We start from the raw sequence: 52,972 nt of genomic DNA, 5'->3' as shown, positions 1-52,972 counted from the left end.
GCCCATGCCATCTTTCGCGCCGGTCATCCGTCCGTGCCGGAGGAGGTAATCCATGAAAAGGTCACGGCTCGCATAAAGCGCAGGGAGATCCTGGACCAGGATCGGCCACCAGCGCTCTGGGCCGTGTTGCATGAGGCTTGCATGCGCGCGCACGTGGGTGGATCTGCGGTCATGGCAGAACAGTTGGCGTACATCCTGCGCGCCGCCGAGCGCCCCGGCATCGACGTGCAAGTGGTTCCCAACTCCGCAGGCGAGGCGGGCGTGCACTCCGCACCGTTTACTCTGCTGACCTTTGACGGCGAGCCATCTATCCTCTACACGGAAGATCCGCAAGGCGGCCGAGTTTGCCGGGTGGCACCAGTCGTGGAAGCGTGGATGCGGCAGTACGAACGACTGATGGCCCACGCGCGTCCCCCCGGTGAGTCGCTGGCGATCATCGACACAATTCGCAAGGAGTACTTGTCATGAACCCGGTTCGAGGTCAGTCAGCACTCGCGTGGGTCAGGTCCTCCTACAGCACATCAGCGGGGGGAGAGTGCATCGAGTGCTCCCCGTCCGTGATCCACCACGGTCTCATCCCAGTACGCGACTCAAAAAACCTCCACGGCCCCACGCTGACCGTGCCTACCGGCGCGTGGCGTTCCTTCGTCGGCGCCGTCCGGACCGGCGAACTGGCCGACTGACGACTCACGGCCGGTGGTCCACACGTCCCACAGTGGAACCACCGGCCATCGGCAGCGAAACGCCAGGAGCCCCCATGAACGAGACCCCATCCCACGCAATCCGCAACTGGACAAGCTCCTCGTACAGTTCCTCATCCGGCGGAACGTGCATCGAGTGGTCGCCCTCCGCCGCCGCCCTGGGCACCGTCCCCGTCCGTGACTCCAAGACCCCCCACGGCCCCACCCTCACCGTGACGGACCACGCATGGCGTTCCTTCGTCGGCGCCGTCCGGACCGGCGAACTGGCCGACTGACGCCCCACGGCCGGTGGTCCACACGTCCCACCGTGGGACCACCGACCGTCCTTTCAGCGAAGCGCCTGAGGGTCCGTCCTGAGCCGCGCCCGCCCCTCCCGCCGGTGGATCGCCGACTCAGCTAGCGGTCATCGACCGCCACTTGTCTCCGCCGGACCGCGCTGACGCCGGTTTCCAGTAACGGAAACGAAAGCTCCTTGCACCTCTGGGTGACGGCCGCGAAGATCGGACACGACACAACGGGTGGGAGGGGCTGACCATGAAGCTGACACGGCTGGTGGGCGAGTGCGAAAGTGGCGAGTGCCCGGCCATCTACGCCACGGACCGTGGCACCCTGGCCATCCAGGGCACTGAGTTGGCCGAGCACGGGCTGACGGTTCCGGCCCACGAGACTCTGGTCGAGGTCCCTGCCGACCTCATCCGAAAGGCAGTGCGTGACAACCTCATCCAAGACACTGGGAGATTGGCTCCACGACTTCGAGCGGGAGGCGTTCCGGCTGGAGACGCTGGACGACTATGGCAAGTCGGGCGGGGTGGCGGCGTACCAGGCTTTCCTCGCCGGCGAACCGCAGCCCGAGAATTACCGGACCGACAGCTGGGTGACGACGGTCGGGGACGCCGTACGGGCGGGCAAGCGCATGTACCGCGTCCACATCCTCGCCCGCCCCCTCACCGACTACCTGCGGTACGAACTCTCCTGGGGCTACCGGCGCAACATGACGGCGGGTGAGGAATTCTTCATCCTCGACACGACGGAAGAGGAACTGAACGAGCCGGCTCACTACCTGTACACGACCGTCACCGATCCCGCCTACCGCGATGTGAAGCCGGGAACCGTGATGGCGCTCTGGGCTGTGAACCGGGCAGCGGGGCAGGGGCGCACCTGGGTTCGCCGTGGCTGCCACTTCCCCGGGCTGGTGAGGTACTACCGAACCCAAGGGTTCGAGTTGGTCCACGAAGTGCAGCGCACGCGCACCAAGGTCTATCTCATGGGCCGCCGTGCCGAGCACGTCACGGATTTGGAAGGACGGTTCGGAGCGCTGTCGGGGCCTCGGTCTGACACAAGCGCCTGATCTCTCAGCGTTCCCGAAGGGGATGCCCGCTGTCGCATCCCCGCCAGCCGGCCCAACGCGGTACACGACGGTGCCCCGGTGACAGCGCCCTGCTTGGGCGTGGCTGCGAACTGACCTCCCACACCGCCCCGTCCGTCCGTCGTTCCCCTGCGGTGGACGGGCGGCGGGGCTTCCTGCTCTTCGCTCTCACCTTCGTTGCCAGCCGGCCGCGCTTCCGCCGACAAGCGGAAACCACCCTCGAACTCCGCGCCGTCCGCGAACGCCGACGTGCCGCAGTCCTCACGACGGTGGGAGCGGATTACCCGTCTCCGACTGGGCACTGAGCTGGATCCTCTGACAACGCTTCGTCCAGCGGCGGCTGCATCGAGTGGTCCCCCTCGGCCGCCGCCCTGGGCACCGTCCCCGTCCGTGACTCCAAGACCCCCGAGGGCCCCACCCTCACCGTGACGGACCACGCATGGCGTTCCTTCGTCGGCGCCGTCCGGACCGGCGAACTGGCCGACTGACGCCCCACGGCCGGTGGTCCACACGTCCCGCCGTGCGACCACCGGCCGTCGCCAACACGACGGCATCCCTCTCGGCAGCACCCGGCCGCGTCCTGGAACAGCTCACGGAAGCAGGGCCCCGTCGAGGTACTCCTGCACCGGTTCGAACAGCCCGTAGGGCACGTACTCCGGGATGTCGCCGTGGGCGACCCAGGCGAGTTCTGCCAGCTCGTCGGTATCGGCGACGTGAGCTGTGCCGCCCAGAATCCGGCAGGCTGTGTAGGACATGAGGCGGCCCGTCTTGGGATGGACGCGCTCGCCGAGCAGCTTGACCGCCTCCACGGTCAGCCCCGTCTCCTCCTGGGTCTCCCGCACGGCGGCGACCTCGCGCTCCTCGCCCGGCTCGATCTTGCCGGCCGGGAACTGCCAGGAAAGCTCCCCTTCGCTGACCCGGCGCCGCACCATCAGCACACGCCCTTCATGAACGACGATCGCGGCAGCAACCCCCGGCCGCTCTTCCGCGTTCTGCTGCGTCATGTCTGCTCCTCCAGAACAGCCAGGATGGGTGGGAAGATCGTATCGACGGGGATGAAGCGGGGCACCTCGTTCGCGGGGACCCACATCACATCGACGTTCTCGGCCGGGTCCCTGTTGTCCGCTTCGCCGGCCAGGTACTCACAGAAGAAGTACTCGGCTGCTCGTGCGCCGTGTCAAAAAGTTGCTGCATCCCCCGGCGGGGAGTGACGGCGGCGGATACGGCCGCCTTATGCGAACCGTTCCCTGACCGTGACTGTCGTTTGTCGGCACGACATATGCGAGCCAGGTCTCCTGTGCCACTCGCCTGGGTAGTTCTTGTGCTGCGAGGAAGGAGTTCCGCGATGGATCAACCCCTGGATTCCCTGTTCACGGCCCCGGCTGTCGAGGAGGTTCCGACGTACGACCAGCTCTACAGCAAGAAGGACGGCGACTCGGACACACAGACGGAGGAAGACGACATCTGAACCGTTTCCCATGGGTGGACACCGTTCCGGTGTCCACCCATGGGCGACTCCGGGAAGGAGAACACTTGCTCAAAGCGTCTCTCACCAGGGGTAAGACGACGGGGACTTGGGAAGGGGATGGTCTGCGGTGGTGGCGTGAGGGCTCGTGGATCGAGGGGTTCCCCCATCTGGCAGTAGAACAGATCTGGGTCCGGGGAAACGACGGTGCCCATCTGGTGGTTCGTGAGCGGCAACACAGCGGCGAACCGCGCGTACGAACCGTGGAGGGGGAGACGGGAATCAGAGTGCTGGAGGAGACCGGCGCCTGGCCGCTTCCCGCAGTCATAGTGCGGTTACCGGATGACGGTCCGGTCTCATTGACGTCCGGAGCACACGGTGTAGCTCCGCTGTACCTCGGCGTCGGCGAGGAAAGCCTGCACGTGTCTTGGGATCTCACTGACCTGCTGTCGGTGCAGGGGCCGCCCGTGCTTGATCCGGTCATGGCTACTTCGTACCTGACGTACCGGCCCCACTACTCCAGCCGCAGCCTGTTGTGCGGCGTGCGGCGGCTCACGGAACGTGCGGTGGCCACGTGGTCGCCAGGAGGCAGCTTGGGCATCCGCTACCCCTCGCCGGCCCGGCATGTCCTTCCGCGCACGCTCCGTCCGGGTGCGGACCCGGTGGCCTACTTCGACGGCCAGGTGAAAGACATCATTTCCAGGCGCGCGTTCGACGCGTCTCGTGGCGCGGTGGAGTGCTCGGGAGGGTTCGACAGTTCCACCGTCGCCCAGGCACTGTCCACCGCCACGACAACTCCTGTGCAAATCGGGGCGTTACTCCTGAGCGGTCCTCCCGGTGAGCAACAGCGTCGCCGCCGGGCTGAGATGGCGGCAGCGGCGGGCTGGGGCACGGACATACTGGTGCCACTGAGCGAGCACCTGCCGTTCGCTCCGGGCGGTGCCCGTGCCGACGGCGCGGTCGTCGGTGTCGAAGGCGCCTACACCGAGGCCCTGGAGGTGCTGTACACAGCCTGGCGCGAGGCGGGCGTCCGGTGGGTCTGGACCGGAGTGGGCGGTGACGAACTGCTCGCACTGCGTCCTGAGGAGCGCGAGCTGACCGGGGAGGCGTGGCGCACGCCCGATCCTGGTGCGGAACTGGGCCGTACGGCTCTGGAGAGCCTGCCGCTGATCGGTCGCGGTCTGGCGCCTGCCTCAGTGCTGTCGGTGTCAGCCCTGAGCGGGTTGGCGGCGCATTCCCCCGTCGCGATGCGCCACGGACTGTGGCCGGTCAGCCCGCTGGCAGACCCTGGCCTGTTGCGGTTCGGCGAGTCCCTGCCGTTGGAGTGGCGGCTGAGGAAGCGGCTGCTGCGCGTGAGGATGGAACGCCTCGGACTGTCGGCGGAGGTCACCGAACCGCCACTGCGGGAGAACTTCGCGGCAGATCTTGAGCAGGCGATGGCCGTACACGGGCTGCCGCTTCTGGAGAACCTGATGGACGGCTCACGGCTCGGACGGGCCGGTCTGCTGGACGAGGTGGCCGTACGGCGCTCCATCCGCCAGGCACGGGGTGACGCCGGCCGTGCACGGCGCCTGTACCGGCCCTTGATGCTGGAGGTCGCGGCCCGGTCCTGGTCGCTGACCTGACGCGCTCCGGGGAGCGCGACGTGGTCCGTCCGGAGGCGCCGCACCCCACGCGGTTCACAGTTCGCCCGCGTGCCACTGCTCCTCCTCCGAGCGGAGCGCGTCGGGATCAGGCGCCGCCTGCACGCTCCGCAGCCAGTTGTCGAGGAGTTCCGCGAACGCGGGCAGATTCGCCCAGTCCGGGCCGTCCTCCACGGCGATCAGTGCCAGGAGAAGCCGCGCTTCGGGCGAGGCGCTGGTACAGCCGCACAGCGCGACTTCCCTGACACCGCTGACACGCCGACCGGACCGGTTCGTCCACGCGTGGGCGAACCGGGCGGTGAGCAACACTCGCTCTCCGCACGCCGCGCAGTCGCGGGCAAGGCTCGTCCGCAACTCCACGTCCGGCAACCGGTCGGCGTGTTCCGTCACAAGACTCCAGCCCACGCGTCAGCGCCGAACGTGGCTTTCACGTCGGAGGCGATGCCCGTGGGGTCCACCCGTGCCTCCAGCGCGTACAGCGTTGTCTTCCGCACCCCGCGTACCCGGACGTGGACAGGGGAGTCGCCCGGGTGCGCCTGGAGGATGCGCTTCAACTCCCACACGGCCTGCTCGCTCAGCTTGTTCCACGGCAGTTCGAGTTGCACGGGCGGACGTCCGCCGTGCTCCGCCGAGGTCACATCGAGAACGGACAGCTCCCGGCCGAACACGTTCAAGGTGCCGTCGCGGTCCTCGATTCTTCCTTTCACGCTGATCACGTTGTCCTCGACCAAGGTGTGGGACACGAGCTGGTAGGAGGCGGGGAAGAACAAAACCTCGATCGTGCCGTCCCGGTCGGTGAGCTGGACGATGGCCCACGGATTGCCCTGCTTGGTCATCTTCCGCTGGATGCCGCTGATCAGCCCGGCGAGCTGCACCTCCCCGCTCGTCCGGCCAGAGGTGTGCAGTTCGGTGATGGAGCAGTCCCGCGCCGAGGAGAGAATGTGCTCGGCGCCGTCGAGCGGGTGCGCCGAGACGTACAGGCCGAGCATCTCCCGTTCGGTCGCGAGGAGTTGCCTGCGCGGCCACTCGCCTTCGTCCACCGGAAAGTCGAGTCCGAACGCGCGGCCCTGCTCCGCGCTGTCCCCACCCAGGCCCGCGAAGAGGTCGTCCTGGCCGAAGGCCGCCGCCTTCTTCACCGGGATCACCGCGTCAATGGCGTCCTCGTGGATGGCGGCCAGACCCTTGCGTGACTGCCCGAGCGAGTCGAACGCACCCGCCTTGATCAGCGAGTCCACTGCCCGCTTGTTCAGCGCGGGCAAGTCGGCCTTGTCGAGGAAGTCGGCGAAGTCGGCGAACTTGCCCCGCTCCCGCCGGGCTTTCACGATCGCGTCGATCACGTTGTCACCGACGTTGCGGACCGCGCGCATCCCGAACCGTACGTCGTCTCCGACGGCGGTGAACTGGGCGATGGACTCGTTGACATCGGGCTGGAGGACGTTGACCCCGTTGGCGCGGGCATCGGCGAGGTAGATGGCGGCCTTGTCCTTGTCGTCTCCAACTGAGGTGAGCAGGGCAGCCATGTACTCGGCCGGATAGTTCGCCTTCAGATAAGCGGTCCAGTACGCGACGAGGCCGTACCCGGCGGTGTGCGACTTGTTGAACGCATAGCCGGAGAACGGCAGCATGACGTCCCACAGGGCCTGGATCGATTCGTCGCTGTACCCGTTGTCCCGCATGCCGCCGTGGAACTTCTCCCATTCGGCGGCCAGCACTTCCGGCTTCTTTTTGCCCATGGCCCGGCGCAGCATGTCCGCGCCGCCCAGGGTGTAGCCAGCGAGCTGCCTCGCGATGGCCATGATCTGCTCCTGATAGATCAGGAGATGGTGTGTGGAGCCGAGAATCGGGTCGAGCGCTTCCTTCAGCTCCGGGTGGATAGGGGTGTGTTCCTGCTTGCCGTTCTGGCGCAGCGCGTAGTTCGTGTGCGCGTTCGCAGCCATAGGGCCCGGCCTGTACAGGGCGATGGCGGCGGCGATGTCCTCGAACCGGGTCGGCTCCATGAGCTTGAGCAGCGCCCGCATACCGCCGCCGTCGAGCTGGAAGACGCCGAACGTGTTGCCGTCCGCCAGCAGCCGGTACGTCCTGGCATCATCCAACGGGATGATGACGGTCGAGTCGTCGCCGTTCATCGGGTCCACGGTCGCCAGGTTCACGCCCCGGTTCTCACGGATGTTGGTGATGGCGTGATCGATGACGCCGAGGTTCCGCAACCCCAGAAAGTCCATCTTGACGAGACCCATGTTCTCGCAGGACGGATAGTCGAAGCCGGTGATTTTCACCCCATCCGCCGCGCGCATGTGCAACGGGATGCGATCGGTCAGCCGTGTCTTCGACAGGATCACCGCAGCGGCATGCACACCGGTACCACGGGTCAGACCCTCCACTCCGCGCGCGGTGTCCATCACCCGCTTCACGTCCGGCTCGTTCTCGTACAGGGTGCGGATCTCGCCGGCCTCTCCGTAGCGCGGATGGTCCTTGTCCCAGATCCCACTCAACGGAATGGACTTACCCTGCACGTCCGGCGGCAGCGCCTTGGTGATGCGCTCACCGTGAGAGAAAGGAAAACCAAGGATGCGGGACGAGTCCTTGATCGCGTTTTTGGCCTTGATCTTGCCGAACGTGTTCACCATCGCGGTGTACGCGTCGCCGTACTTGTCGGTGACGTACCGCACCATCTGGTCGCGCTGACGGTCGTCGAAGTCGAGATCGACATCCGGCGGGTTGATGCGCTCAGGGTTGAGGAAGCGTTCGAAGAGCAGGCCGTGTTCCAGCGGGCACAGCTCGGTGATCCGGGTGGCGTAGGCCACGATCGAGCCGGTCGCCGAGCCACGCCCCGGGCCGACCGGGATGCCGTTCTCCCGGGCGTGACGACAGATGTCGGCCACCACGAGAAAGTAAGAAGAAAAGCCCATCGGGCCGATGACCGACATCTCGGTCTCGAACCGCTCCATGACCTCCTGCGGGATCGGGTCGCCATAGCGCATGGCCAAGCCCCGCAGCACTTCCTTGCGAAGCCAGGACTCCTGCGTCTCGCCCTCCGGGACGTCCGGGTACTGCGGCATCTCATCGACGTAGTCGAACACCTCGTCGTACGACTCGACACGCTCCGCGATCAGCAGTGTGTTGTCGCAGGCTTCCGGCAGCTCGCTGAACAGCTCGCGCATCTGGGCGGCGGTCTTCAAGTAGTAGCCGGACCCGTTGAACCGAAAACGGTTCGGGTCGTCCTTGTTCTTGCCGACCCCGATACACAGGAGGTTGTCATGGGCGTCGGCCTGGTCCTCGGTGATGTAGTGCGCGTCGTTCGTGGCCAGCAGTGGGATGCTCAGGTCCTTTGCCAGCCGCAGCAGCCCTTCCCTGACTTCCCGCTCGATACCGAGGCCGTGATCCATCAGCTCCAGAAAGTAGTTCTCCCGGCCGAAGATCTCCTGGTACTGGCCGGCGACCTGCCGAGCCTCGTCGTACTGGTTCAGCCGCAGCCGCGTCTGCACCGCCCCTGACGGACAGCCGGTCGTCGCGATGATCCCCTCGGCGTGCTCGCCGATCAGCTCCATGTCCATGCGGGGCTTGCCCGAGGGGAACTGTCCCGTGTATGACGCCTCGGTGGACAGGTGGAACAGATTCCGCAAGCCCTGCACGTTCCGGGCCCACATTGTCATGTGAGTGAACCGGCCACCACCGGAAACGTCCTTCGACCCCTCACCATCGTCACTCATCGCCCGCCGCCCACCGGGTCCCCAGAACTCCTGCTTTCGGTTCCGGCGTGAGGAAGGCGCGACGTACGCCTCGATGCCAATGATGGGCTTCACACCGTCGAAGCCCTTGGCGACCTGCTGGAACTCATAGGCCCCGAACATATTGCCGTGGTCACTCATCGCCACGGCGGGCATGCCCTGTCTGGCCACCTCGGCGAACATCGGCTTCAGCTTCTGAGCGCCGTCCAGCATCGAGTACTCAGTGTGATTGTGCAGGTGAACGAACGAATCCGGCACGAGCCCGGCACCTCCGAGGGGATACGAGATGCCCACCTTAGTCCGGGCCCGAGGGAGTCGCACGGTCAGTCGGCCGGGGAGCGTGGCCCGTACGCTGACTCCTGGTTGCCGCCGCGGCGGCCGGTGTCTGCTTCTCGCCGCCCGGCGGCGTGCGACCCTGGTGCGTATGAGTACGCGCGAATCCTCCCGGCGTCCCGGGGACGGGCTGGTGCGGGTGGGTGGTGTCGTCTTTCTCGTCGGTGCCGTCGCCACCCTGGTCACCCTCGTCCCGCTGTTCGTCGGCGCCGACCCGCTGCCGTCGATCGCCTACGCCGTGTCGATGCTGATGGGCGTCGGCTTCCTGATCGCCGCCGCCGGTCTGTTCCTGTCGATCTCCCGCCAGCGGGCGGTGGCGAAGGCGGCGCAGCGCCAGAGCCAGGGAACGGCCTAGCGGTCCTTCCTCCGCTGAGCGATGTGCACAGCGGTCAGGACGGCCGAGCAGAGGGTGAGCAGGGCGCCTGAAGGATTCAGCCACCTCGGGATGATGACCTGGACCACGTCCCCGTCGTCGGTCACGCAGTCGAAGCGCAGCGGCAGATACGTCGGCTTGTAGGCGCTGGGGTTGTGCCCGACCGCCTCGTGGCACGCCATGGAGCCGGCGTAGTGGGGTCCGCGACGGCTCCTGCCCGCCGGCGCTGGAACGCGGGGTCATGCGCGTGATAGGGCTTTGTCATGCGTGCGCGAGGCATCAACTACGACACCGGAACCTTCCCCGGCCCGCTGTTCACCCGCGAGGTCTTCGACTCCGAGCAGGTCAGGGACGAGATGGCGGTGATCGCCGGTGACCTGTGCTGCGACGCGGTGCGTGTCTCCGGCCGTGACGCCGACCGGCTGGAGACCGCCGCCCGGCACGCGGCCGACGCCGGGCTCGAAGTGTGGTTCTCCCCGTTCCCCGTCGATCTCGCCCCGGAACGCATGCTGCCGTTCCTCGCCGACTGCGCCCAGCGCGCGGAGGCCCTGCGCGCGGGCGGCGCCGAGGTGGTGTTCGTGACCGGCTGCGAACTCAGCGCCTTCGCCCACGGTTTCCTGCCCGGCGACACCCACCGCGACCGCCTCCACGCCATGGCCACCGCCGACCTGGCGTGGTGGACCTCCCTCGGGCCGGTCCCCGAACGCCTCAACGCCTTCCTCGCCGAGGCCGCGACGACCGTGCGCGAGCACTTCGGCGGGAAGGTCACCTACGCCTCCGGCCCCTGGGAGCCCGTGGACTGGAGCCCGTTCGACATCGTGGGCGTCGACGCGTACCGGTCGGCGCAGAACGCGGACGACTTCCGGGGCCACCTGCGCGAGGCCCTGGCCCACGGCAAGCCGGTCGCCGTCACCGAGTACGGCACATGCGCCTACCGGGGCGCGGGAGACCTCGGCGGCATGGCCTGGCAGCCGCCGCCGGGGGCCGTCCCGGACGAGGACGAGCAGGTGCGCTACCTGGACACACTGCTCGACATCTTCGAGGACGAAGGAGTCGACACCGCCCTGTGGTTCTCCTTCGCCAACTACGACAAGCCCGGTGACCGCGACCTCGCCTCCTACGGCGTCGTGCGCATGCTCGACGGGACCCGCTGGGAGCCGAAGAAGGTCTTCCACGCCATGGGCGCCAGGCATCGGCGGGGTTGAGGCGTCAGGCCGCACCGGGCGGGCGGTGGGTGGTGACGAGGTGGCGGTAGGTGGTGATTTCGGTGGCGGTGCGTTCGGGGGGCCAGTCGAGTTCGCGTGCCAGCTCGGCCGCCACCGCGTCCACGGTGTCCAGGCCGCCCGTCGCGTCCCAGAAGAACACCGACGTGCGGCGTACCAGGAGGTCTTCGAGGGTGCGGGCCATCTCGTGGCGTACGAGGTGGCGCAGTTCGGCGCGGGTGAGGTTCCGGGCGCCGATCACCTCCCGTGCCGCCTCGTCCTCCCGCCACAGCGTGAGGACCGCGCGGGCGTCGGAGCCGTAGCGCCGTAGCCACTGCTCGGTCAACGGGCCGGGTACGCCCGCCCGTTCGGCCTCCGCGCGTACGGTGCGGGCCGCGTCCCGGTCGCCGCCCGCCACGGGCACCTTGCCGGCCGCGAAGCGCCCGGGGCGTGTGCCCGACGCCTTCTGCGCCGCGTCCACGAACTGCCTGGCCATGAGCACGTTGCTGGTGAGCTTGCCGCCGCTGATGGTGAGCATGCCGGTGGGCCCGGCGGTGATCTCGTGCTCGCGCGACGTGTTGCTCTCGCTGACCCCGGCGGGCGGGGCGACCAGCGGGCGCAGCCCGGCCCAGGAGCCGACGACGTGGTCCGTGGTCAACCGGGCTTCGGGGATGGTGTGGTTGGCGACGTTGAGGAGGTAGCGGATGTCCTGCTCGTCGGGCCGCACGTCGTCCGGGTCGCCGTCGTAGTCGGTGTCCGTCGTGCCGATGTACACCACGTCGTCCTCCAGCGAAGGCGTCGGCCACACCACGCGGTTGTCGTCGGGCGAGCGCAGGAAGACGGCCGTGTTCAGCGGGAAGTCGGACTTGCGCAGGACGATGTGGACGCCCTTGGTGGGGCGCAACCGGTGGGTGGGCGTGGTGTGTTCGAGGGCGCGGGTGCGGTCGGTCCACGGCCCGGTGGCGTTGAGGACCTGCCGCGCGTGGATGTCGAACGACTCGCCGGTGAGCGTGTCGGTGACGGTGACACCGCGCGCGGTGCCGTTCTCCAGGACAAGCGCTGTGACGGCCGCGTGGTTGACGAGCAGCGCGCCCGCTTCGGCCGCGCCCTTGGCGGTGGCGAGGGTCAGGCGCGCGTCGTCGGTCAGCGCGTCGTGGAAGAGCCCGGCGCCCTTGAGTCCGGCGCGGGCCAGGTGCGGTTCGCGGCGCAGCACCTGCTCGGCGTCCAGCATGCGGTGGCGGCGGCTGCGCCACTGGCCGGAGACGGCGTCGTAGAAGGTCAGGCCGAGGTTCAGCAGCGCCTTGCCCTCGGGGTAGCCGTCGTAGAGGAGGTAGAGGAACGGGCGCAGCTCGGTCAGGTGCGGGGCGATGCGCAGGGCGCGTTCCCGTTCCCGCACCGACTCGGCGACGAGCCGGAACTGGTACGTCTGGAGGTAGCGCAGCCCGCCGTGCACCAGCTTCGACGAGCGGCTGGACGTCCCGGCGGCGAAGTCGTCCTTCTCCACCAGCGCGACGGACAGGCCGCGCAGGGCCGCCTCGCGCGCGGTGGCGACACCGGTGACGCCGCCGCCGACGACGACGAGGTCGAAGAGCGTGCCGGTCAGTTCCTCCCGGGTCGCGCGCCTCACTTGTCGGCCCACCCTCGCGCGCGGTCCACGGCCCGCCGCCAGTCGGCGTACAGGGCCTCCCGTTCGGCGTCGTCCGCCTGCGGGACGAAGGAGCGGTCCACGCCCTGCGTCGCGAGCGCGGCCTCGACGGACGGCCACACGCCGGTCGCCAGGCCCGCCAGCAGGGCGGCGCCCAGGCTGGTCGCCTCGGTGTTGCTCGGCCGCATCACCTCGACGCCGAGCTGGTCGGCCTGGATCTGCATCAGCAGGTCGTTGCGCGAGGCGCCGCCGTCCACCGCGATGCGGTCGATGGAGCTGCCGGAGACCTGGGCCATCGCCGTGATGAAGTCCTTCACGGAGAAGACGATGCCCTCCAGCGTCGCGCGCGCGAGGTGGCCGCGCCGCGTGCCGGGGCTGATGCCGATGATCAGGCCGCGCGCGTACGCGTCCCAGTACGGGGCGGACAGGCCGGTGAGCGAGGGCACGAAGTAGACGCCCCCGTTGTCCGGCACCGAGCGGGCCAGCGCCTCCGACTCGGCGGCCTCGGCGATGATGCCCGCGCCGTCGCGCAGCCACTGCACGGCCGCGCCCGTCGAACCGGCGTAGCCCTCCAGGGAGTAGACGGTCTCGCCGTTCATGCGCCAGGCGATCTGCGAGGTGAGGCCGCTGCTGGTGTCGATGACGGGGGTGGTGCCGATGTTCATGTCGAGGAACGTGCCGGTGCCGTGCGTGCACTTCACCATGCCGGGGCGTACGCAGCCCTGGGCGAAGAGCGCGGCGTGCTGGTCGGCGATGGCGGAGGCGATCGGGACGCGGGCGCCGAAGACGGCCGGGTCGGTGTGGCCGAAGATCCCGGAGTCGTCCCGCACGTCGGGGAAGAGGGACAGGGGCAGGCCGAGGAAGTCCAGCCACTCGCCGTACCAGTCGCCGGCGAGGAGGTCGTACGCGCCGGTGACGGACGCGTTCGAGGCGCTGATGACGTGGGCCGCGCCGCCGGTGAGGCGGTGGATCAGCCAGGAGTCGACGGTGCCGAACGCGAGGTGGCCCGCGTCGGCCAGCTCGCGGGCGCCCGGCACGTTCGCCAGGAGCCATTCGAGGCTGAGGGAGGAGTAGACGGGCGCGAGGGACCAGCCGGTGCGGGAGTAGACCCGTTCGCCCCACTCGCCGGCCAGTGCGGCGGCGCGGTCGGCGGTGCGGGTGTCCTGCCAGACGATGGCGCGGGTGAGGGGGTCGCCGGTGCGGCGGTCCCACAAGACGGTGGTGGCGCGCTGGTTGGTGATGCCGACGGCGGTCACCTGCGCGGGCTCGGTACCGGCGCGGTCGAGTGCCGTGACGATCATGCGGCGCGTGGCGTCCCAGATCTCCTCGGCGTCGTGCTCCACCTCGCCCGGCCGGGGGTGGTACTGCGGGAACTCGGTGTACGACTGGCCCAGGACGGTGGAGGTCTCGTCCAGCACCAGGGCACGCGTGCCGGTGGTGCCTGCGTCGATGACCACGATGCGGGCGGCGGATTCGGTCATGGTGGTTCGCCTTCGAACGGGTGGAACAGTGTTTGTCGGGTCGGGGGCGGGTCAGAGCAGTTCGGCGACGAGCAGGACCGCCGTCGTCATGGGCCAGATGGCGCTCGCGGGCGGGTCGATGTGGGTGTCGCCGCGTATCAGCCACAGGCGGGAGAAGCCCTCGCCGACCAGCGCCGTGAGCAGACCGGCCAGGGCGCCCAGCAGGACCGTCACCGCGTCGCCGCCGACCTGGCCCGTGAACGCCCCGGCCGCCACGCCGCTGACGAGCGTGATGTGGTGCGTCGCCGGGACGTTCAGCCCGGAGGCGAGGAACAGCAGCGAGACCGCCGAGACGCCGAAGCCCAGGTACGTGACGCCGGGCGCGTCCGGGTAGGCGTTCAGCAGGACCACGGACGACCAGGCCGACATGCCGCCGACGAACAGGCCGAGCGTCGCCGCCATGAGTGGCTGCTGCTGGTAGGCCAGCCACACGTGCTTGTCGGTGGGCAGGAAGCGGCGGGCGCCCGTCAGTCCCTCGGAGTGCGGCCCGATGACGCCGCTGCGGCCGAACACCAGCCGCGCCACCAGCGCGGACGCCACGACGGTGAGGGCCACCGTGTCGGTGTGGTCGCCGAAGCCGGGTATCTCCAGCGCCGCCCGCTGCCCGAGCAGGCCGAGGACGCCGAAGACCGCGCCGACCAGCAGCACGTCAGGCCGCGACAGGCTCACCAGCGGCGTCACGATGTCACGCCCGTCGGCGATCCTGCCGCGCCGCTTCGCGTACGCCAGGGCGGCGACGCCGCCGGCGAAGGCTATGTGCGGCCCGAAGAACGGCCCGAAGGCCACGTTGTCGAGGAACGCGGTGCCGCCGCCGCCGATGAGCACGGCGACCCCGACGAGCACCGCGAAACCGGTGAAGACGAAGGCGACGAGCGCTCCGAGCGTCGCGCCGAGGAAGCCGCCCGCGGCGGCGCCGAGCAGGTCGAGCACGTCGATGTGCATGATCCGTAGCCCTTCAGGGATGGGCGGGCGCTTCGGTCAGAGGCCGAGCTTCCCGGGGTTGAGGATGTCCGCCGGGTCGAGCGCGGCCTTGAGCTTGCGCAGCACGAGGTGGCCCGAGCCGAGGGAACGGCGGGTGTAGGGCGAGCGGGCGAGGCCGCCGCCGTGGTGGTGGGACAGTTCGGCGCCGTGCCGGAGGCAGACGTCCATCGCCGTGGCCCAGACGGTCTCCAGGCGGGCGATGGCCTCGGCGTCCGTCGGGGCCTGGCCGAAGAGGATCAGGTACATGGAGGTGCCCTGCGTGTACACGTGCGAGAAGTGCGCGAGCACCTCGTCCGCGTACGGGGCCAGGGCCTCCTTCAGCGCGGTGTGCAGCGCCTCGATGCCGCTCCACAGGTGGGCGACCTCGATGGTCTCCGCGTAGCCGCCCTCGGTCGCGAGCCGCCGCTCGACGGCCGAGAAGTCGAAGCGGCGCCCGAGCCACCCCTCCGCGCCCGCCGGGCCCAGGTCGGTGCCGCCGTGCCGCAGCGCCAGCTCGTGCAGCGTCTCGGCCTCGGCGCGCGCCATGCGGTCCACGCCCCGGCTGCCCGTGAACAGCACCGGGGAGCCGAACGACGGGTCGGCCATCGCGTGCCGGGCCTCGTCGGTGTCGTAGAAGCGCACGAGGAACGGGCGCAGGCCGAGCGCCGCCTGCTCCCGCATGAACGCCAGACCGGCCGCGACGGACGGCATGGCGTACGTGCGCACGAGCTGCGTCCGCGCGACGGGGAACACCTTCAGCGTCACGGACGTGATCACGCCGAGGGTGCCCTCGGAGCCGAGGAAGACCTGCCGCAGGTCGGGGCCCATGGCGGCGCGGGGCGAGGCGCCGAGCGCGACGGTCTCGCCGGTCGCCAGGACCACGGTGAAGCCGGTCACCAGGTCCTCGATGCCGCCGTAGAACGACGAGAACTGGCCGGTCGCGAGGGTGGCGAGCCAGCCGCCGACCGTCGAGCGGTACAGGGACTGCGGCGAGTGGCCCAGGGTGAGGCCGCGCGCGGCGAGGGCGTCCTCCAGCGCGCCGCCGTTGACGGACGCGGAGGCGGTGACGGTCAGGTCCCGTTCGTCCACCTCCCAGGTCGCGGGCAGGCCGGTGACGTCCAGCACGATCCCGCCGCGCACCGGCAGCGGCTGCCCGGTGACGGACGACGCGAGGGCGCGCACGGTGACGGGGACGCCCGCCTCGGTGGCGAGCGCCAGGACCCCGGCGATCTCCTCGGCGGACGTGACGCGCACCAGGACGTCGGCCTGGTGCGGGTGGCGTCCGGCGCGGGCCCACTTGGTCGCCAGCGGCCAGGTGTCGTGGCTGGTCGCCGCCAGGTCCCCGGCGCCGGTGCGCACGGCACCTGCCCCGAGAAGCGACGTGAGGCGGTCAACAACGACGGAAGCTTCGGCGGACACGCGATTCCTCGTTTTCGTGCGGCGGACTGCTCTGGTTCTGGCCTTGCTCTCGAATACTCCATTCGTGGAGTACTCCACTGCCGGACTATTACACCGCGCCCGACCCGTGTCAACGCCCCCGCCGCCCGCGCGGCAGACTGGGGGCCATGGAGAACGAGCGGGACAGCGGCGGCCCGGCCCTCGGCACGGCGCTCCAGCCCGCCGTGCGCCGCATCGTCACCGACGCGCTCGCGCGCGGCGCCGGGGCCACGCTGCCCACCAACGCGGAGTACCTCGCCGCCCACGGCTTCGGCGCGGGCACCATCCAGCGCGCCCTGAACCTGCTGCGGGAGCGCGGCGCGCTGACCATCACCTCCCACGGGCACCGGGGGCGTTCCGTCGGCGCCATCGACGTCGGGCAGGCGTGGCAGGCGGCGGGGCTCGCGCCCGTACGGCTGCTGCTGCCGCCGAGCGGCCCGGCGGAGATCGACGTGCTGGAGCAGGCGATGGCCGAGGGGCTGACGGACCTCGGCATCCCGCACACCGTGCACCACCGGGGCGGCGGCGCGGGGCGGCTGCGGTCGGTGACGGGCGGGGAGCACGACGTGGCGCTGGTGTCGGGGGGCGTGGGGCTGCCCGTACGCGTGGTCGGGCCCGCGCGGGTACTCGGGCCCGGGACGTACTACGCGCCGGGGCGGCTCGTCGTCGTCCGGCGCGCGGCGGCGCTGGACCGTACGCCGGTGCGGATCGCGATCGACAGCGGGTCGCCGGACCATGTGGCGCTGACGCGGGCGGAGTTCCCGCCGGACAGCGGGGTGACGTACCGGGAGACGCCGTTCCCGTCCGTCCCGGCGGCGGTGCTGCGGGACGAGGTGGACGCCGGGATCTGGCACATCCAGCGGTCCGTCATCCCACTGGACCTGGCCGGACTCGCCACCCGACAGCCGCGCAGCGCCGCGAGCCTGACGGCGTGGCAGCACCTGTCGTCGGCCGTCCTGGTCGGCTGGTCGGGCCGCCCCGAACTGACGGCTGTCCTCGGCGCGTTGCCCCTGGACGACGTGGCACCCGCCCAACTCGCGGCGGTGGCGGCCGAGGAGGCGGCGGGGGAACGCGACTCGTAACCGGTACCGGCGGGCCGTACGGCGGAGGGTGAACTGGAGCGCCCACCGGAGAGCAGCTACGCGCGCGAGCTGTCCCGCCCCGGCTCCACCGCGTCGTCGCCGGACACCGCACGCCAGAATCCGCGCACCACGCCGAGCGCGGCGTCGAGCCGGGGAGGGGTGTCGGTGAGGCCCTCGGCCAGTCCCGGGTAGGTATCGGCCCAGCTCGGCGGCGGTTCCGGAAGCACGGCGGGCACCTCGTGCGTCGCCCGCACGGCGAACACATGCCGTACGGCTTCGCCCACGGACGTGTCCGCGGCCAGGCCGCTCTCGATGAGGAGTACCAGGTCCACCAGATCCTTGACCCTGGTGTTGGGCCGGTCACCGTAGTCGCGGGTCAGGGCGTGCAGCTTCTCGGCGAAGTGCTGGCGGCGGTCCACCACCTCGATGTCCCGGGAAGGAGTGCCGGCGAAGCCCAGGGTGTTGGGCAGTGGAAGCCTCTCGGTGAGGGCGGTCTCCTCTCCCCGTGCGACGACATCGACGCGTACGGTCGCGAATACCCTTCCGGCGAGTCGGGACTCGACGGAGAAACGCCAGCCGCCCCGCCCCGCCGTGTCCGCCCTGAGCTCGACCGGAGGCGACACCTGGAACAGGAAGCCGTCCTTGTCCTCGTCCACCGCGAGCGCCTCGACGAGGAGTTCACGCACCGCCGGGCCGTCGAGCCCCGCACCGTCCCGACGGGCGGCGAGGTCCATGTCCTTGGTCGTGCGGGCTCTGCCACGCAGCCGGAACTCCATCACCGCTCCGCCCTTGAGCACCCAGCCCGCCGCCGGGTCGGCGGAGAGGCGGGCCGCGACCCGGTCGAAGACGACGAGACGGCGCCGCCTGGCCAGGTCCGTCCCGGTGTCCGCCGCCTGCTGCTTGAGCCGGGCCTCCAAGGCCCGCCGGAGCGCGGTGGCGTCACGACAACGCTCGGTCACCGCGTCTCCTGGAGCGCCCACCCGACACCGAGTTCCGCTCGCGCGCCCAGCCGCTGAGCCGCGTGCAGGAGACCTCGCGGGGTGGCCAGCCCCCGGTCCAGGGCATCGGCGACGGCCGAGTCCACCACGTCCTGGTCCATCTGCGCGGCCGCGCACTCGACGATCGCCCGTACCGGTGTCGTCACGCGGTAGCCGCCGCGCTCCTCGGTCTCGTCCTGGGGGAGTTCGGCCCGGTGCAGGATCACCGCGTCGCCCTTCTGCCGGAAGCCGGGAGGGACCGTGAGATGGATCTGTGCGGGATTGGCCGTGCCCAGGTCGTGGACGGACAGGGCTGTGATGTGGGAGACGGTGGCGCGCCCCTTGCTCCACAGGAACCAGCGGACCAGATGATCGTCCTCACCGCCGGGCAGGACGTCGAACTCGCGGAAGCGGTAGACACCACGGTCGACGGCCGTCCAGTTGCCGCGCTGGGCGTGGTATCGCTGAGCTTGATAGGAGTACCCGGCTTCAAGGGCCTGAGCCGCCGTGAAGTAACCACGCTGCCCGGCGGCGATCCGCCACAGGGCAGCCCTGGTGTCCGTCCGATCCCCGCGCACCTGCCCACCCTAACAGGGATAACTAAAACTTAATTTTAGTAACGCGCCACTCATCAACATCAAACTGAAGTTTTCTTTTACTTACAGGGAGCGTCCTGGTCGGCTGGACGGTCCGCGCGGCGGTGGCGGGCCGGTGTCGCGTGCCGCAGGTGCGCGAGGACGTCGAAGAGGAGCGCCGAGTTCAGCGCAGGAGTGCGGCCAGCAGGTCCGTGCCGAGTGCCGTCACTGCGGGCAGGTCGAGGGTGTGGTGGAGGTAGCGGCCGTCGCGGCGTGCCGTGATGAGACCGGCGCGGCGCAGGACGGCGAGGTGCCGGGACACCTCGGGCGCCGACAGCTCCCACGAGTGGGCCAGCTCCCCCGTGGTGTGCGGGCCGCGCGCCAGCGTGCGCAGCAGCCGCAGCCGTACGGGGTGCGCCAGCGCCTCAAGGCGCCGCGTCACCGTGTCGAGCGACACCGGCTCGGCCGCCTCGTCCGGCACGGGGTACTGCACCACGGGCCGCCACCCCGGCGCGTGGACCACGACCAGGTGCGGGCTGCCGAAGACGCTCGGGAGGAACGTGACGCCGGTGCCGTCCGCGGAGGCCGTCTTGTCCTGGACCTTGTCGATGACGAGGTGGTCGCCGCCGGGCGCGAGGGTGATCGCGCGGGAGACGGAGGCGAGGGCCGCGGCCGGGCCCTGGCGGCGCAGCAGGTCGTTCTTCAGCCGCAGGTCGGCGGCGAGCCGGGCGGCGGCGCCCGTCCAGGCGGCGTCGAAGAAGGCGTCGGCGCACTGTTCGAGGGTGCGGCGCACGCGCGCCCGTACGGCGGCCGGGTCTGTGAGGAGCCGTTCCGCGAAGGCCTGCTGGAGCGCGCCGCGGGCCTGGGCGAGGTCCAGGGCGCGTTCGCGCGCCGCCGCGTCGGTGAGCGGGGAGGGCGTGCCGAAGCGGACCCGGTTGCTGCCGCAGGTGGTGATGAGCGCGGCGGTGACGTAGGCCTCGTCGTCGATCCGGTCCACGTCGTCCAGTTCCCCGGCGAGGGTCGGCCGGGGCCGGGCGGGGACCAGGAAGTCGGCGCGCGACGAGCGCCAGAGGAACTCGGCCTCCCGCAGCCGTTCGGCCAGTTCGGGCGGCAGCCCGGCCCAGACGCCCGCGGCCCAGGCGGCGAGGCGCGGGTGGTGCGCGGGCTCGGCGAGGACGTGCAGCATCGCGGTCAGCTCGGCGAGCGGGGAGGCGGCGAACCGCAGCCACCCGGCCCGCGGGCCGCCGATGTCGATCCTGAGCGTCACCCCACCAGCATCGCCGACCGCGCGGGCGGGGGCGACGCCGGTTGACGGGATGCGTCAACCGGCGTGCCCGTCCGGGCGGGCGGGGCGCACCGTCGGCACATGCCCACCTCGACCAGGACCCTCCTCCGCGCCTCCGGCGGACCCCGCTACGCCACGGCCCTCGTCGTGGACGCGCTCGGCACCGGCCTGCTGCGCCCGTTCCTGCTGCTGTACGGGGTGCTGGTGCTCGGCCTGTCCGGGCCCGTCACCGGCGCGGCGATGACGGGCGGCATCGTCGCCGGCCTGCTGTGCATGCCCGCCGTCGGCAGGTGGCTCGACAGGGGCGCCCGCAGCGCGGTCGTGGCCGCGTCGATGCTGGTACGGGTCCTGGGCGTGGTCCTGCTGCTGGCCGCGCCGGCGGGGCACGTCTGGCTGTTCGCGACGGCGGCGCTCTTCCTCGGCATCGGCAACCAGGCGTGGCCCGCCGCGCACGCGGCGCTCGTCGCCACCGTCGCGCACGGCCGGGAGCGCGACGCGGCGCTCGCGGCGGGCCGTGCCCTGCGCAACGCGGGCCTCGGCGTGGGCGCGCTGATCGCCACCGTCTGCCTGGCGGGCGGGGGCACGGCGCTGCGGGTGCTGGCGGTCGCGACGGGGCTGGCGTACCTGGCGGCGGCGGCCCTCGCGTTCTCGGTCCGCCTGCGGGCACGGCCCGCCCCCGCCGCGGGGGACGCCGCGGCGGAAGGGCCCGCGCCCCGGATCGGCGCGCTGCTGGCGGCCAACGTGGTCTACGTCTTCTGCCTCCAGGTCCCCGAGATCGCGCTGCCGCTGATCCTGGTGACGCAGCTGGACGCAACCCCGGTGTGGTCGGCGGCGATCTTCGTGGCGAACACGGTGCTCGTCGTCACCCTCCAGGTGCCGGTCACCGTCCTGATGTCCCGCTTCCCCCGGCGGGCGGTGCTGGTCCTCGCGGGCGCCGTGCTCACCGCGTCCTACCTCGGCTTCCTCGCCGCCGCCTCGCTCGGGCCCGGCTGGGGCCCGCCGACGGTCGCGGCGGTCTCCGTCGTCTGCACGCTCGGCGAGATCCTGTACGCGGGCAGCGCCACCGTGCTCGTCACCACGCTCGCGCCCGCGCACGCCATGGGGCGGCTCCTCGCCCGTTTCGAGATGTCCACGGGCTTCGGGCTCGCCGTCTCCCCGGCCGTCATCACCGCCCTGGCGCCGCGCGGTCCCGGCGCGCTGTGGGGCGGCCTTGCCGGGGCGACGCTGCTGTCCGCCGCCGCCGTCGCCGCCGGGCGGGATCAGCCGCGCGCGGCGAGGTGCGTCGCCAGCCAGGCGGGGAAGGCCAGCAGGTCCGGCAGCACCACGGACGTGCCGGCGGCGCGCAGTTCGGCCTCGTCGCAGGGGCCGGTGACGACCGACACCGACAGCGCCCCGGCCGCGTCGGCGGCCCGCACGTCGCCCACGTGATCGCCGACGTACACGCTCGCGCCGTACTCGCGCAGCGCCACCGCCTTGCCCTCCGCCCACAGGTCGCCGACCAGGACGTCGGGGCGCAGGCCGAGGTGGTCCATGTGCAGCCGCGCGTTGGGCGTGTGCTTGGCGGTGACGATCACGGTGCGCCCGCCGTGCGCGCGGACGGCGGCCATGGCGTCCTCGGCGCCGGGCAGCGGCAGGGTGCCCTCGATGGCGTGGGCCGGGTAGAGGGCGCGGTAGCGGGCGCTCATCTCGGTGACCAGCGCGGCCGGGAACCAGTGCGCCATCTCCTGCTCCACCGGCGGCCCGAGCCGGCTGACGACGAGGTCGGCGTCGATCACCGCGCCGGTCTCCGCCGCCAGCGCGACGTACGCCGCCCGGATGCCGGGCCGGGAGTCCACGAGCGTCATGTCCAGGTCGAAGCCGACGGTGAACGGGCGGGCCGGGAGGGAGGGAAGTGCCATGGGGCTATTCTGCCCCTGGCCCGCCCGTACACTTAGGTTCGCCTAACCTGGCCTGACCGCACGCCCGTTGAGCCCTGTGCCACCCGAGGACCGCCATGCCACAGCCCGCCACCGCGCCGCGTACGCGACGGCCGCCCTGGGGGCGGCTCGCGGCGGGCGGGGCGGCCGTCGGCGTCGCGGTCCTGCTCAGCCTGGCGCTCGGCGCCCGTTCCATACCGCCCGACGACGTGCTGCGCGCCCTCTTCGCGAGCGGCGGCGACGCGCACACCCCGGCCGCCGAGGTCGTCCGCGAACTGCGCCTGCCCCGTACCGTCATCGGCCTCATGGTGGGCGCCGCGCTCGGCATCGCCGGGGTCGTGATGCAAGGGCTGACGCGCAACCCGATCGCCGAGCCCGGCATCCTCGGCGTCAGCCAGGGCGCGGCGGTCGCCGTGGTCCTCGGCATCGCCTTCGCGGACGCGCACGCGCTGACGGAGTACGTGTGGTTCGCGTTCGCCGGGGCGGGCGCGGCGGCCGTGGGGGTGTACGCGGTGGCGGCGCGGGGGCGGGGCGGCGCGACGCCCGTCAAGCTGGCGCTGGCGGGGGCGGCGGTCAACGCGCTGCTGGCGTCCGTCGTCGCCGGGGTGCTGACGACGCGGGGCGCGGCGCTGGACGAGTTCCGCTTCTGGCAGGTCGGCTCGCTGACCGGCAGGGACGCCGAAGTGGCGGCGCGCATATGGCCGTTCCTGCTGGCCGGGCTGCTGCTGGTCGCCGCCGCCGCGCGGGGCATGGACGCGCTGGCGCTGGGCGACGACGTGGCGCGGGGCCTCGGGCAGAACGTGGCGCTGGTCCGCATCACCGGCGGTCTCGGGGCGGCCGTGCTGACGGGCGCGGGGGTCGCGGCGACGGGGCCGATAGCGTTCGTCGGCCTGGCCGTGCCGCACCTCGCGCGGGCGCTCGTCGGCGGCGCGCACCGGTGGCTGCTGCCGATGGCGGCGCTGCTCGGCCCGGTGGTGCTGCTGGTGTCGGACGTGGTGGGGCGGCTGCTGTTCCCGCCGTCGGAGGTCCCGGCCGGGGTGATGACGGCGCTGGTCGGCGTCCCGTTCCTGGTGGTGCTGGTGCGGCGGTCGGCGGTGTCGGCGTGACGACGGTCGAACGGGTGGTGCGCCCGGCCGGGTACGCGGTGGCACGCCGCCGCCGCGCCTCGTTCCTCCTCCACCGGCGCGCGGCGCTCGTCGCCCTGGTGCTGCTCGTCCTGCTGGCGGGCGCGTGCCTCGCGGCGCTGTGCCTCGGCGAGACGGCGGTGGCGCCGGGCGAGGCGCTGCGCGCCGTCCTCGGCCAGGAGTCGGACGCCGACTTCGTCGTGAACTTCCTGCGCCTGCCCCGCCTCACGCTCGCGCTGCTCGTCGGCGCCGCGCTCGGCGTCGCGGGCGCGCTGATCCAGGCCGTCGCCCGCAACCCGCTGGCCAGCCCCGACGTCATCGGCGTCACGCACGGCGCGGCCGCCCTCACCGTGACGGCGATGATGTACGGCGTCACGTCCGCCGCCGCCCTCCCCTGGCTGTCGGTGACGGGCGGCCTGCTCGCCGCCTGCCTGGTGTACGTCTTCGCGTGGCGCGGCGGCCTGCACGCGGGCCGTTTCGTCCTCATCGGCATCGGCTTCGCCATCGCGCTGCGCTCCGTCACCCAGCTGTTCCTGACCAAGGGCGACGTCCAGGTCGCGCAGCAGGCGACGGTGTGGATGACCGGCTCGTTCAACGGGCGCGGCTACGACCAGGCCAAGCCCCTCGCCCTGGCGCTGCTGCTCCTGCTGCCCGCCGTCCTGTGGGCGGCCCGCGCGCAGCGCACGGTGTCGCTCGACGACGACACGGCCACCGCCCTCGGCGTACGGCTCGGCGCGACCCGCCTCGGCCTCGCCACCGTCGGCGTCCTCCTCGCGGCGCTGGCCACGGGCGCGGCCGGGCCCGTGGACTTCGTCGCCCTCCTCGCGCCGCAGATCGCCCGCCGCCTCACCCGCACCGCCCAACTCCCGCTGCTGTGCTCGGCACTGGCCGGGGCCGTCATCACGGTGGCGGCGGACGTGCTGGCGCGCACGCTGTTCGCGCCGACCGAGCTGGCGGCCGGGGTCGTCACGGCGGCGGTGGGCGCCCCGTACCTGCTCTGGCTGATCGTCACGCACCGCACCGGAGGCCGCGCATGAACCCCACCTCCTCCCGGCTGGCCGCGCGGGACCTCACCCTCGCGTACGACGAGGGGGCACGCCCGGTCGTGGACGCCCTCACCGTGACGGCGATGATGTACGGCGTCACGTCCGCCGCCGCCCTCCCCTGGCTGTCGGTGACGGGCGGCCTGCTCGCCGCCTGCCTGGTGTACGTCTTCGCGTGGCGCGGCGGCCTGCACGCGGGCCGTTTCGTCCTCATCGGCATCGGCTTCGCCATCGCGCTGCGCTCCGTCACCCAGCTGTTCCTGACCAAGGGCGACGTCCAGGTCGCGCAGCAGGCGACGGTGTGGATGACCGGCTCGTTCAACGGGCGCGGCTACGACCAGGCCAAGCCCCTCGCCCTGGCGCTGCTGCTCCTGCTGCCCGCCGTCCTGTGGGCGGCCCGCGCGCAGCGCACGGTGTCGCTCGACGACGACACGGCCACCGCCCTCGGCGTACGGCTCGGCGCGACCCGCCTCGGCCTCGCCACCGTCGGCGTCCTCCTCGCGGCGCTGGCCACGGGCGCGGCCGGGCCCGTGGACTTCGTCGCCCTCCTCGCGCCGCAGATCGCCCGCCGCCTCACCCGCACCGCCCAACTCCCGCTGCTGTGCTCGGCACTGGCCGGGGCCGTCATCACGGTGGCGGCGGACGTGCTGGCGCGCACGCTGTTCGCGCCGACCGAGCTGGCGGCCGGGGTCGTCACGGCGGCGGTGGGCGCCCCGTACCTGCTCTGGCTGATCGTCACGCACCGCACCGGAGGCCGCGCATGAACCCCACCTCCTCCCGGCTGGCCGCGCGGGACCTCACCCTCGCGTACGACGAGGGGGCACGCCCGGTCGTGGACGCCCTCGATCTCGACATCCCGGACGGGCAGGTCACCGTCATCGTCGGGCCCAACGCGTGCGGCAAGTCCACGACGCTGCGCGCCCTCGGCCGGCTGCTGAAGCCGCGCGGCGGCGCCGTGCTGCTCGACGGCGCCGAGCTGTCGTCCCTGCCGACGCGCCGCATCGCCCAGGCGATCGGGCTGCTGCCGCAGTCGCCCGTCGCGCCGGAGGCGATCACCGTCGCCGACCTCGTCTCGCGCGGCCGCCAGCCGCACCAGCGCTGGTGGCAGCAGTGGTCGGAGGCGGACGAACGGGCGGTGACGGACGCGATGGCGCTCACCGATGTCACGGCGCTCGCCGGCCGGGTCGTGGACGAACTGTCGGGCGGGCAGCGGCAGCGCGTCTGGATCGCCATGGCCCTGGCCCAGGAGACCGAACTCCTGCTGCTCGACGAACCGACGACATACCTCGACATCGCGCACCAGGTCGAGGTGCTGAACCTCGTGCGCCACCTGTCGGGACGCACCGTCGTCACCGTCCTGCACGACCTCAACCAGGCCGCCCGGTACGCCGACCACCTCGTCGCGATGAAGGACGGCCGGATCGCGGCGCGCGGGCGCCCCGGCGACATCGTCACCGCCGAGCTGGTCCGCGACGTGTTCGGCCTCGAAGCGCTCGTCGTCCCCGACCCGGTGACGGGCTCCCCGCTCGTCGTACCGGCGGCTCCCACCCTGCCCACCGCACGCACCACACACACCGCACGAGAGGCACCCACCGCATGAAGCGCACCCGCCTGACCGTCCTGGCGGCCATGGCCCTGACCACCACGCTGGCCCTGACCGCCTGCGGCTCCGACTCGGACTCGGACTCCGACTCCGGCTCCGACTCGTCGGGGGGCGCGGGCGCGGTCACCGTCGACACGGCGATGGGCGAGGTCGAGGTCCCGGCGGACCCGCAGCGCGTCGTCGTCCTCGACACCGGCGAACTGGACACCACCCTCGCCCTCGGCATCACACCCGTCGGCGCGGCGGAGACCGACACCGGCACCATGGGCCTCTCCTACCTGCCGCAGGACCAGCTCGCGGACATCCAGAACATCGGCGTCGTCGGCCAGCCGAACCTGGAGGCCGTCAACGAGCTGGACCCGGACGTCATCATCGGCAGCAAGATCCGCGTCGAGCAGTTCTACGACGAGCTGTCCGCGATCGCCCCGACCGTCCTCACGGAGACGGTCGGCGCGCCGTGGAAGGAGAACTTCGCGCTGCACGCCCAGGCCCTCGGCCGCGCGGACGAGGCCCAGGCGGTCGTGGACGCCTACGACGAGCACGTCGCGCAGGTCACCGAGGCACTCGGCGGCGCGGAGGCGACGGCGGAGACCGAGGTCAGCATGCTCCGCTTCATCGAGGGCGCCAACACCCGCCTGTACGGCCGCGAGAACTTCATCGGCTCGATCCTGGCGGACGTCGGCCTCGGCCGCCCGGCCATCACCGACGAGGCCCCCGACGGCTTCGCGGTCGAGATCAGCCCCGAACAGGTGGACCAGGCGGACGCGGACGTCATCTACTACACGTCCTACGGCTCGGCCGACGCCTCGGGCGAGGAGGCCGCGGTGGGCGGCCCGCTGTGGGACGACCTGACGGCGGTCCGGAACGACCGCGCGTTCCCGGTGGACGACGACCTGTGGTTCCTGGGCATCGGCTACGAGGCGGCCGACCAGATCCTCACCGAACTCCAGGAGACCCTCGCCCCGACCGCCTGACCACGACACCTACGGGGGGCGGGCAGGTCACGGCGCGTTCCCGCGCGCGGCTTCCTCACGGAGCAGCCGCCGCATGACGGCCTGGGCCTCGCGCACACCCGCCTCCCCTCGGGCAACGCGGCACGGATGCCCGGAAGGGCGTTGGGCACCGCCACTTCCCGCCCGCGCACCCACGTCTTCATCGGCTCCCCCACGACACGGCCCTCTCCTCCCCGCTCAAGCCGGTGTACGGCCGACCATCAGCACCTTGATCGCGATACGAGGGCCGTCGATCTCGTAGGTCGCGCGGTGGTCACCGCCCCGGAGGCGCCGGATGGAAGTGCTGCCCAGCTTCGTACTCTCGGGGGGCTCAGGGTCGCTCGCCAGCGCATTGATCGCCTGAACGAACGGCCGTACCGCGTCACCATCCCGTCGTCGTAGCCGCTTCAGCCCGTCTGTCGCGGCTGTCTCCCAGATCAGCGTGTACCTCACCGGTCCACACCCCACGCATTCATCAGCACATCGATCTCGGCTTGGGCAACCGGATCGTGGCGGCTCGCGATACGCAACGAGACAGCTAGGTCAGCCACTTCGAGCAGCGCCTCACGGCTCTCCGCATCCGAAACACTGTCCACCACGGCCTGCGTCCACCACGCGTCGAGCAGGACTTCAAAGGTCCCGCCATCCCCCAGCCCCGACAGTTCCCGCTGGAAGGCAGCACGCCGCTCGGCACCCAGCGCGTTATTCACAGCCCCGACAGTCCGGGCGATGCCAGGCAGTACCCGGCCAAGCTGTTCCTCCGCCTCCCGTACGGCCCGTTCCCACACACTGTCCGCCATCGTCCACACCTTCCCCGCTACGCCGGTCGGGCCCATCCTTCGACGGCGACTCGACGTAAGCAAGGCCCAACCCCACGCACCGACACGAACGGGGGACAGCTCGCACTTTCATACGCACGACCAGCCGCCCACAACCACCTCCCGGTCGCCGGGGCCCGCGCGTTGCGATCCTCAGCCGTCTCGGAAGGCGGCTGCCACGCGAAGAGGTCACCGGCCGGACCAGGCGACGGGATGTTGCGATCCTCAGCCGTCTCGGAAGGCGGCTGCCACCCGTCGGGCCACCACCCCGACCAACTGACCAGCGAGAGTTGCGATCCTCAGCCGTCTCGGAAGGCGGCTGCCACCCCGAGCGCCCTACAGCGTCCACGATCACCGACGACGTTGCGATCCTCAGCCGTCTCGGAAGGCGGCTGCCACCGAGGTCCAGCGGTGGATGGCCTCCGGCGCCGACGAGTTGCGATCCTCAGCCGTCTCGGAAGGCGGCTGCCACCCACGGCCGGGGAGATCCTGGTCCCCGAGGACCTGGGTTGCGATCCTCAGCCGTCTCGGAAGGCGGCTGCCACCGGACGGGGCCGCTGATGGTGCCGATCGCGTGGGGGTGAGTTGCGATCCTCAGCCGTCTCGGAAGGCGGCTGCCACGGTGCACCTCGGCCTGCATGGCGCCCACCAGGTCCCGTTGCGATCCTCAGCCGTCTCGGAAGGCGGCTGCCACGGCTATTGACTGGCTCGTATTGCCCAACGTAGTCGGGCTGTGTGGCTGATGTGCGGGCGGAGTTGGGGTCAATCGGGCATATTCCTTCGGTGCGACTCGGGGATTCTTGCCACACTTGAGGTTCCGAAGCGCTGTCCGGCAGAGGTCGGCGTCATAGGAGGCGTAGCGTTCGGGGGGGTGATGGCCATGAAACCCTCACCCCCACCTGCTCGACCACAACACCGGTGGCGTCAGAACTCGTTCACCCCACTAGCCACGAGGCTGTCGGCCGATTCAGCTCCGAGTCACAGGGAGATCAGGCGGACAACCGTCACGGTCAGCACGGCGCCGGAGACGACATACCGCACGATTGCGCTCGCGACAGCGGCCTCCCGGCGGTCCCGGTCACCACCGACCGCAACGGAGCCGTGGCCGTAGGGGTCCTTGGCAATCGTCCGCTCCATGGCGGTCTCGAACTCCCCCCGGCGACGCATCTTGCTCAGCGCGCTGTCGGCGGGCGGCGCGTAAGTGATCCGGTACATCACAGGGCGTCCCTGCGCTCGGCCTCGTCTTGAAGCAGCCGCTGTTCGATGGCGTCGGCCTCCGCGTCAGGCACCGCCTCGAACATCCAGTGCCTCATGACGGCGTGGATCTCGTGGACACCCGCTTCCCCCACCGCCCGATCGAATTCCGCCCGGCGCTTCTCGGGCAACGCGGCGCGGATGTCCGGGATGCTGTTCGGCACCTCGACTTCCCGGCCATCCACCCACGTCTTCATCGGCTCCGCCACTATCCCGCCCTTTCCTCTCCACACGGCGCGGAGTAACACTCCACCCAACGCAATGCCTTTGGGCAAGTCACGCACAGGGCAGTGGATGGCTCGGACAACGGGGAGGACGGCAGTCCTCCGAGCAGGGCCGAAGGGCTTCGCGGCAGGCACAAGGTCGCCGTCCTCAGCCGTCCCGGAGGGTGGCTGCCACCGCTCTGTCCATGGACATCTTCGCGTGGACGAACCAGTTGCGATCCTCAGCCGTCCCGGAGGGTGGCTGCCACGACGGCGGCGGCCGGCCATCCGCGGGCGGTCCTGCGGTTGCGATCCTCAGCCGTCCCGGAGGGTGGCTGCCACCACCTCTCCCGGGCCGGTGCGGTCACGGTGATGGTGTTGCGATCCTCAGCCGTCCCGGAGGGTGGCTGCCACCACCTCTCCCGGGCCGGTGCGGTCACGGTGATGGTGTTGCGATCCTCAGCCGTCCCGGAGGGTGGCTGCCACGGCTGTTGATTAGCTCGTGTCGCCCAGCGTAGTCGGGACACGTGGCTGGTGTGCGGGCGGAGTTGGTGTCAATCGGGCATTTTCCTTCGGTGTGGCGCGGGGATTCTTGCCACACTTGAGGTTCCGAAGCAGTGTCCGGCGGGGTGTGGGGGCCTTGTCGTCGGCAGCGTAGCGCCTGAAGTTGATGGCGTGGGTCGTGAGGGTGTGGGCGCTCGGTTCCCGTGTGGTCATGGTGTTCCACGCAGTGTCGAGCGGCCTGCGTAGCGGGCCGTGTTGCCCAGCTCCTCCTCGATGCGGATCAGCTGGTTGTACTTCGCCGTGCGGTCCGAGCGGGAGAGGGAGCCGGTTTTGATCTGGCCGCAGTTGGTTGCCACTGCCAGGTCGGCGATCGTGGTGTCCTCCGTCTCGCCCGAGCGGTGTGACATGACGACCGACCAGCCCGCCTCGTGGGCCGTCGTCACGGCGGTCAGGGCCTCGGTCAGTGTGCCGATCTGGTTGACCTTGACCAGGACCGAGTTGCCGACGCCCGTGCGGATGCCCTCGCGCAGCAGGGTCTCGTTCGTGCAGAACACGTCGTCGCCGGTGAGCTGGCAGCGGTCGCCGACGCGGGTGGTGAGTTCGCGCCAGCCGTCCAGGTCGTCCTCCGCCATCGGGTCCTCGATCGCGACGATCGCGTACGCGTCGATGAGGCGGGCCAGGTGGTCGGCGTGCTCGGACGGGGTACGGCGTACGCCCTCGCCCGCGTAGTCGTACACCCCGTCGCGGAAGAACTCCGACGACGCCGGGTCCATGACGAGGGCGATGTCCGTGCCGGGGCGGTAGCCGGTGCGTTCGATGGCGGCCGTCACGAAGTCGAGCGCCTCCTCGGCCGTGCGCAGCGCGGGGGCGAAGCCGCCCTCGTCGCCGACGGCCGTGGAGTGCCCGGCGGCGTGCAGGTCGCGGCGCAGGGTGTGGAAGACCTCGCTGCCCATGCGGACGGCTTCGGCGAACGTGTCGGCGCCGACGGGCGCGATCATGAACTCCTGGAAGTCCAGCGGGTTGTCGGCGTGGGCGCCGCCGTTGACGATGTTCATCATCGGCAGCGGCAGCAGGTGGGCGTCCTCGCCGCCGAGGTACCGGTAGAGGGGCTGGCGGCGGGCGGCCGCCGCGGCCTTGGCGGCGGCGAGGGAGACGCCGAGGACCGCGTTCGCGCCGAGTCGGGACTTGGCGGGCGTGCCGTCGAGGGCGATCAGCGCCGCGTCGAGTCCCGCCTGGTCGGCCGCGTCACGGCCGCGTACGGCCGCCGCGATCTCCCCGTTGACGTGGGCCACCGCGCGGTCGACGCCCTTGCCGTGCCAGCGCGCCGGGTCGTCGTCGCGCAGTTCGACGGCCTCGCGGGTGCCGGTGGAGGCGCCGGAGGGGACGGCCGCGCGTCCGAGGGAGCCGTCCGCGAGGACGACGTCCACCTCGACCGTGGGGTTGCCCCGGCTGTCGATGATCCGGCGGGCGGTGACGGTCTCGATGAGGGCGTTGAGGGGGCCGGCTGGCTTCGCGGACATGGGACGTTCCTCCCGTTGTCGAGTGCCGTGCCCGGACTGCGGCAGCGCTGGCGCTGGGCCCGGCACCGCAGACTGTACAGCAAGACTGCGCAGTTTGGCTGTACAGCAATGCTGCGCGACTCAGGTGCGCCGCGGCGGCGGCCACGGATAAAGTGCCGTATGCCCACCCCGGAAGCCGCCGCCATCGCCGCAGACCTGCGCACCGCGATGGGCAAGCTCACCCGCCGCGTCAAGCACGAGGACCGCATCCCGCTCGGCCAGGTCGCCGTCCTCGGCGCGCTCGACCGCGACGGCGCCATGACCACCAGCGACCTCGCCGCCGACCAGCGCGTACGCCCCCAGTCGATGGCCAGGGCGGTGGGACTGCTCATGGAGCAGGGCCTGATCACCCGCCGCGCCCACCCCACGGACCGCCGCAAGTCCCTCGTCGAGCTGTCCGACGCGGGCCGGGCCGCCCTGGAGGCGGAACGCGGCCGCAGGGCCAGTTGGCTCGCCCAGGCCATCGAGTCCGAACTGACGGACGGGGAACGCGCGTTGCTCGCCAGGAGCGCCGCCCTGCTGGAACGCCTCGCCACGCGTTAGCGCGGGCGGGGGGCCGAGGTGAGTCCGCGTATGAGGTCGGCGACGCAGGCGGCCACGTCGCGGCCCGCCGTGTCCACCACCAGACGCTCGCGGTCCCACGGCTCGTACGCGCGGCCGACGATCGCCTCCCACGTCGGCAGCGCGAGATCGGGGATGTCCACGGTGCGGTGTTCGGCCCGGCGGCGGTGCTCGGCCGGGTCGGAGCAGACGATCTCCGCCTCCAGCACGGGCACACCGGCGCGCCCGGCGACGTCCCGCCACGCGTCGCGGGTGACGGCCAGGGGGTTGACGGACTCGGCGATCACCGTCAGCCCCTGCCGCAGATGCTCCTCGGCCAGGGCGTACGCGACGGCGTACCCGGCCGGGCCGAGGGGCTGGGCGGCCGGCCCGGAGCGGACGATGGCCTGCTCGATGGTGTCCACGCGCAGGTGGACGCCGCCGGTCCGGCGGGCGAGGGCCCGCGCCGGCGTCGTCTTCCCCGCCGCCGGGAGTCCGCAGATGATGACGAGCACGGCCCCATCGTGCCGCACCGGCCCGAGCGGCACGCCGCCGGACGCACCGTCGATGTCGTCGTACTGACCATGAACGACCGCGACGCCGGGTCCCGCGCCGCCCTGCGCGCCGCCCTGCGCGCCGTCCTCGCCCGGCGCGACGTGGACCTGCGCGTCGTCGTGGGCGGCAACGGCGTGGTCCCCGGCCACGTGCCGCGGGGCGCGCGGACCGTCTGCCTGCCGGAGGGGGCGGCCGTCGGCACGGGCGCGTCCGTCCTGTTCTTCGACAACGACGCGGCCCTTCCCGATCCCAGGACCGTGGCCCGCCTGGCCGAGGAGTCCGAACGCCGCCCCCGGGCCGCGTACGTGCAGCCGCGCGTCGCCGATCCGGTGACGGGAGGTGACGCTGCGGCGCTGGGTCCCCCGGCTGCGGGCGGGTGCGGCGGTGGGACCTCGGGCGGACCGGCTGGTACGCCGCCGGTGTCGAGATGCACCGTCCCGTGACGGACCCCGCCCGGCACGGGCCGTTCCACCGGCTGGTGGCGCGCAGGCGCGTCTGGGTCGCCTACCGGCGGCTGCCCGTGCCCCTCGTGCCGGTCCACCTGGCGGTGTGGCCGGGGATCAGCGTCTGGCGGTTCAGGTCGTCGGGCGCGCTCGGGGGCGGACACGGTGAGCGGCGGCCGATGTCGTGGCGCACGGAGTGGCGGCGGGGCCCTCGCCGTCCGGCTCCGCGCGTGAGCGCCCGGACGAGCCCTCCGTCCCGGGCCGCTCGCCGTGGACCGCCTCGGTCAGGCTCACGACGGCGACGCCGGGGGGCGAAGCGGATGTCGTCGGCCTCCGGCGTGGTGCGGACGTCCGAAGGTCTCCCACCCGGTGAAGCTGACGAGCACCAGGTCGGAGGTGTGCGGCGACGGCGGCACATCCGGGTCCGCGTCACGAGCTCGCGGATGCGCTTCTCGTCGGCGTCACGGCCGGGGTGGACGGCGTGCGTCGCGTCCATGGGGAGAACCTGGAAGCCGAAGCGAGGTCGAGGTCACCTCTTCCCCCGGCCGGCTCGCCTCGCGGGCGGTGAGCACCCACGGCGGTCAGCGTGCCCGGCGCTCCAGGCCGTCGAGGAGCGCGCGCAGGCCGAACGCGAAGGTGTCGTCGGGCGCGGCCGCGTAGCCGTTCGCCGCCGCCGTCTCCAGGCGGGCGCGCAGCCGGGGGTGGCGTGCCGCGATCTCCCGGGCCTCGGCCAGGGCCCGGCCGAACCGCTCGTCCGCGTCCGCCCCGCCGCCGAGCCGCCGGGTGAGGGAGGCGGTGGCGGCGGCACCGGCCGCGTTGCCGAGGACGTACGTGAAGACGGCGGCGGCGGCCCGGTCGGCCTCGGGACCGGCGAACCCGGCGGCCTCGTAGACGGCGAGGCTGTGCTCGTCGTGCCGCGCCTTGCCCTCCCCGGAGACGACGTGCGCGGCGAGGACCTGCACCAGCCAGGGGTGCCGGGTGAACATCCCGTACAGGTCGGTCGCCATGGCGGCGGCCGCCGCGCGCCAGCCGGACGCGCCGGGGTCGGGGAGCGTGAGGCGGCTCCACACGTGGTCGGTGGCGAGCACGACCAGGTCGTCCTTGTTCTTGACGTGCCAGTACACGGCCGTGGCGGCGGAGTCGAGCCGCTTGCCGAGGGCGCGCATGTTCAGCCCTTCGAGCCCTTCCGTGTCGAGGAGTTCGACGGCGGCGTGGACGATCCGGTCGCGGGTGAGCGTGTCGCGTGCCATGGGCCCACCCTACGAAGGGACTTGCACATTGTTCAAGTCGCGCAGTACGGTCGCCCCCGTCAGCGATTGAACAATGTTCAAGTCAGGGAGTCCGCCATGCATCTCCTCGCCGCCGTCGCGCAGTTGCTCGTCGCCGCCGCCTTCGTCAGCATCCCGCTGGTCCGCCACCGCTTCGGCCCCGCCGCGAAGGCCGCCGCCGAGGCCGAGCTGCGGCGGCAGGACGTCCGCCCCGAGGTGCTGGCGGAGAACGGGCTGCGGTTCGACGCCGGGGGCCACGAGACGGCGGCGCCGGTGGCCGTCGCCGCCGTGATGACGGCCACCGCCGCCCTGCACCTGGCGGCGGTCGGCCTGGCCACGCCGCTGACCTGGGTCTTCTCGTCCCTCGTGATCCTGATGAACCTGGCGATAGTCCACAGCAACCGCACCGCCGTCGCGTCCGTCGAGAAGGCCTTCCGCCGCAAGGGCGATCCGGAGCCGGCCCGCGTCGAGGTGGCGCCGTTCCTCCGGGCCGCCGAGGACGCGTTCCCCGGCTGGGTGCGGCTCCAGACTTACGTGCGCCACACGCTCGTCTTCCTCGGCTCCGCCGTCGCCCTGACCGCCGCGTCCCTGGCGGGCTGACGCCGAACGCCGGGGGACGCGACCGGGCGGGTGGTCAGGGAATCGCGCTGATCGCGCTGATCGCGCCACCCGACCGGCCGTCCGAGCCGCCCAGGCGTCAGCCCGGCGCCTCCGTGCGCAGCGACCACGGGCCCCGCGCCCGCACCAGATAGCAGCCGGGTCCGGGCCACGTGAAGGCCACCGTCTCCGGGCCTCTGCCCCGTACGAGCTGTGTGCCGTCCCGGAGGTCCGCGTCCAGCGCGAGCAGGGAGAAGTCGCCACCGCCCGCGTTGCGGAGTCCGGCCGCGCCCGGCTGCCCGGTGTGGCGGAACAGTTCGCAGGCGTGCCCCTCGTGGCGGAGGGGGAGGGTGGGGAGGGTGTCGAGCGGGCTCGACTCGACGGTCCAGGCCACCGCGTCCGTCTTCGCGAAGATCAGCTCGAAGCGGGCCCCGGCAGCCTCGCCCGCCCGGGGCAGCGGCAGGAACGCGTCGGCGGAATCGCTGGTTCCGCCGACGCGGTAGCGCCGTTCCGGTGCGCCGGGCGTCCGGACGACGACGGTGAGGACCGCCGCCGTCTCCGTGCGGACGCGCAGCGCGGCGGGCCGGTCGGGCACGGGGTAGTGGACGAATCCGCGCACGTTTCCACGGCCGGTGCGGGGTTCACCGGGCGGCCCTGACCCCGGCTTGGGCGCGCTGCGGCGTGCGAGAGGCAGGGGGCGCGGCGTTGGGCGTACGGGTGCGGGGGCGTGCGCCCGCGCGGGGGCGCGCACCTCGGGCGGCGGTGGTGCCGCCGGTCCGCGCGCGGCCTCGTCACCGAGGCGTACGGCGCAGGCGGTGCACACGGCTATGCCGCGGGGAGTGCCGTGCGCGGGCGCCCACGTGGTGTCGGTGGTGGAGGGTCCGTGCCGCGCGTCGAAGAAGCAGGGGGGCCTGCGGCTTGGCAGCGGACGGCCCGCGAGGCGCGCGTCGAGGCAGGCGAGGGCGTGACGCCCGGCGTCGACCGCGCGCAACGCGTCCCCGCTGTCGGGGTCCGCGTCGAAGGCGCGTTTGGCCTCGTCGTAGGCGTCGAGCGCGTGCCCGAGGTCGGCACGCATGTCGTCGGTCGCGCCAGGCTGTCCCGGTGCGAAGGGGTGCTCGTCGAGCGCGATGCCGAAGGCGGTGATCGCGGCGTCGACAGCGGCGAGTTCGGCGTCACTCCGGCGTGGCCCGGCCCCGGACGGCTGACGGAACACACGCGCCTCCTTCCCTCGGCTCCCCCACGACAACGGATCACCGGGACTCTATCCGGCGGGTGGCGGAGCCTGACGGCCGACGGCGCATCCCCCGCGCGGCCCGCGACCGCGAGACAGGAGGGGGCGCTGACCGAGCACTTTCCTTCGGCGCGACCCGTTGGATCTTCGCGACAGTCGGGGTTACCGGCGCTGTGTCGGGCACGGCGGACCGCGACAACGTGCGTGTCCTTCAGCCGATGCCGCTGAACGGCTGTGCTCGCGACGGAAACCGCACGTCCGGTGGTGGCGGCTGCCGTCCGCGCCGGGGAGGGGAAGTGCTGGCCGGAACGCGTCAGCAGGACCGTGAAGTCGCCCGTGCGGCGGCCGCCGCCGCGCCGGGGCGTGATCCCGGGCCGCTGGATGGCGTGGAGAGCGGTTCGCACCACGTCTTCGTCGGCCGCGACGTCGTCGTGAAGGTCATCGACGCCGCCGGGCATACGCGGCTCGGGCGGGAGGTCGCGCTCGCCTCCCACCTGCCCGCCGACGGCCTGCGCCGCCTCGGCGGGCGGGAGGTCCGCTACGCCTGCTACGCCCGCGTGCCGGGCAGCGCGCCCGGCACGGGACTGCCGGGCGTGGACGCCGTGACCGCGCGCCGGCTGGCGGAGGAGGCGGCCCGGCGCCTCGGCGACCTGCACGGCTGGACGCCCGGGGCGGAAGCGCGGGACGTACGCGAAGCACCCCTGGACCACGGCGGGTTCACCGGCCGGGACGCGCTGCTCGCCGAGATGGGGAAGCTCGCGGCCGACGACCGGGAACGGGCGCTGTCCCGCCGCCTGCTCGACGGCCCGACGGCGCTGCCGGAGCAGGCCCCGCCCCGCGCGGACCGCCATCGGGGGAACCGGCTGGTGCACGAAGGCCGCGTGACCGCCCTGCTCGACTTCGAGTGAGCCTCCTCGGCGAACTTGCCGACGACCGGCTGTTCGTCGCGCGCTTCGGCGGCCCCTACCAGCGGGCCGTGCTCGACGTCATCGCCCGCGCCACGGCGGCGGACCCGGAGGAGCTGCGGGCCGCTTGCGAGGTCCGTGAGGCCGCGCACCTCGTCTCCGGCCTGCGCGCCGCCCTCCACCTCGGCGAGGGCTCCGCCGACCCGCTCCGCGGCCTGGAGGCAGTCGTCCTCGACCGCCACCGGTGGCGCCCGGCGCGCCGAGCCCTGTGACGCGCACGTCGGCGGCCTCCTACATCACCTCGCGGGCCGTGGTGAGCAGCGCGGCGAGGGCGGGGTCCTCGGCGGCGACCTCTTCGAGCGCGGCGGTGAGGGTGGCGTCGTAGGTGCTGCGGGCCTCGCGGCAGCGGGTGCGGCCGGGGTCGGTGAGGACGGTGTACGCGCCGCGCTTGTCGTCGGGGCACAGGTCGCGGTACGTGTACCCGGCCGCGTTGAGGCGGCCGACCAGGCGGGTGACCGAACTCTGGTTGAGGCGCAGCTTGTCGGCGAGTTCCTGCATGCGCAGTTCGCTGTCGGGCGCCTGGTCGAGGAGGGCCAGTGCGCGGTACTCGGACAACCCGAGACCGTGACGGCGCTGGAGGGCGGTCGCCAACCGGCTCTCGACAAGGGTGTGCAGCCCGAGCAGCCGGTCCCACACCTGTGCGTCGTCCGCGACCTCACCACTTCTGACCTGCGCTGCCATCACTTCGCTCCTTGTCCGTGCCAGGGCGGGCGACCCGGCGGCGGGCCGCCGCCTTGACACAAGCTTACTTGTGCATGCATGCTCCTTCCAAGGAACTTGCACATACATACAAGAAGTGAGGGTCCCATGGCCTGGATCTACCTGCTCGTCGCGGCCGTGTTCGAAGTCGTCTTCGCCCTGGCGACCAACGCCAGCCATGGATTCACCGTGCTGGACGCCTCGCTGCTGACGGCGGGCGCGGCGGCAGTCGGGATCTTCTTCCTCAGCCTGGCGCTCAAGACGCTGGACGTGGGCGTCGGTTACACGGTGTGGACCGGCATCGGCTCGGTGGGGACGGTGATCTTCGGCTCAGTCGTGTTCCACGAGGAGATGACCGCGGCGAAGGCGATCGCGTTCGTCCTGATCATCGGCGGCGTGCTCGGCCTCAAGCTCTCCGACCGCAGCGGCGCCGACACCGCCACCGATGCGTCGCCCCGCACCGCCTGACTCCCGCCCCGTCCTCCCCAGGAGTACCGCCATGCACTGGATCTACCTGCTCATCGCCATCGTCTTCGAGATCGCCTTCGCGCTGGGCACCAACGCGACCAAGGGCTTCACCCGCCTGTGGCCCTCGGTGTTCACTCTGCTCGCCGCAGCGGGCGGCGTCTTCACCCTCAGCCTGGCGCTGCGCACGCTCGACGTCGGTGTCGGCTACACCATCTGGACCGGCATCGGCTCGGTCGGCACCGTCGTCCTGGGCGCGCTGATCTACAAGGAGAAGATCACCCCGCCCAAGCTCGTCTCCTTCGCCGCCATCGTCGCGGGGGCCGTGGTGCTGCGCCTGGCCGCCGGAGCCTGACCGCGCCCTCCCGGGACGGGAAACCCGTCCCGGGACGCGGCTACGCGTCCCCGGCCGGTGCGCCCAGCACCAGCACGACCTGTTCGTCCTCCCCCTCCCCCACGGTGCCCGTCCGCCGGAAACCGGCCTTCTCCAGCAGCCGCACCGAGCCGGCGTTCACCGCGTACGGATCGGCGTACAGCGGACGTATCCGCTCCCGCTCCAGAAAGAGCCCCAGCGCCCGCGTGCCGATGCCCCGCCCCCAGTACTCGCGGCCGAACCAGTACCCGATGAACCGCCGGTCCCCGTGCCACCACGCCACCACATTGCCCGCGACCGCGCCATCGACGGTCACGGCCTGCACGAAGACGGCGGGGTCCGCCAGAATCCTCGTCGTCCAGTGCGTCATGAAGGCTTCCCGCTCCCGAGGCGGGAACCGCGCCCGCCGCACGGCCTCCGGATCGTGCTCATAGGCGAAGAACACCGCAAGGTCCCCCGGGCCGACATCCCGCATTCCCACCGTTTCGCTCATGCGACGGAGTCTGCCACCGGCCACTGACAGTCCGGCCGGTGCGGGACAGTCGCCCCCGTGTAGGCTGCGTCGCTCCGGCCTGCCTGCGAATTCGCATGTGCAGCGCAGGGCAGGGCAGTTGACCGCCGTGCCCGGCGGCAGCACATCGCGCGCGGGCGCCCACACCACCGACCATCCCCGAGGAGTTGCGCCCCGTCGGTAGGCATCGATGACATATGCGGCCACGCCGAACCTGCCTGGAAAGCCGAGGGTGACACCCTCCTGATGTGCGACCTCGGCGGCTCGGGCATGCCCGGCCGCTGGGAGCAGCTCTGGGCGAAGCGGACAGGGACGGACGAGTTCGTCGTCTGCGCCATCCCGCTCTTCGCCAATGGCATCGCGCTGGGAGATCACGTCACGGCACGTCCGGCGAACGGATTCGACCTCGTGGTCGACTCCGTCGTGAGATCCGCGGGCAACGCCGTACTGCGCGTCTACTTCCGGGAGGGGGCCGAGGTGTGGGAGACGCAGGACAGGCAGACGGAACTCGTCCGGTCGGTCGGCGAGTTGGGGCTCCTGAGCGAGACCGGCCTGCTGGGTCACGTGGCGATCAGCCGCCCATGGGACTCACCGCAGTACGGGGAACTCGAAGAGAACCTCCACGCCTTCACGCTGCTCGAATGGAGCGATTACGAGTCCGGCACCCGTCGTTGACCACCAGAGCCACGGGCCCGAGGTGATCGCCGGCCGCCCGCGCGCTCCGATGGCACGCGCCTCACCGGGGGCGCCTTGCGGCCGGGCCGCGCGCCCCCCGGGCTGTCAGTGGCGGGTGCCATGATCACCGGCATGACAGCGCTCCGACCCGACGACCCGACCCAACTCGTCCTCCGCACCGGCCTCCACGACGACACGGCCCGGAAGGCCGCGCGCCAGACCCGACGGCGGGCACTCCCCCGCCACCGAATACGCCGGGCGCGGGTCTCGTGACGGCGTGCGGGTCCGGACTGCTCGTTTTCTAGAGGCCGCCTGAGTCCCCGTCCGGCAGGACGAGACAGAGATAGGCGTGGAACGCGGTGGCCGCCGCCAGCATCGCCAGGCCGCGTGCGGTGAGCCTGCGCCGCCACTCCTCCAGGGAGGCGGACAGGGCGTCGATGTCGCCGGCCGACCGGATCTGCCGCACGACGGTGGCCACATGCTCCAGGGGGTAGCCGCCGCGGCGCAGGAGGTGGGCCAGTTCGGCGTCGCGGGCGTCGTTCGCGCGGAAGACGCGGTAGCCCGTGGCCGGGTCGCGGGCGGGGGCGAGGATTCCGGCGTCCTCCCAGCCGCGCAGGGTCGCCGGGGTGACGCCGAGCCTGTGGGCCAGTTCGCCGATGGTGCGGGGGCCGCGCAGCGCCGGAGGGCCGGGGGTGGCGCGTGGTTCCGCCGCCGTCAGGTGATCCACCGCCTCCCGTACGGCGTCGAGCGTCTCCCGGTCGCGGAGCGCCTGGCCGTGGCCGCGGTCGACGGCGGCCAGCGCGTCGTCCACCGCGCCGCGGTGCAGGGCGTTCATGATGCGGCCGGCGGCTTCGTGCCCGTGGGCGGCGACGAGGGCGAGGTACGCGCGGAGGGCCGCCGCGTGCGTGCGGGTGTAGATCCGGTAGCCGCTGGGCGTGCGCTCGGCGGGCGGGAGGAAGCCGTCCCGCTCGTAGTTGCGGACAGCCTGGGTCGAGATGCCGTGCTCGCGCGCGAGATCGGTCGGTCTGAGTCTGCTCACCGCTTTGAGACTTTACCGCAGCGGGGCGGGGAGTTGAGCGGGGCAAGTCTCAACGGTGTGCCGCGCGGCGGCTCACCCCGTCCAGCGGGTCCCGGCGAACCGCGCCAGCGCCCCGGCCAGTTCCTCCCCCGGCCCGCCGCCGCGGCCGAGCGGCCACAGCGCCACCCACCCGCCGTCCGCGACCCGCATGCCCGGTCCGGGGACGACCCCGGGCGCGAGCCGTACGTGCAGCATCGGCTCGTACCCGCCGCGCGCCCCCTCCCAGCCGCGCACGGCCACCTCGGCGATGTCGGCCCAGGCGAGGGCGAGCCGCCGGTCGCGGGAGACGACGGCGATCCAGTCCCCGTTCAGGTGCAGCTCCGCCGGGCGCCTGACCAGCGGCACCACGAGCAGGTCGAGCGCGGGCGGCAGCAGGAGGCACAGCGCGACGGCGGCCCAGGCCCACGTGCCCTCCGCCACGGCCGCGCCGAGCGCGGCGGCGGTCCACAGCGGCACGTACAGCGCGGCCTGCCCGCGCCGGACGCGCGCGCCGGTGTGGCCGGTGAACCGCAGGTGGCCGGTGGCGTCGTCCGCCGGCGGCCGGGGCCCGGCGCTCCGGAAGACGTACGCGCCCCCCGTCCGCCTCAAGAGCCCCGCGCGCGCCGCCTCTTCGAGGAACGTCAGGACGGCCCACGGCAACGCGCCCGTCGCCGCCAGGACGGTCCGCGCCGTCAGCCACCGGCACCACGGGCTGAGCAGCAGCGCCGTGGCCGCCCCGGCGAGGGCGCCCACGGCGGGCGAGGTGTGCCCGGCCGCCAGACCGGCGGCGACGGGCGCGGCGAACAGGGCCGTGAGCAGCGCGCTCGCCCGTTCGTCCCGCAGCAGGCGTACGGGCCCGGCGGCCAGGCCCGCCTCCGCCGGTATGCCGAGCGCCAGCGCGAGGGCGGCGCACGCGGCGGCGCCCACGGCGACCGGCGCGCCCCCGCCCAGGAACAGCAGCGGCAGGACCGCCAGCAGCACCGCCGCCCGGACGGCGGCGGCCGGTTCGGGGCGGCGCGGGCCGAACAGGGCGGTCGGCCGCCGGGGCTGTCCGTCCCGCGACAGGAACGCGAGGTGCGCCAGCAGCCCGCCCGCCGCGCCGAGCGCGGCGGGTGGGACGAGCAGCAGGAGCGCGGCGGACAGCGCGAGCAACGCGCCGCGCGCCACCATCGCGCGCCGCGCGCGGTGGACCCGCCACCACGCGAACTCACCCGTCCGCTGTCGCGTCAGCAGCCGCGCGAGCCGCGCCGCGTCGGCCTCCCGGCCGGGCGGACCGGCCGGGCGCGGCGTGCGCTCGTCCACAGGCTGTGCGCGCAGGACCGCGCAGGGGACTCCCAGGTCGGCCAGGGTGCCGGGCCTGAGAAGGACGATCAGCGGGGTGCCCCCGTCCAGCGCCTGCCGGAGGCCGGTGAGCGCCATGTCCCGTGGGGAAGGCGGCAGTTCGTCGATCCCGTCGAGAACGGGGAGCACCAGGCGGTCGCGCACGAGCCGCCGTGTCGCCGGGCGCCGCAGGCCGTCGCCGCAGCCGCCGTACTCCTGGGCGAGGCGCCGGGCGAGCCAGGTGTCGAGGGTTTCGAGCGCCGGTTCCCAGGACGCGGCGGACAGGTGGACGGGCACGGGCCCCGGCAGGCGCAGGAGTTCGCGCGTGAGGAGGACCGCGAGGGACGTCTTCCCCGTGCCCGCCGCGCCCGTGACGGCCAGCCGGGGGCCGGGCAACGCGGCGACGGCGCGCGCCAGTTCGGTGAGGCCGTCGCCGTCACCCGCACCCTCGGCGCGCCAGTCGGCGGCCCAGGGGACGGTCGGCGCGTCCGGCCCCGCGAGGCCGAGCGCGTCCGCGTCCGCGCGCGCCCGCGCGTCGGCGAGCCGCGCCAACTCACCGGCCGCACCGGCTCGTTCGGGCAGCCGTGCGCCGTACGCCGCAGCACCGCACACGAGATACGTCGTCCCGCTCCCGCCCATGCCGCCAACGTAGCGCGGGCGCGTCAGGCGGAGGGCTCGCCGCCCGGGACGCGGTCGTAGGTGAGGAACGCGGTGCCGCCGGCCAGGACGGTGTGGTCGGTCAGCCGCCAGGCCGCGGGGCGGAAGGCGGCGCCGGCGCCGAAGAGCGGTATGCCGGTCCCGGCGGTCACCGGGTTGAGCTTGAGGACGAGGCGGTCGATCTCGTCGTACAGGACCCCGGCGAGCGTGGCGCCGCCGACGAGCCAGATGTCCTTGCCGCCCTCCTCGCGCTTCAACTCCCGTACCGTCGCGACCGGATCACCGGCGACGACCCGGACGCCGGGGTCGGGGCTCTCGCCGAGCGTGCGGGAGAAGACGACGTGCCGCAGGTGCGGGTACGCGTCGGTGAGGCCCGCGGCGAGGCCGATGTCGTAACTGCCGCGCCCCTCCACGACGGTGTCGAAGTGGGTGCCCTCCGCCTCCACGCCGAGGGCGGCGCGGGCCGGTCCCGGCAGGGTCTCGGGGTAGGTGGCGACGAGGTGTGCCACGTAGTCGGGCGTCGGGACGAGGAGGCCGCCGGGGGCGGACGGGTCGGAGGCGTCGGGGGCGGCGATGAAGCCGTCGAGGGTGGCGGCGACGAGGTGGACGAGCTTGCGCATGAGGTTCCTTGCGTGGTCGGTGCGTCGGTGCGTCGGTGCGTGTACGGGCAGGGGTGTCAGCGGTCGGTGGCGGGCGCGCCGATGAGGCGGGCCACGGCCTCGTGGACCAGGTGCTCGCGTTCCTCGGGGCCGAACACGTCGGGGAGCGTGAGCTGTTCGGTGATCAGCCAGTTCATGGTCAGGAACATGAGGCGGACGAACGTCGCGTCGCCCGGCAGGCCCGCCCGCTCGTGCTGGGCGACGTTCTCGGCGACGTCGGCGCGGACCCGTTCGGTGAGCAGTTCGCGCAGGCGCGGCCGCCTGGTGGCTTCGAGGCGCAGCTCCAGCAGGGCGAGGGAGCCGGAGCCGAACGCCGCGATGCGCGTCAGCGTCTCGCCCAGCATCGCGGCGTAACCCTGCGGGTCGTGCGCTCCGGCGAAGGCGGCGGCCAGTTGGTCCTCGCCCGGCCGGAGCCGTTCGTAGATCCGGGCGCCGGTCTGGACGAGCAGGTCGTCGCGGTTGCCGAAGTAGTTGGACGTGGTGCCGACCGGGACGGCCGCCTCCTTGTCCACCGCACGCTGTGTCAGGCCGCGCGACCCCTCGCGGGCGAGGACCTCGGTGGAGGCGTCGAGCAGGGCGGCGCGGCGGGCGGGGTTGCGGCGCATCGGCGTTCGTTCCTCGCGGTGTGAGGGGGCGGCTGGACACGCCAAGCAAAGCACTTCAACTGAAGTGAGTCAAGCGAAGTACTTCAGCGGAGGAAGGCGAGGTCGTCGCCCCAGCCGTCGAGGACCGCGCCATGGCCCGCCGCGCGGGCGGTCCGCTCCAAGTCGCGGAAGAGCGCGCGCAGATCGCCCGCCCCGCGCAGCTCCGTCAGCCGGGGCAGCAGCCGGTCGGCGGCCCACAGCGGGTCGCCGAGCGGGGCGTGCTCCAGCTCCCAGCGCAGGTACTTGTTGTACGGGCGCACCCGCCGGTGCAGCGCGAACAGCGCTTCGAGCGCGAACGGCACGGCCTCCGCCGCGTCCAGCCGCGCCGCCTCGGGGCGGCCGTCCCGGTGGCTCTTCAGCGCGCGGTACGTGGAGTTGGCGAACGCGTCGAGGAAACCGTCCGCCGCCGCCCGCGCCTCCGCGGCGTCCAGCGTGCGCTTGCGGTCGAGGACCGCGGCGATCCCGCCGTCCAGCCGGTCGCGCAGCACGGCGGCGTGCACGTAGCCGTATCGCGACCAGGCCATGGGGTCGCCCGGCAGCCCGCGCCGCCGGAACTCGGCCAGGGACATGACGACGAGGTCGAGGAGGGCGGAGCGGTGGCCGTCCATCCCGTCGAAGGCGGACGGGCGGCCGTCCAGCGTGACGACGTGCACGTCGTCGTCGGAGTGGACGGTCGGCATCCCGGCGTGGACGCGGGAGCCGCTGAGGACGACACCGGCGACGGCGGGGTCGGCGTCGGCCAGGGCGAGGGCGGCGGCGAGGTCGCGGGGCGTGGCGCCGGGGGCAGGGGAAGGCGAGGAAAGCGGCATGGTGAGATCTCCCGCAGGCGGTGGAAGCGTCGGGGGGCTGTGTGCTCGCGTGCGCGGCGGCCTGGGGCGGCCGCCGGGGAGGCTCATCTCACGCCCGGGACCGTAGAGGCCGGGGGCGCGGCGGGGCAACGCGTTTCCCGGCGGGCGCGGGGGAACGCACGTCCGCGCGCCGTCCCCCCGAGGGGTGACGGCGAAACGATCCGGCACGGCCGCGCCGCGTCTATCTGCATCCTTTCGGACAACCACATGCGTAATGCCCGTTCCTCCCCGCCGGAAGGACCACCGCCGATGTCCGGACCGCTCACGCAACCCGTCCGCCTCGCCGCCGGAGCGGCCGCCCTCGTCGCGTGCGCCGTGCTGGGCGCCGTCGCGGCGGCCGCGCCGGGCGACGGTGCGCCCGGGAGCGCGGCGCACGCAGGGAGCGCGACGGCCGCCGCCGTCGTGGACGGCTCGGCCCGCCTCGTGCGCGGCCGGAACGTCGAGTCCGTCCGCGCGCCCGGCACCGGCGTCGTCTGCGTGCGGCTCGCCGCCGGGATCACGCCGGACACGGTCGTGCCGCTCGTCACGGCGGTGCGCGACGGCGACGGCCCCGCCCCTGGCGCCGCCGCCCCGCCCGCGCTCGCCGTCCTCGTCCACCCGGCACGCGCCTGCGACGGGGCGCACGAGGTCGAAGTGGCGACCCACGACGCGGACGGACGCCCCGCGCGCGCCGGTTTCACACTGGTCGTGCCCTGACCGCCGGGGCACGCGCGGCCCGGGGCGCGCGCCCGGCCCGCGCGTAGACTCGGCCGCATGGCAGTCGCGGCACGGGGACGCATCGACAAGCGCAAGGCGATCCTCGAAGGCGCGTTCGCCGTGTTCGCGCGCCGCGGCTACGCGCAGGCCTGCGTCCAGGAGATCGCCGACGAGGCGGGCGTCGCCAAACCGACCGTCTACAGCCACCTCCAGGACAAGGCCACCCTCTTCCGGCACGCCATCGGCGCCGCCGCCGAGACGTCGCTGCGCGAGCGGACCGCCGCCCTCGACCCGCTCGCCGCGCCCGGCGGCGACCTGGCCGGGACGCTCCGCCGTGTCGGCCACCGCCTCCTCGTCCTCCACGCCGACGAACGCTCCTGCGCCCTGCGCCGCCTGCTGTACGCGGAGGTCACGCACTTCCCCGAGGTCCTGGACATCGCGAACGAGAGCGGCGCCCACCGCCTCGCCGAGTCCCTCGCCGACCGCTTCGCCCGCCTCGCCCTGGCCGGGCGGCTGCGGGCGGGCGATCCGGCGTCGGCGGCCGAGCAGTTCCTCGCGCTCCTCCTCGGCCCGATGGAGGCGCGCTCGCGGATGGGCACCCGGCCGATCGCCGACGACGAGCTGCGGGCGGTCGCGGACGCCGCCACCGACACGTTCCTGCGCGCCTGGGGACCCGGCGCCGCGTGACCGCCCGCCGCGCCGCGCCCTTGGTACGGTGGGCGCCCGTCTCCGCCACCGACGCCGAGGAGCGCGCATGCGGGTCGTCCTGACCGGTGCCACCGGATTCGTCGGCTCGCGCGTCCTGCGGCGGCTGCTCGCCGAGGCGGGGGTCACCGGGGTCACCTGCCTGACGCGCCGCCCGCTCGACGTACGGTCCGACAAGCTCACCGTCGTACAGATGGACGACTTCGCGCACTACGAGGACGCGCTCCTCGACCGGCTCGCCGGCCACCGGGCGTGCGTCTGGACGGTCGGCGGCAGCGGGTCAGCCGCGAAGGACCCGGTGGAGTACGAGCGCGTCACCCACACGTTCACCCTCGCCTTCGCGCGGGCGCTGGTGCCCCGGCTGACCGGGGAGTTCACCTTCTGCCACGTCAGCGCCAGGCGCCCCGGCCCCGGCGCGGCGGCGCGGCGCGCGGCGCGGGCGCCCAGGGACAGGACGGAGCGGGACCTGACCGCCCTCGCGCGCGGGCATGAGGGCTTCGTGCCGTACGCCTTCCGTCCCGGCGGGGTGCTGTCCGAACGGGCCGGGGCCGCCGGGCGGCTGCTGCTCGCGCCGTTCGCGGTGGGCGCCGGGGAGCTGGCGACGGCGCTGGTGCGCGTGGCGTGCGGCGACGTGCCATCGCCGCCGCTGGTGCTGCGGAACGGGGACATCCGCCGCCTCGCGCGCTGACGGCCTCCCTGGTCAACCCTGGTCAGCTGCCGCGCAGCGCCGTCGTGAACCAGGCGAAGACCGGCGTCAGCGACGGCGGCACCGGCCACCCGTTGACGACCGCGAGGAGCTGCCAGTACCGCTCGGCGCGCGGGTCGTTGCCGACCTCCAGGCGGTCGAGGAGCCGGTGGCGCAGCCCGGCGTCGTCGGGGCGGCCGAACGTCTCCGCGTACCGGGCGGTGAGCGCGTCCAGGTGGGGCGCGGCCTCCGGCGAGCCGGGGTCCACCCCCCGCTCCGGCGCGGCGCCGACCGTCTCGCGGACGGCCTCGGTCAGCTCGTGGTGCAGGCCGGTGGTGTCACCCTCGGCGCGCTGGGCCGCCTGGTGCTCGGCCATGCGGCGGACGGCGGCGCGGAAGCCGGGGTCCTGGGTGAGGCCGGCCAGTTCGACCCAGGCGTCGGCCTGCTGGGAAGTGGGGTCGTCGGGGAGGTCGGGCAGTGCCGTGCCGAGGGCAGAGCGCATCATGGCCACGAATTCCGGGTTGGCGTCGAGGCCGCCGAACGTCTCGTCGATGAAGTCGTGGACGAGGCGGCGACGCTGGTCGTCGGAGAGCGGGGCGAGGCGGTGCATGAAGTCGGTGTCCTCCTGTGTGGTGCCCCGGGCGGCGATCACCCGCAGGGCGGCGCGGCGCTGGCGCAGAGTGCGGATCTGGAGGCCGAGGGCGTCGGCGTGCGCGGCGGCGACCTCGGGCACGGTCAGCTCGCGGGCGAGGACGCGCCGGGTCGTCGCGAGGTCCACGCCGAGGTCGCGCAGGGTGCGGACGAGGGCGAGGCGGGCCAGGGTCTGTCCGGCGGATCTTGTCGCGGCTCACGGCTCCCCCAGCCTGGCGGCTGGGGGAGCCCCCAGATGCCGGTGCATCGCAAGGCGCCGGATCGCAGCTCATACCTGGCCGTATTCGCGCGATTCGGCAACGCAGCGAGGTTCCCCCAGGCCCGGAGGCCTGGGAGGTGCCCCCACGCCGGACGTCGTGAGACAGGCAAGATCCGCCGGACAGACCCCAGGGCGGCGGCGTCGTAGAGCCGGTAGCCGGCGGGGCTGCGGCCGGTCGGCGGCACGAGTCCCTCGTCGGACCAGAACCGGACGGTGCGCACGGACAGGCCGGTGCGGCGGGCCGGTCCGCCGATGGTGAGGAGCGGGTCGCCGTTCATGCGGACAACCCTGGCACCTCCACCGGCTGGAGACTCAAGCCCTTTCCGCGTGGCCGCGGATGACGGACAGATCCGTGACTGTCAGTGACGCCGGGTAGCCTCGGGCGCATGGACGGAATCTCCGGCACGACGCCCGCCGACCGGCGGCGCTCACGCCTCGCCGAAGCCGGTCTGTGGGGTCTGGTCCTGGCCGGGATGCTCAGCATCAACATGTCGTGGACGCAGGACGGCAACTACTTCCTGGCGCTGATCGGCGGCACGCTGGCCACCGCCGTCGTCAACCACCACGCGCCGCCCGCCGCCCTCGCCATCGCGGTGGCGCTGGCCTCCTGGGACGACCGCTGCTACGGGGTGGTGGCCCTGGTCGCCTTCCTCGCGGGACGGCGCCCGGCGCGACGGCCGGGCGCGGTCGTCTGGGTCGCCTGCGCCATCGTCCCGGCCACGGTGACGCCCCTCCTGGAGGACGACCCCCTGCGCGGCCTGCTCCTGATACCCGTCGAACTGCTGGGCCTGGCCGTCCTCCCCTGGCTCGTCGGCCGCTACACCCACCAGCGCGTCCTGCTCGACGAGGCCGGGTGGGCGCGCGCCGACCAGCTCGAACACGAGCAGCGGATGATCGCCGAGCAGACCAGGCTGCGCGAACGGGCCCGAATAGCCCAGGACATGCACGACTCCCTGGGCCACGACCTGGGGCTGCTCGCGGTGCGCGCCGCCGTCCTGGAGATGACGCCCGGCCTCGACGACAAGGTGCGCGCCCAGGCCGCCGAACTGCGGGCGGGGGCGGGCGCGGCGACCGAGCGGCTGCACGAGATCATCGGCGTCCTGCGCGAGGACGGCGCGGACCCGGCCCCGGTCACCCCCGGCCCGGAGACGCCCGAGGAGCTCGTGGAACGCTGCCTCGCGTCCGGCATGACCGTCACGCTGGAGCGCACCGGCGAGCCGGACGCGCTGTCCCCGATGGCCGCCCACGCGCTGCACCGCGTGGTGCAGGAGTCGCTGACGAACGCGGCGAAGCACGCGCCGGGCGTCCCCGTCCACCTGCGGGTCGCGTACGGCGAGGACGCCACGGACGTGCGCGTCGCCGGCGAACCGCCCGTCCCGGCGCCGGAGGCCGCGCCCGGCAGCGGGCACGGCCTCACGGGACTGCGCGAACGGGCGCGGCTCCTCGGCGGCACGCTGGACGCGGGCCCCGACGACGGCGGCGGCTTCGTCGTCACCGCCCGCCTGCCGCACCAGCCCGCCCCGGCGGCAGCCGGCGCCCCGCGGGAGGACCGCGCGACGCCGGAACGGCTCGTGCAGCACCGCCGCACCCTGCGGCGCGGCTTCATGAAGGCCGCCGCCCTGACAGTGGGGGGCCTGGCGCTCGCCGCGTCCGTCTTCACCTTCGTGTCCGGCGTCCCGAGCGTGTCGCCGGACGCCTACGCATCACTCACCCTCGGCACGGCGCGCTCCGAGCTGGCGGACGACCTGCCGGACAGCCAGTACCAGGGGCGGCCCGACCGCGAACCCCCGGGCCCGGCCGGGTCGGTCTGCGAGTACTACGGTGCGGGCGAGAGCTTCTCGCCGAGCCACGTCTACCGCCTCTGCTTCCGCGACGGCCGCCTCGTGTCGAAGGACCGCATACCGCTGGAGGCACCCGAACCGGAGCACGGCTGAACGGCGGCGGGACGCGCCCCTGCCGCCTCCGGGGACCAGCGCGTGTCAGGCGACGGCACCGTAGATGGCGCATGTCGAGGAGATCGTCTTCCCGTTGTCGGAGACGCAGACCGTGATCCACAGGTGCGTGCCCTCGGCGTAGGACAGGTTGAAGTCCCGGTAGGTGCCGGCCCCGTAGGAGTTGCGGTAGTAGCGGGCGGTGCCGCCGTCCGGCTCCATCATGACCACGACCCCCGCTCCGTCCGCCTTGTGGTCGTGGATCCTGAGGTTCTCGCCGAGGGACGTGAAGTCGAACGAGCCGGCGCCCCAGGCGAACCCGCCGCCGGCGACGGTCGAGCCCCACGCGTCCGCGTGGGCGGACGTGGCGGTGCCCAGGGCGAGCGCCATCGCGGCGGCGACACTTCCAGCAGCCATCAGTACACGTTTGGTCATGCGAACTCTTCCATCGATGAGGAGACGCCACACACGCGGAACCGCCCACGTCGGCGCCTGTGCCAACGCAACCGACCCTAAGGGTGGTTGATATGTCCTCAAACCCGTTTCCCGCAGTGGGCAACACGCGTCGCCCGCAGGACGGCCTCCACGGGCCCCCGCGACGGCGGCACCTTCCCGACCGTGCAGCACGGGTGCCCCGCACGGTGGCGGGGTGCGGCGCGGCCCGTTCCCCGGTTCGCGCGACGGAGGGGCCGCGTAGGCTGAGGGGGTGAGCGACACGCAGCAGGCCGCCCGGCGTGCCGAGCCCGTGCGGGTGCTCCTCGCCGAGGACGAGCCCATGATCAGGGCCGGTATCCGCGCCATCCTGGAGATGACACCCGGGTTCGAGGTCGTCGCCGAGGCGGGGGACGGGCAGGAGGCTGTGGAACTCGCCCGCGCGCACCGCCCCGACGTGGCCGTCCTCGACGTGCGGATGCCCCGCCTCGACGGGCTGAGCGCCACCGTCGAACTGCGCCGCGCGGTGCCGGACACGGCGGTCGTCATCCTCACCACCTTCGGCGAGGACGAGTACATCGTCCGCGCGCTCGACAGCGGCGCGACGGGCTTCCTGCTCAAGTCGGGCGACCCCCGCGAACTGATCGCCGGACTGCGCGCGGCCGCCGACGGCGCCGCCTACCTCTCCCCCAAGGTCGCCAAGCGCGTCATCGACCGCCTGGGCAGGACCGCGCCCCGGCGCGACACCGGCGCGGCCGACCGGATCGCGGCCCTCACCGCCCGCGAACGCGAGGTCCTCGCCCTCGTCGGCGCGGGCCTGTCCAACGCCGAGATCGCCCGCCGCCTCCACCTGGTCGAGGGCACGGTGAAGGCGCACGTGTCGGCGATCCTCACCGCCCTCGACGTCCGCAACCGCGTGCAGGCCGCCGTCCTCGCCCACAAGGCGGGCATCGTCGCCGACGCCTGAACGCGCGGCGGACCGGCGCGCGAGCCGCAGCCGCAGCCCACGCGCCGGTCGCCGTTCCCGGCGTCAGACGTCCCGGCGCCGCAGCGCCGCCCAGCCCGCGACCTGCGCGGCCACCGCCCACAGCGCCAGCACCACGCCCGCCACCGCCGGATGCAGCACGTCGTCCTCGCCGGACAGCAGGATCATCCCGGCACGCCCCGGCAGGTACTCGGTACCGCTCGCCGTGAGGATCAGCGGCAGCGCGACCATGACGCTCAGGACGGTGCTCAGGGTGCCCGCCGTGCTGCGGATCCACGCCGCGACCCCGACCGTGATCACGGACGTCAGCGCCACGTAGACGGTGATCACCAGCCCGTCCGCCACCATCGACGCCGTGTCCCCCGTCCCCTGGTCGCCGAGCGCCAGCGCGCCGGCCGCGATCCCGACGGCCGCGAGCACCGCCCCCAGCACGACGGAGACCCCGCCCACCACCGCCGTCTTGGCCAGCAGCACACGTCCCCGCGACGGATCGGCCGTCAGCGTCACCCGCATCGCGCCCGTCGCGAACTCCGACGTCATCAGCAGCATCGCCAGCGCGACGATCCCGAACTGCGCGATCACCACCGACTCCAGGGCGGGCTCACCCCGTGCCATCGTCAGCCCGTCCGTGGCGTCGCCGGTCTCGACGTCGCCGGAGAAGTCGATCCCCAGCACCATGGACGAGAACGCCATCAGCCCCACCGCGCACACCACCGACCACCACGTGGAGCGCACCGTCCAGAACTTGATCCACTCCGAGCCGAGCGCGCCGCGCCACGCGGACACACCCGCGCCGGGCACCGTACGCGGCACCGTACCGCTCATCGCCATCTCTTCCTCAGCTTCCTCTCCGCTGCCTCTCCGCCTCCGTACGGCCGTGTCAGGACGCGGAGAACCGGACGGCGTCCGCCGTCAGCTCCATGTAGGCCTCCTCCAGCGACGGCCGCCGCGTGGTCAGCTCGAACAGCGCCACGCCGAGCCGGTGCGCCAGCAGCCCCACCTCCTCGGCCGTCGTGCCCGTCACGGCGAGCGCCCCGCCGTCCCCCTCCACCGCGACGCGCGCGCCCCCGGCCGCCAGGTGGTCGGCCAGGGCGCGCAGCCCCTCCGCGTCCGCCACGCGGACCACCACCGACACCGCCGAACTGCCCGCGATGACCTCGGCCATCGGCGCGTCCGCGATCAGCCGCCCGCGCCCGATCACCACCAGCTGGTCGGCCATCAGCTGCATCTCGCTCATGAGATGGCTGGAGACGAACACCGACCGCCCCTCGTCGGCCAGCGACCGGATCAGGCGGCGGATCCACAGCACGCCCTCCGGGTCGAGCCCGTTGACCGGCTCGTCCAGGATCAGCGTCCCCGGGTCGCCGAGCAGGGCCGCCGCCACGCCGAGCCGCTGGCTCATGCCGAGCGAGAACGTGCCGGCCCGCCGGTCGCCCACCTCCGTCAGCCCGACGCGGGCGAGCACCTCGTCCACCCGCCGCTCCGGCATGCCGTGCGTCCGCGCCAGCGCCCGCAGGTGGGCGCGTGCGGCGCGCCCCGGGTGCACGGACCTGGCGTCGAGCAGCGCGCCGACCTCGTGCAGCGGATGCCGCAGCTCGGCGTACGGCCTGCCGTTCACCAGGGCGCGCCCCGCCGAGGGCCGGTCGAGGCCGAGCACCATCCGCATCGTCGTGGACTTGCCCGCGCCGTTCGGCCCGAGGAAGCCGGTGACCTTCCCGTCCCCGACCGTGAGGCTCAGCCCGTCCACGGCGGTGCTCTCCCCGTACCGCTTGGTCAGTCCCTCCAGCGTGATCACGTCTGTCTCCGCGCCCTT

Annotated in this window: 59 protein-coding genes, 5 pseudogenes and 1 CRISPR repeat array (1 of these 65 running past the window's edge); of the genes and pseudogenes, 31 read left to right on the top strand and 33 right to left on the bottom strand. The window is 72.9% G+C overall.

Going from position 1 to position 52,972, the window contains the following annotated elements; genetic code table 11:
- From ACL02R_RS10405 to ACL02R_RS10380, 6 genes and pseudogenes are all read left to right on the top strand, one after another.
- Positions 1-468, top strand: the 3' portion of a protein-coding gene (locus ACL02R_RS10405) for a helix-turn-helix domain-containing protein (RefSeq protein ID WP_412796559.1). Its footprint begins 360 nt before the window's first position; the window shows 468 of its 828 coding nt (coding positions 361-828); its start codon lies off the left edge, out of view; it ends in the stop codon at positions 466-468.
- Complete coding sequence (locus ACL02R_RS10400) at positions 465-683, top strand: DUF397 domain-containing protein (protein WP_412796558.1); 219 nt, start codon at positions 465-467, stop codon at positions 681-683. The genes ACL02R_RS10405 and ACL02R_RS10400 overlap by 4 nt, the downstream gene beginning before the upstream one ends.
- A 74-nt stretch (positions 684-757) precedes the next feature.
- On the top strand, positions 758-976 hold the full coding sequence (locus ACL02R_RS10395; protein WP_412796557.1) for a DUF397 domain-containing protein: 219 nt from the start codon (positions 758-760) through the stop codon (positions 974-976).
- 259 nt (positions 977-1,235) lie between these two features.
- Positions 1,236-1,424, top strand: a pseudogene (locus tag ACL02R_RS10390) (hypothetical protein); the annotation flags it as partial.
- Positions 1,411-2,049 carry a DUF6879 family protein gene (locus ACL02R_RS10385; protein WP_412796556.1) on the top strand — a complete coding sequence of 213 codons (639 nt, stop codon included), beginning with the start codon at positions 1,411-1,413 and terminating at the stop codon, positions 2,047-2,049. The pseudogene ACL02R_RS10390 and the gene ACL02R_RS10385, both read left to right, overlap by 14 nt.
- 356 nt (positions 2,050-2,405) lie before the next feature.
- Positions 2,406-2,555 (top strand): annotated as a pseudogene (locus tag ACL02R_RS10380) (DUF397 domain-containing protein); the annotation flags it as partial.
- Between the two features lie 102 nt (positions 2,556-2,657).
- Here the strand turns inward: ACL02R_RS10380 and ACL02R_RS10375 are convergent.
- Together ACL02R_RS10375 and ACL02R_RS10370 are read right to left on the bottom strand one after the other, a co-directional pair.
- Positions 2,658-3,071 (bottom strand): NUDIX hydrolase, encoded by a 414-nt coding sequence (locus ACL02R_RS10375; protein ID WP_412796555.1) that lies wholly within the window; start codon positions 3,069-3,071, stop codon positions 2,658-2,660.
- Positions 3,068-3,226 (bottom strand): annotated as a pseudogene (locus ACL02R_RS10370) (NUDIX hydrolase); the annotation flags it as partial. The pseudogene ACL02R_RS10370 and the gene ACL02R_RS10375, both read right to left, overlap by 4 nt.
- A 186-nt stretch (positions 3,227-3,412) precedes the next feature.
- Between ACL02R_RS10370 and ACL02R_RS10365 the strand changes: the two are divergent.
- Positions 3,413-3,535, top strand: coding sequence for a hypothetical protein (locus tag ACL02R_RS10365; RefSeq protein WP_412796554.1), 123 nt, complete (start codon positions 3,413-3,415; stop codon positions 3,533-3,535).
- A gap of 284 nt (positions 3,536-3,819) precedes the next feature.
- Positions 3,820-5,157 carry an asparagine synthase-related protein gene (locus ACL02R_RS10360; RefSeq protein WP_412796553.1) on the top strand — a complete coding sequence of 446 codons (1,338 nt, stop codon included), beginning with the start codon at positions 3,820-3,822 and terminating at the stop codon, positions 5,155-5,157.
- Positions 5,158-5,211: 54 nt separating this feature from the next.
- Here ACL02R_RS10360 and ACL02R_RS10355 read toward each other — a convergent pair whose 3' ends face one another.
- Both ACL02R_RS10355 and dnaE read right to left on the bottom strand, forming a co-directional pair.
- The gene (locus tag ACL02R_RS10355; RefSeq protein WP_412796620.1) at positions 5,212-5,535 is read right to left on the bottom strand and encodes a DUF6300 family protein; all 324 of its coding nucleotides are present in this window, start codon (positions 5,533-5,535) and stop codon (positions 5,212-5,214) included.
- Between the two features lie 26 nt (positions 5,536-5,561).
- Positions 5,562-9,161 carry a DNA polymerase III subunit alpha gene (gene dnaE / locus ACL02R_RS10350; protein WP_412796552.1) on the bottom strand — a complete coding sequence of 1,200 codons (3,600 nt, stop codon included), beginning with the start codon at positions 9,159-9,161 and terminating at the stop codon, positions 5,562-5,564.
- Between the two features lie 166 nt (positions 9,162-9,327).
- On the opposite strand from dnaE, the gene ACL02R_RS10345 reads away from it, so the two are divergent.
- Complete coding sequence (locus ACL02R_RS10345) at positions 9,328-9,591, top strand: hypothetical protein (protein WP_412796551.1); 264 nt, start codon at positions 9,328-9,330, stop codon at positions 9,589-9,591.
- On the opposite strand, the gene ACL02R_RS10340 is transcribed toward ACL02R_RS10345, so the two are convergent.
- Entirely contained in the window at positions 9,588-9,791 is a 204-nt protein-coding gene (locus ACL02R_RS10340) for a hypothetical protein (protein WP_412796550.1), read from the bottom strand. The genes ACL02R_RS10345 and ACL02R_RS10340 overlap by 4 nt on opposite strands.
- A gap of 81 nt (positions 9,792-9,872) precedes the next feature.
- Between ACL02R_RS10340 and ACL02R_RS10335 the strand changes: the two genes are divergently transcribed.
- Positions 9,873-10,814, top strand: a complete 942-nt coding sequence (locus ACL02R_RS10335; protein WP_412796549.1) for a hypothetical protein — start codon at positions 9,873-9,875, stop codon at positions 10,812-10,814.
- Positions 10,815-10,818: 4 nt separating this feature from the next.
- On the opposite strand, the gene ACL02R_RS10330 is transcribed toward ACL02R_RS10335, so the two are convergent.
- From ACL02R_RS10330 to ACL02R_RS10315, 4 genes are read right to left on the bottom strand one after another with little or no spacing between them, the layout of a single operon-like run.
- Positions 10,819-12,438, bottom strand: coding sequence for a glycerol-3-phosphate dehydrogenase/oxidase (locus tag ACL02R_RS10330; RefSeq protein ID WP_412796548.1), 1,620 nt, complete (start codon positions 12,436-12,438; stop codon positions 10,819-10,821).
- On the bottom strand, positions 12,435-13,937 hold the full coding sequence (locus ACL02R_RS10325; protein ID WP_412796547.1) for an FGGY family carbohydrate kinase: 1,503 nt from the start codon (positions 13,935-13,937) through the stop codon (positions 12,435-12,437). The genes ACL02R_RS10330 and ACL02R_RS10325 overlap by 4 nt, the downstream gene beginning before the upstream one ends.
- 51 nt (positions 13,938-13,988) lie before the next feature.
- Positions 13,989-14,918 (bottom strand): hypothetical protein, encoded by a 930-nt coding sequence (locus tag ACL02R_RS10320; RefSeq protein ID WP_412796546.1) that lies wholly within the window; start codon positions 14,916-14,918, stop codon positions 13,989-13,991.
- 36 nt (positions 14,919-14,954) lie between these two features.
- Positions 14,955-16,295 (bottom strand): FAD-binding oxidoreductase, encoded by a 1,341-nt coding sequence (locus ACL02R_RS10315; RefSeq protein ID WP_412796545.1) that lies wholly within the window; start codon positions 16,293-16,295, stop codon positions 14,955-14,957.
- Positions 16,296-16,501: 206 nt separating this feature from the next.
- On the opposite strand from ACL02R_RS10315, the gene ACL02R_RS10310 reads away from it, so the two are divergent.
- Positions 16,502-17,455, top strand: a complete 954-nt coding sequence (locus ACL02R_RS10310) for a YhfZ family protein (protein WP_412796544.1) — start codon at positions 16,502-16,504, stop codon at positions 17,453-17,455.
- A 56-nt stretch (positions 17,456-17,511) separates the two neighbouring features.
- Here the strand turns inward: ACL02R_RS10310 and ACL02R_RS10305 are convergent, their stop codons facing one another.
- The 3 genes from ACL02R_RS10305 to ACL02R_RS10295 form a co-directional block, all read right to left on the bottom strand.
- Positions 17,512-18,414 carry a nucleotidyl transferase AbiEii/AbiGii toxin family protein gene (locus ACL02R_RS10305; RefSeq protein WP_412796543.1) on the bottom strand — a complete coding sequence of 301 codons (903 nt, stop codon included), beginning with the start codon at positions 18,412-18,414 and terminating at the stop codon, positions 17,512-17,514.
- Entirely contained in the window at positions 18,411-19,010 is a 600-nt protein-coding gene (locus tag ACL02R_RS10300) for a type IV toxin-antitoxin system AbiEi family antitoxin domain-containing protein (protein WP_412796542.1), read from the bottom strand. Before ACL02R_RS10300 ends, ACL02R_RS10305 begins: the two co-directional genes overlap by 4 nt.
- 181 nt (positions 19,011-19,191) lie before the next feature.
- The gene (locus ACL02R_RS10295) at positions 19,192-20,274 is read right to left on the bottom strand and encodes a DUF5937 family protein (protein ID WP_412796541.1); all 1,083 of its coding nucleotides are present in this window, start codon (positions 20,272-20,274) and stop codon (positions 19,192-19,194) included.
- 99 nt (positions 20,275-20,373) lie between these two features.
- On the opposite strand from ACL02R_RS10295, the pseudogene ACL02R_RS10290 reads away from it, so the two are divergent.
- Positions 20,374-21,555: pseudogene (locus ACL02R_RS10290) on the top strand (MFS transporter); the annotation flags it as partial.
- Here ACL02R_RS10290 and ACL02R_RS10285 read toward each other — a convergent pair.
- Entirely contained in the window at positions 21,552-22,190 is a 639-nt protein-coding gene (locus ACL02R_RS10285) for an HAD family hydrolase (RefSeq protein ID WP_412796540.1), read from the bottom strand. The pseudogene ACL02R_RS10290 and the gene ACL02R_RS10285 sit on opposite strands and share 4 nt — an antisense overlap.
- 95 nt (positions 22,191-22,285) lie before the next feature.
- Between ACL02R_RS10285 and ACL02R_RS10280 the strand changes: the two genes are divergently transcribed.
- The 5 genes and pseudogenes from ACL02R_RS10280 to ACL02R_RS10260 all read left to right on the top strand — a co-directional run bounded on the left by ACL02R_RS10280 (position 22,286) and on the right by ACL02R_RS10260 (position 26,952).
- Complete coding sequence (locus tag ACL02R_RS10280; protein ID WP_412796539.1) at positions 22,286-23,314, top strand: FecCD family ABC transporter permease; 1,029 nt, start codon at positions 22,286-22,288, stop codon at positions 23,312-23,314.
- The gene (locus tag ACL02R_RS10275) at positions 23,311-24,369 is read left to right on the top strand and encodes a FecCD family ABC transporter permease (protein WP_412796538.1); all 1,059 of its coding nucleotides are present in this window, start codon (positions 23,311-23,313) and stop codon (positions 24,367-24,369) included. The genes ACL02R_RS10280 and ACL02R_RS10275 overlap by 4 nt, the downstream gene beginning before the upstream one ends.
- A 71-nt stretch (positions 24,370-24,440) precedes the next feature.
- Positions 24,441-25,139 (top strand): annotated as a pseudogene (locus ACL02R_RS10270) (FecCD family ABC transporter permease); the annotation flags it as partial.
- The gene (locus ACL02R_RS10265; RefSeq protein ID WP_412796537.1) at positions 25,136-25,975 is read left to right on the top strand and encodes an ABC transporter ATP-binding protein; all 840 of its coding nucleotides are present in this window, start codon (positions 25,136-25,138) and stop codon (positions 25,973-25,975) included. The pseudogene ACL02R_RS10270 and the gene ACL02R_RS10265, both read left to right, overlap by 4 nt.
- Complete coding sequence (locus tag ACL02R_RS10260; protein WP_412796536.1) at positions 25,972-26,952, top strand: ABC transporter substrate-binding protein; 981 nt, start codon at positions 25,972-25,974, stop codon at positions 26,950-26,952. Before ACL02R_RS10265 ends, ACL02R_RS10260 begins: the two co-directional genes overlap by 4 nt.
- A gap of 216 nt (positions 26,953-27,168) precedes the next feature.
- Here the strand turns inward: ACL02R_RS10260 and ACL02R_RS10255 are convergent, their stop codons facing one another.
- The 5 genes from ACL02R_RS10255 to eno all read right to left on the bottom strand — a co-directional run bounded on the left by ACL02R_RS10255 (position 27,169) and on the right by eno (position 31,269).
- A complete protein-coding gene (locus ACL02R_RS10255; RefSeq protein ID WP_412796535.1) occupies positions 27,169-27,423 on the bottom strand; it encodes a type II toxin-antitoxin system RelE family toxin in 255 nt (84 codons plus the stop codon).
- Entirely contained in the window at positions 27,420-27,770 is a 351-nt protein-coding gene (locus ACL02R_RS10250; RefSeq protein WP_412796534.1) for a hypothetical protein, read from the bottom strand. The genes ACL02R_RS10255 and ACL02R_RS10250 overlap by 4 nt, the downstream gene beginning before the upstream one ends.
- Positions 27,771-27,931: 161 nt before the next feature.
- Positions 27,932-28,483: direct repeats of the CRISPR family, unit length 38 nt; unit sequence GTTGCGATCCTCAGCCGTCTCGGAAGGCGGCTGCCACC.
- A 283-nt stretch (positions 28,484-28,766) separates the two neighbouring features.
- Positions 28,767-29,003 carry a hypothetical protein gene (locus ACL02R_RS10245; protein ID WP_412796619.1) on the bottom strand — a complete coding sequence of 79 codons (237 nt, stop codon included), beginning with the start codon at positions 29,001-29,003 and terminating at the stop codon, positions 28,767-28,769.
- Complete coding sequence (locus tag ACL02R_RS10240) at positions 29,003-29,251, bottom strand: hypothetical protein (protein WP_412796533.1); 249 nt, start codon at positions 29,249-29,251, stop codon at positions 29,003-29,005. Before ACL02R_RS10240 ends, ACL02R_RS10245 begins: the two co-directional genes overlap by 1 nt.
- 707 nt (positions 29,252-29,958) lie before the next feature.
- The gene (gene eno / locus ACL02R_RS10235) at positions 29,959-31,269 is read right to left on the bottom strand and encodes a phosphopyruvate hydratase (protein WP_412796532.1); all 1,311 of its coding nucleotides are present in this window, start codon (positions 31,267-31,269) and stop codon (positions 29,959-29,961) included.
- Between the two features lie 159 nt (positions 31,270-31,428).
- Here eno and ACL02R_RS10230 point away from each other — a divergent pair, with 159 nt between their 5' ends.
- Positions 31,429-31,851, top strand: coding sequence for a MarR family winged helix-turn-helix transcriptional regulator (locus tag ACL02R_RS10230; RefSeq protein ID WP_412796531.1), 423 nt, complete (start codon positions 31,429-31,431; stop codon positions 31,849-31,851).
- Here the strand turns inward: ACL02R_RS10230 and ACL02R_RS10225 are convergent.
- Positions 31,848-32,363 (bottom strand): AAA family ATPase, encoded by a 516-nt coding sequence (locus tag ACL02R_RS10225; protein WP_412796530.1) that lies wholly within the window; start codon positions 32,361-32,363, stop codon positions 31,848-31,850. The two genes, ACL02R_RS10230 and ACL02R_RS10225, sit on opposite strands and share 4 nt — an antisense overlap.
- A 9-nt stretch (positions 32,364-32,372) precedes the next feature.
- Between ACL02R_RS10225 and ACL02R_RS10220 the strand changes: the two genes are divergently transcribed.
- Positions 32,373-32,846, top strand: coding sequence for a hypothetical protein (locus ACL02R_RS10220; protein ID WP_412796529.1), 474 nt, complete (start codon positions 32,373-32,375; stop codon positions 32,844-32,846).
- A 581-nt stretch (positions 32,847-33,427) separates the two neighbouring features.
- On the opposite strand, the gene ACL02R_RS10215 is transcribed toward ACL02R_RS10220, so the two are convergent.
- Entirely contained in the window at positions 33,428-34,096 is a 669-nt protein-coding gene (locus ACL02R_RS10215; protein ID WP_412796528.1) for a TetR/AcrR family transcriptional regulator C-terminal domain-containing protein, read from the bottom strand.
- Between the two features lie 96 nt (positions 34,097-34,192).
- Between ACL02R_RS10215 and ACL02R_RS10210 the strand changes: the two genes are divergently transcribed.
- A complete protein-coding gene (locus ACL02R_RS10210) occupies positions 34,193-34,714 on the top strand; it encodes a hypothetical protein (RefSeq protein WP_412796527.1) in 522 nt (173 codons plus the stop codon).
- Positions 34,715-34,811: 97 nt separating this feature from the next.
- Here the strand turns inward: ACL02R_RS10210 and ACL02R_RS10205 are convergent, their stop codons facing one another.
- The gene (locus ACL02R_RS10205) at positions 34,812-35,924 is read right to left on the bottom strand and encodes a hypothetical protein (protein WP_412796526.1); all 1,113 of its coding nucleotides are present in this window, start codon (positions 35,922-35,924) and stop codon (positions 34,812-34,814) included.
- A 314-nt stretch (positions 35,925-36,238) separates the two neighbouring features.
- On the opposite strand from ACL02R_RS10205, the gene ACL02R_RS10200 reads away from it, so the two are divergent.
- Together ACL02R_RS10200 and ACL02R_RS10195 are read left to right on the top strand one after the other, a co-directional pair.
- Positions 36,239-36,850, top strand: a complete 612-nt coding sequence (locus ACL02R_RS10200) for a hypothetical protein (RefSeq protein WP_412796525.1) — start codon at positions 36,239-36,241, stop codon at positions 36,848-36,850.
- Positions 36,847-37,119 (top strand): hypothetical protein, encoded by a 273-nt coding sequence (locus ACL02R_RS10195; protein ID WP_412796524.1) that lies wholly within the window; start codon positions 36,847-36,849, stop codon positions 37,117-37,119. The genes ACL02R_RS10200 and ACL02R_RS10195 overlap by 4 nt, the downstream gene beginning before the upstream one ends.
- A 19-nt stretch (positions 37,120-37,138) precedes the next feature.
- Here ACL02R_RS10195 and ACL02R_RS10190 read toward each other — a convergent pair whose 3' ends face one another.
- Entirely contained in the window at positions 37,139-37,588 is a 450-nt protein-coding gene (locus ACL02R_RS10190; protein ID WP_412796523.1) for a MarR family winged helix-turn-helix transcriptional regulator, read from the bottom strand.
- Positions 37,589-37,714: 126 nt separating this feature from the next.
- Between ACL02R_RS10190 and ACL02R_RS10185 the strand changes: the two genes are divergently transcribed.
- Positions 37,715-38,074: a DMT family transporter gene (locus tag ACL02R_RS10185; protein WP_412796522.1), complete on the top strand. Its 360-nt coding sequence runs from the start codon at positions 37,715-37,717 to the stop codon at positions 38,072-38,074.
- Positions 38,075-38,105: 31 nt separating this feature from the next.
- The gene (locus tag ACL02R_RS10180) at positions 38,106-38,426 is read left to right on the top strand and encodes a DMT family transporter (protein ID WP_412796521.1); all 321 of its coding nucleotides are present in this window, start codon (positions 38,106-38,108) and stop codon (positions 38,424-38,426) included.
- Positions 38,427-38,466: 40 nt separating this feature from the next.
- On the opposite strand, the gene ACL02R_RS10175 is transcribed toward ACL02R_RS10180, so the two are convergent.
- Positions 38,467-38,937: a GNAT family N-acetyltransferase gene (locus tag ACL02R_RS10175; RefSeq protein WP_412796520.1), complete on the bottom strand. Its 471-nt coding sequence runs from the start codon at positions 38,935-38,937 to the stop codon at positions 38,467-38,469.
- Positions 38,938-39,201: 264 nt separating this feature from the next.
- Between ACL02R_RS10175 and ACL02R_RS10170 the strand changes: the two genes are divergently transcribed.
- Both ACL02R_RS10170 and ACL02R_RS10165 read left to right on the top strand, forming a co-directional pair.
- Positions 39,202-39,630, top strand: a complete 429-nt coding sequence (locus tag ACL02R_RS10170; RefSeq protein ID WP_412796519.1) for a DUF4265 domain-containing protein — start codon at positions 39,202-39,204, stop codon at positions 39,628-39,630.
- A 132-nt stretch (positions 39,631-39,762) separates the two neighbouring features.
- The gene (locus ACL02R_RS10165) at positions 39,763-39,903 is read left to right on the top strand and encodes a hypothetical protein (RefSeq protein ID WP_412796518.1); all 141 of its coding nucleotides are present in this window, start codon (positions 39,763-39,765) and stop codon (positions 39,901-39,903) included.
- A 28-nt stretch (positions 39,904-39,931) separates the two neighbouring features.
- Here the strand turns inward: ACL02R_RS10165 and ACL02R_RS10160 are convergent, their stop codons facing one another.
- From ACL02R_RS10160 to ACL02R_RS10140, 5 genes are all read right to left on the bottom strand, one after another.
- Complete coding sequence (locus ACL02R_RS10160) at positions 39,932-40,669, bottom strand: TioE family transcriptional regulator (protein ID WP_412796517.1); 738 nt, start codon at positions 40,667-40,669, stop codon at positions 39,932-39,934.
- A gap of 72 nt (positions 40,670-40,741) precedes the next feature.
- Positions 40,742-42,646, bottom strand: coding sequence for a hypothetical protein (locus ACL02R_RS10155; RefSeq protein ID WP_412796516.1), 1,905 nt, complete (start codon positions 42,644-42,646; stop codon positions 40,742-40,744).
- A gap of 23 nt (positions 42,647-42,669) precedes the next feature.
- On the bottom strand, positions 42,670-43,284 hold the full coding sequence (locus ACL02R_RS10150; RefSeq protein ID WP_412796515.1) for a dihydrofolate reductase family protein: 615 nt from the start codon (positions 43,282-43,284) through the stop codon (positions 42,670-42,672).
- A 56-nt stretch (positions 43,285-43,340) separates the two neighbouring features.
- Positions 43,341-43,928, bottom strand: a complete 588-nt coding sequence (locus ACL02R_RS10145) for a TetR/AcrR family transcriptional regulator (RefSeq protein WP_412796514.1) — start codon at positions 43,926-43,928, stop codon at positions 43,341-43,343.
- An 83-nt stretch (positions 43,929-44,011) separates the two neighbouring features.
- A complete protein-coding gene (locus ACL02R_RS10140; RefSeq protein ID WP_412796513.1) occupies positions 44,012-44,776 on the bottom strand; it encodes a hypothetical protein in 765 nt (254 codons plus the stop codon).
- A 288-nt stretch (positions 44,777-45,064) separates the two neighbouring features.
- Here ACL02R_RS10140 and ACL02R_RS10135 point away from each other — a divergent pair, with 288 nt between their 5' ends.
- The 3 genes from ACL02R_RS10135 to ACL02R_RS10125 all read left to right on the top strand — a co-directional run bounded on the left by ACL02R_RS10135 (position 45,065) and on the right by ACL02R_RS10125 (position 46,904).
- The gene (locus tag ACL02R_RS10135; protein ID WP_412796512.1) at positions 45,065-45,511 is read left to right on the top strand and encodes a hypothetical protein; all 447 of its coding nucleotides are present in this window, start codon (positions 45,065-45,067) and stop codon (positions 45,509-45,511) included.
- Positions 45,512-45,568: 57 nt separating this feature from the next.
- A complete protein-coding gene (locus ACL02R_RS10130; protein ID WP_412796511.1) occupies positions 45,569-46,198 on the top strand; it encodes a TetR/AcrR family transcriptional regulator in 630 nt (209 codons plus the stop codon).
- A gap of 67 nt (positions 46,199-46,265) precedes the next feature.
- On the top strand, positions 46,266-46,904 hold the full coding sequence (locus tag ACL02R_RS10125; protein WP_412796510.1) for an NAD(P)H-binding protein: 639 nt from the start codon (positions 46,266-46,268) through the stop codon (positions 46,902-46,904).
- Between the two features lie 22 nt (positions 46,905-46,926).
- Here ACL02R_RS10125 and ACL02R_RS10120 read toward each other — a convergent pair whose 3' ends face one another.
- Positions 46,927-47,679, bottom strand: coding sequence for a MerR family transcriptional regulator (locus ACL02R_RS10120; RefSeq protein WP_412796509.1), 753 nt, complete (start codon positions 47,677-47,679; stop codon positions 46,927-46,929).
- The gene (locus ACL02R_RS10115) at positions 47,637-48,089 is read right to left on the bottom strand and encodes a MerR family DNA-binding transcriptional regulator (RefSeq protein ID WP_412796508.1); all 453 of its coding nucleotides are present in this window, start codon (positions 48,087-48,089) and stop codon (positions 47,637-47,639) included. The genes ACL02R_RS10120 and ACL02R_RS10115 overlap by 43 nt, the downstream gene beginning before the upstream one ends.
- Before the next feature lie 108 nt (positions 48,090-48,197).
- Between ACL02R_RS10115 and ACL02R_RS10110 the strand changes: the two genes are divergently transcribed.
- Positions 48,198-49,745 carry a sensor histidine kinase gene (locus ACL02R_RS10110; RefSeq protein ID WP_412796507.1) on the top strand — a complete coding sequence of 516 codons (1,548 nt, stop codon included), beginning with the start codon at positions 48,198-48,200 and terminating at the stop codon, positions 49,743-49,745.
- A 45-nt stretch (positions 49,746-49,790) separates the two neighbouring features.
- Here ACL02R_RS10110 and ACL02R_RS10105 read toward each other — a convergent pair whose 3' ends face one another.
- The gene (locus ACL02R_RS10105; RefSeq protein WP_412796506.1) at positions 49,791-50,177 is read right to left on the bottom strand and encodes a hypothetical protein; all 387 of its coding nucleotides are present in this window, start codon (positions 50,175-50,177) and stop codon (positions 49,791-49,793) included.
- A gap of 340 nt (positions 50,178-50,517) precedes the next feature.
- Between ACL02R_RS10105 and ACL02R_RS10100 the strand changes: the two genes are divergently transcribed.
- Positions 50,518-51,141, top strand: coding sequence for a response regulator (locus ACL02R_RS10100; protein ID WP_412796618.1), 624 nt, complete (start codon positions 50,518-50,520; stop codon positions 51,139-51,141).
- Between the two features lie 63 nt (positions 51,142-51,204).
- Here ACL02R_RS10100 and ACL02R_RS10095 read toward each other — a convergent pair whose 3' ends face one another.
- The gene (locus tag ACL02R_RS10095; protein ID WP_412796505.1) at positions 51,205-51,984 is read right to left on the bottom strand and encodes a hypothetical protein; all 780 of its coding nucleotides are present in this window, start codon (positions 51,982-51,984) and stop codon (positions 51,205-51,207) included.
- Between the two features lie 55 nt (positions 51,985-52,039).
- On the bottom strand, positions 52,040-52,954 hold the full coding sequence (locus ACL02R_RS10090; protein WP_412796504.1) for an ATP-binding cassette domain-containing protein: 915 nt from the start codon (positions 52,952-52,954) through the stop codon (positions 52,040-52,042).
- Between the last annotated feature and the right edge of the window lie 18 nt (positions 52,955-52,972).

The organism is Streptomyces sp. MS19 (genome assembly GCF_047200595.1).
Classification (GTDB): domain Bacteria; phylum Actinomycetota; class Actinomycetes; order Streptomycetales; family Streptomycetaceae; genus Streptomyces.
Note: the sequence above shows the minus strand (reverse complement) of the source record. Positions and strands in the feature narration are given on the sequence as shown.

Bases quoted from the DNA above. Each gene is read 5' to 3' on its own strand.
- ACL02R_RS10400 (WP_412796558.1), top strand. From the start codon at position 465: ATGAACCCGGTTCGAGGTCAGTCAGCACTCGCGTGGGTCAGGTCCTCC.
- ACL02R_RS10395 (WP_412796557.1), top strand. From the start codon at position 758: ATGAACGAGACCCCATCCCACGCAATCCGCAACTGGACAAGCTCCTCG.
- ACL02R_RS10375 (WP_412796555.1), bottom strand. From the start codon at position 3,071: ATGACGCAGCAGAACGCGGAAGAGCGGCCGGGGGTTGCTGCCGCGATC.
- ACL02R_RS10365 (WP_412796554.1), top strand. From the start codon at position 3,413: ATGGATCAACCCCTGGATTCCCTGTTCACGGCCCCGGCTGTCGAGGAG.
- ACL02R_RS10345 (WP_412796551.1), top strand. From the start codon at position 9,328: ATGAGTACGCGCGAATCCTCCCGGCGTCCCGGGGACGGGCTGGTGCGG.
- ACL02R_RS10340 (WP_412796550.1), bottom strand. From the start codon at position 9,791: ATGGCGTGCCACGAGGCGGTCGGGCACAACCCCAGCGCCTACAAGCCG.
- ACL02R_RS10335 (WP_412796549.1), top strand. From the start codon at position 9,873: ATGCGTGCGCGAGGCATCAACTACGACACCGGAACCTTCCCCGGCCCG.
- ACL02R_RS10325 (WP_412796547.1), bottom strand. From the start codon at position 13,937: ATGACCGAATCCGCCGCCCGCATCGTGGTCATCGACGCAGGCACCACC.
- ACL02R_RS10320 (WP_412796546.1), bottom strand. From the start codon at position 14,918: ATGCACATCGACGTGCTCGACCTGCTCGGCGCCGCCGCGGGCGGCTTC.
- ACL02R_RS10310 (WP_412796544.1), top strand. From the start codon at position 16,502: ATGGAGAACGAGCGGGACAGCGGCGGCCCGGCCCTCGGCACGGCGCTC.
- ACL02R_RS10285 (WP_412796540.1), bottom strand. From the start codon at position 22,190: ATGGCACTTCCCTCCCTCCCGGCCCGCCCGTTCACCGTCGGCTTCGAC.
- ACL02R_RS10280 (WP_412796539.1), top strand. From the start codon at position 22,286: ATGCCACAGCCCGCCACCGCGCCGCGTACGCGACGGCCGCCCTGGGGG.
- ACL02R_RS10265 (WP_412796537.1), top strand. From the start codon at position 25,136: ATGAACCCCACCTCCTCCCGGCTGGCCGCGCGGGACCTCACCCTCGCG.
- ACL02R_RS10260 (WP_412796536.1), top strand. From the start codon at position 25,972: ATGAAGCGCACCCGCCTGACCGTCCTGGCGGCCATGGCCCTGACCACC.
- ACL02R_RS10250 (WP_412796534.1), bottom strand. From the start codon at position 27,770: ATGGCGGACAGTGTGTGGGAACGGGCCGTACGGGAGGCGGAGGAACAG.
- ACL02R_RS10245 (WP_412796619.1), bottom strand. From the start codon at position 29,003: ATGTACCGGATCACTTACGCGCCGCCCGCCGACAGCGCGCTGAGCAAG.
- eno (WP_412796532.1), bottom strand. From the start codon at position 31,269: ATGTCCGCGAAGCCAGCCGGCCCCCTCAACGCCCTCATCGAGACCGTC.
- ACL02R_RS10230 (WP_412796531.1), top strand. From the start codon at position 31,429: ATGCCCACCCCGGAAGCCGCCGCCATCGCCGCAGACCTGCGCACCGCG.
- ACL02R_RS10215 (WP_412796528.1), bottom strand. From the start codon at position 34,096: ATGGCACGCGACACGCTCACCCGCGACCGGATCGTCCACGCCGCCGTC.
- ACL02R_RS10210 (WP_412796527.1), top strand. From the start codon at position 34,193: ATGCATCTCCTCGCCGCCGTCGCGCAGTTGCTCGTCGCCGCCGCCTTC.
- ACL02R_RS10190 (WP_412796523.1), bottom strand. From the start codon at position 37,588: ATGGCAGCGCAGGTCAGAAGTGGTGAGGTCGCGGACGACGCACAGGTG.
- ACL02R_RS10185 (WP_412796522.1), top strand. From the start codon at position 37,715: ATGGCCTGGATCTACCTGCTCGTCGCGGCCGTGTTCGAAGTCGTCTTC.
- ACL02R_RS10180 (WP_412796521.1), top strand. From the start codon at position 38,106: ATGCACTGGATCTACCTGCTCATCGCCATCGTCTTCGAGATCGCCTTC.
- ACL02R_RS10175 (WP_412796520.1), bottom strand. From the start codon at position 38,937: ATGAGCGAAACGGTGGGAATGCGGGATGTCGGCCCGGGGGACCTTGCG.
- ACL02R_RS10170 (WP_412796519.1), top strand. From the start codon at position 39,202: ATGTGCGACCTCGGCGGCTCGGGCATGCCCGGCCGCTGGGAGCAGCTC.
- ACL02R_RS10165 (WP_412796518.1), top strand. From the start codon at position 39,763: ATGACAGCGCTCCGACCCGACGACCCGACCCAACTCGTCCTCCGCACC.
- ACL02R_RS10155 (WP_412796516.1), bottom strand. From the start codon at position 42,646: ATGGGCGGGAGCGGGACGACGTATCTCGTGTGCGGTGCTGCGGCGTAC.
- ACL02R_RS10150 (WP_412796515.1), bottom strand. From the start codon at position 43,284: ATGCGCAAGCTCGTCCACCTCGTCGCCGCCACCCTCGACGGCTTCATC.
- ACL02R_RS10145 (WP_412796514.1), bottom strand. From the start codon at position 43,928: ATGCGCCGCAACCCCGCCCGCCGCGCCGCCCTGCTCGACGCCTCCACC.
- ACL02R_RS10140 (WP_412796513.1), bottom strand. From the start codon at position 44,776: ATGCCGCTTTCCTCGCCTTCCCCTGCCCCCGGCGCCACGCCCCGCGAC.
- ACL02R_RS10135 (WP_412796512.1), top strand. From the start codon at position 45,065: ATGTCCGGACCGCTCACGCAACCCGTCCGCCTCGCCGCCGGAGCGGCC.
- ACL02R_RS10130 (WP_412796511.1), top strand. From the start codon at position 45,569: ATGGCAGTCGCGGCACGGGGACGCATCGACAAGCGCAAGGCGATCCTC.
- ACL02R_RS10125 (WP_412796510.1), top strand. From the start codon at position 46,266: ATGCGGGTCGTCCTGACCGGTGCCACCGGATTCGTCGGCTCGCGCGTC.
- ACL02R_RS10115 (WP_412796508.1), bottom strand. From the start codon at position 48,089: ATGAACGGCGACCCGCTCCTCACCATCGGCGGACCGGCCCGCCGCACC.
- ACL02R_RS10110 (WP_412796507.1), top strand. From the start codon at position 48,198: ATGGACGGAATCTCCGGCACGACGCCCGCCGACCGGCGGCGCTCACGC.
- ACL02R_RS10105 (WP_412796506.1), bottom strand. From the start codon at position 50,177: ATGACCAAACGTGTACTGATGGCTGCTGGAAGTGTCGCCGCCGCGATG.
- ACL02R_RS10100 (WP_412796618.1), top strand. From the start codon at position 50,518: ATGATCAGGGCCGGTATCCGCGCCATCCTGGAGATGACACCCGGGTTC.
- ACL02R_RS10095 (WP_412796505.1), bottom strand. From the start codon at position 51,984: ATGAGCGGTACGGTGCCGCGTACGGTGCCCGGCGCGGGTGTGTCCGCG.